The sequence below is a fragment of the Streptomyces sp. NPDC030799 genome (assembly GCF_055572255.1).
This window is the reverse complement of the sequence record NZ_JBVIDS010000008.1, coordinates 291,897-348,485: the sequence shown is the minus strand read 5'-3', so window position 1 is coordinate 348,485 and position 56,589 is coordinate 291,897. Positions and strand designations below refer to the sequence as shown.

Annotated in this window: 53 protein-coding genes and 1 pseudogene (2 of these 54 running past the window's edge); 34 read left to right on the top strand and 20 right to left on the bottom strand. The window is 71.8% G+C overall.

The window, feature by feature from the left end; translation table 11 throughout:
* Positions 1 to 1,494, bottom strand: the 5' end (the start) of a protein-coding gene (gene ileS / locus ACZ41I_RS22235) for an isoleucine--tRNA ligase (protein ID WP_468514871.1). It extends 1,650 nt beyond the left edge of the window; only the first 1,494 of its 3,144 coding nucleotides appear in the window; its start codon is at positions 1,492 to 1,494; the stop codon falls past the left edge of the window.
* A gap of 606 nt (positions 1,495 to 2,100) precedes the next feature.
* On the opposite strand from ileS, the gene ACZ41I_RS22230 reads away from it, so the two are divergent.
* The 5 genes from ACZ41I_RS22230 to ACZ41I_RS22210 all read left to right on the top strand — a co-directional run bounded on the left by ACZ41I_RS22230 (position 2,101) and on the right by ACZ41I_RS22210 (position 7,287).
* The gene (locus tag ACZ41I_RS22230; RefSeq protein WP_468514870.1) at positions 2,101 to 3,465 is read left to right on the top strand and encodes a TraR/DksA family transcriptional regulator; all 1,365 of its coding nucleotides are present in this window, start codon (positions 2,101 to 2,103) and stop codon (positions 3,463 to 3,465) included.
* Positions 3,466 to 3,524: 59 nt separating this feature from the next.
* Entirely contained in the window at positions 3,525 to 4,124 is a 600-nt protein-coding gene (lspA, locus tag ACZ41I_RS22225; protein WP_363218710.1) for a signal peptidase II, read from the top strand.
* 73 nt (positions 4,125 to 4,197) lie between these two features.
* The gene (locus tag ACZ41I_RS22220) at positions 4,198 to 5,142 is read left to right on the top strand and encodes an RluA family pseudouridine synthase (RefSeq protein ID WP_363218709.1); all 945 of its coding nucleotides are present in this window, start codon (positions 4,198 to 4,200) and stop codon (positions 5,140 to 5,142) included.
* A complete protein-coding gene (locus ACZ41I_RS22215; RefSeq protein ID WP_468514869.1) occupies positions 5,139 to 5,606 on the top strand; it encodes a GNAT family N-acetyltransferase in 468 nt (155 codons plus the stop codon). The genes ACZ41I_RS22220 and ACZ41I_RS22215 overlap by 4 nt, the downstream gene beginning before the upstream one ends.
* A 94-nt stretch (positions 5,607 to 5,700) precedes the next feature.
* Complete coding sequence (locus tag ACZ41I_RS22210; protein ID WP_363219623.1) at positions 5,701 to 7,287, top strand: Na+/H+ antiporter; 1,587 nt, start codon at positions 5,701 to 5,703, stop codon at positions 7,285 to 7,287.
* Between the two features lie 92 nt (positions 7,288 to 7,379).
* Here the strand turns inward: ACZ41I_RS22210 and ACZ41I_RS22205 are convergent, their stop codons facing one another.
* The gene (locus tag ACZ41I_RS22205) at positions 7,380 to 8,486 is read right to left on the bottom strand and encodes a mechanosensitive ion channel family protein (RefSeq protein WP_468514868.1); all 1,107 of its coding nucleotides are present in this window, start codon (positions 8,484 to 8,486) and stop codon (positions 7,380 to 7,382) included.
* A 104-nt stretch (positions 8,487 to 8,590) separates the two neighbouring features.
* Here ACZ41I_RS22205 and ACZ41I_RS22200 point away from each other — a divergent pair, with 104 nt between their 5' ends.
* Positions 8,591 to 9,169 carry a dienelactone hydrolase family protein gene (locus tag ACZ41I_RS22200; RefSeq protein ID WP_363219621.1) on the top strand — a complete coding sequence of 193 codons (579 nt, stop codon included), beginning with the start codon at positions 8,591 to 8,593 and terminating at the stop codon, positions 9,167 to 9,169.
* Positions 9,170 to 9,176: 7 nt separating this feature from the next.
* Here ACZ41I_RS22200 and ACZ41I_RS22195 read toward each other — a convergent pair whose 3' ends face one another.
* The 4 genes from ACZ41I_RS22195 to ACZ41I_RS22180 form a co-directional block, all read right to left on the bottom strand.
* Entirely contained in the window at positions 9,177 to 10,847 is a 1,671-nt protein-coding gene (locus ACZ41I_RS22195) for an alkaline phosphatase D family protein (protein WP_399770016.1), read from the bottom strand.
* 92 nt (positions 10,848 to 10,939) lie between these two features.
* The gene (locus tag ACZ41I_RS22190; RefSeq protein WP_363219619.1) at positions 10,940 to 11,752 is read right to left on the bottom strand and encodes a DsbA family protein; all 813 of its coding nucleotides are present in this window, start codon (positions 11,750 to 11,752) and stop codon (positions 10,940 to 10,942) included.
* A gap of 80 nt (positions 11,753 to 11,832) precedes the next feature.
* Positions 11,833 to 12,519, bottom strand: coding sequence for a hypothetical protein (locus ACZ41I_RS22185; protein ID WP_363219618.1), 687 nt, complete (start codon positions 12,517 to 12,519; stop codon positions 11,833 to 11,835).
* A 68-nt stretch (positions 12,520 to 12,587) separates the two neighbouring features.
* Positions 12,588 to 13,913, bottom strand: coding sequence for a DUF2252 domain-containing protein (locus tag ACZ41I_RS22180; protein ID WP_468514867.1), 1,326 nt, complete (start codon positions 13,911 to 13,913; stop codon positions 12,588 to 12,590).
* A 221-nt stretch (positions 13,914 to 14,134) separates the two neighbouring features.
* Here ACZ41I_RS22180 and dnaE point away from each other — a divergent pair, with 221 nt between their 5' ends.
* Entirely contained in the window at positions 14,135 to 17,674 is a 3,540-nt protein-coding gene (gene dnaE, locus ACZ41I_RS22175; RefSeq protein WP_363219616.1) for a DNA polymerase III subunit alpha, read from the top strand.
* Positions 17,675 to 17,745: 71 nt separating this feature from the next.
* Here dnaE and ACZ41I_RS22170 read toward each other — a convergent pair whose 3' ends face one another.
* Positions 17,746 to 17,922, bottom strand: a complete 177-nt coding sequence (locus tag ACZ41I_RS22170; protein ID WP_363219615.1) for a hypothetical protein — start codon at positions 17,920 to 17,922, stop codon at positions 17,746 to 17,748.
* A gap of 226 nt (positions 17,923 to 18,148) precedes the next feature.
* On the opposite strand from ACZ41I_RS22170, the gene ACZ41I_RS22165 reads away from it, so the two are divergent.
* From ACZ41I_RS22165 to ACZ41I_RS22150, 4 genes are all read left to right on the top strand, one after another.
* A complete protein-coding gene (locus ACZ41I_RS22165; protein WP_399770019.1) occupies positions 18,149 to 19,366 on the top strand; it encodes an NYN domain-containing protein in 1,218 nt (405 codons plus the stop codon).
* 93 nt (positions 19,367 to 19,459) lie between these two features.
* Positions 19,460 to 20,473: an ABC transporter ATP-binding protein gene (locus ACZ41I_RS22160; protein WP_399770021.1), complete on the top strand. Its 1,014-nt coding sequence runs from the start codon at positions 19,460 to 19,462 to the stop codon at positions 20,471 to 20,473.
* A gap of 109 nt (positions 20,474 to 20,582) precedes the next feature.
* The gene (locus ACZ41I_RS22155) at positions 20,583 to 21,404 is read left to right on the top strand and encodes an ABC transporter permease (protein WP_363213562.1); all 822 of its coding nucleotides are present in this window, start codon (positions 20,583 to 20,585) and stop codon (positions 21,402 to 21,404) included.
* A gap of 34 nt (positions 21,405 to 21,438) precedes the next feature.
* Positions 21,439 to 22,074: an AAA family ATPase gene (locus ACZ41I_RS22150; protein ID WP_363213563.1), complete on the top strand. Its 636-nt coding sequence runs from the start codon at positions 21,439 to 21,441 to the stop codon at positions 22,072 to 22,074.
* Between the two features lie 270 nt (positions 22,075 to 22,344).
* Here the strand turns inward: ACZ41I_RS22150 and ybaK are convergent, their stop codons facing one another.
* The 4 genes from ybaK to ACZ41I_RS22130 all read right to left on the bottom strand — a co-directional run bounded on the left by ybaK (position 22,345) and on the right by ACZ41I_RS22130 (position 26,420).
* Positions 22,345 to 22,848, bottom strand: a complete 504-nt coding sequence (gene ybaK, locus ACZ41I_RS22145; RefSeq protein WP_399770028.1) for a Cys-tRNA(Pro) deacylase — start codon at positions 22,846 to 22,848, stop codon at positions 22,345 to 22,347.
* A gap of 17 nt (positions 22,849 to 22,865) precedes the next feature.
* Complete coding sequence (locus ACZ41I_RS22140) at positions 22,866 to 23,606, bottom strand: LON peptidase substrate-binding domain-containing protein (RefSeq protein WP_468514866.1); 741 nt, start codon at positions 23,604 to 23,606, stop codon at positions 22,866 to 22,868.
* An 11-nt stretch (positions 23,607 to 23,617) separates the two neighbouring features.
* Entirely contained in the window at positions 23,618 to 24,703 is a 1,086-nt protein-coding gene (locus tag ACZ41I_RS22135; RefSeq protein WP_363213566.1) for a hypothetical protein, read from the bottom strand.
* A 139-nt stretch (positions 24,704 to 24,842) separates the two neighbouring features.
* A complete protein-coding gene (locus tag ACZ41I_RS22130; protein WP_399770033.1) occupies positions 24,843 to 26,420 on the bottom strand; it encodes an oxidoreductase in 1,578 nt (525 codons plus the stop codon).
* A gap of 163 nt (positions 26,421 to 26,583) precedes the next feature.
* Here ACZ41I_RS22130 and hisD point away from each other — a divergent pair, with 163 nt between their 5' ends.
* From hisD to ACZ41I_RS22080, 10 genes are all read left to right on the top strand, one after another.
* The gene (gene hisD, locus ACZ41I_RS22125) at positions 26,584 to 27,909 is read left to right on the top strand and encodes a histidinol dehydrogenase (protein ID WP_399770035.1); all 1,326 of its coding nucleotides are present in this window, start codon (positions 26,584 to 26,586) and stop codon (positions 27,907 to 27,909) included.
* Entirely contained in the window at positions 27,906 to 29,018 is a 1,113-nt protein-coding gene (locus ACZ41I_RS22120) for a histidinol-phosphate transaminase (RefSeq protein ID WP_399770037.1), read from the top strand. Before hisD ends, ACZ41I_RS22120 begins: the two co-directional genes overlap by 4 nt.
* Entirely contained in the window at positions 29,015 to 29,608 is a 594-nt protein-coding gene (gene hisB / locus ACZ41I_RS22115) for an imidazoleglycerol-phosphate dehydratase HisB (RefSeq protein WP_030783530.1), read from the top strand. The genes ACZ41I_RS22120 and hisB overlap by 4 nt, the downstream gene beginning before the upstream one ends.
* Before the next feature lie 4 nt (positions 29,609 to 29,612).
* Positions 29,613 to 29,777, top strand: a complete 165-nt coding sequence (locus ACZ41I_RS22110; RefSeq protein ID WP_363213570.1) for a hypothetical protein — start codon at positions 29,613 to 29,615, stop codon at positions 29,775 to 29,777.
* Complete coding sequence (gene hisH, locus ACZ41I_RS22105; RefSeq protein ID WP_399770040.1) at positions 29,774 to 30,418, top strand: imidazole glycerol phosphate synthase subunit HisH; 645 nt, start codon at positions 29,774 to 29,776, stop codon at positions 30,416 to 30,418. Before ACZ41I_RS22110 ends, hisH begins: the two co-directional genes overlap by 4 nt.
* A 3-nt stretch (positions 30,419 to 30,421) precedes the next feature.
* A complete protein-coding gene (gene priA / locus ACZ41I_RS22100) occupies positions 30,422 to 31,147 on the top strand; it encodes a bifunctional 1-(5-phosphoribosyl)-5-((5-phosphoribosylamino)methylideneamino)imidazole-4-carboxamide isomerase/phosphoribosylanthranilate isomerase PriA (RefSeq protein ID WP_363213572.1) in 726 nt (241 codons plus the stop codon).
* Positions 31,144 to 31,536: a RidA family protein gene (locus ACZ41I_RS22095; RefSeq protein WP_363213573.1), complete on the top strand. Its 393-nt coding sequence runs from the start codon at positions 31,144 to 31,146 to the stop codon at positions 31,534 to 31,536. Before priA ends, ACZ41I_RS22095 begins: the two co-directional genes overlap by 4 nt.
* 24 nt (positions 31,537 to 31,560) lie before the next feature.
* Positions 31,561 to 32,316, top strand: a complete 756-nt coding sequence (gene hisF, locus ACZ41I_RS22090) for an imidazole glycerol phosphate synthase subunit HisF (RefSeq protein WP_468514865.1) — start codon at positions 31,561 to 31,563, stop codon at positions 32,314 to 32,316.
* 84 nt (positions 32,317 to 32,400) lie between these two features.
* Complete coding sequence (locus ACZ41I_RS22085; RefSeq protein ID WP_399770045.1) at positions 32,401 to 32,988, top strand: ArsR/SmtB family transcription factor; 588 nt, start codon at positions 32,401 to 32,403, stop codon at positions 32,986 to 32,988.
* A gap of 14 nt (positions 32,989 to 33,002) precedes the next feature.
* Complete coding sequence (locus ACZ41I_RS22080) at positions 33,003 to 34,673, top strand: MFS transporter (RefSeq protein ID WP_468514864.1); 1,671 nt, start codon at positions 33,003 to 33,005, stop codon at positions 34,671 to 34,673.
* An 84-nt stretch (positions 34,674 to 34,757) separates the two neighbouring features.
* On the opposite strand, the gene ACZ41I_RS22075 is transcribed toward ACZ41I_RS22080, so the two are convergent.
* Positions 34,758 to 35,393, bottom strand: coding sequence for a TIGR03085 family metal-binding protein (locus ACZ41I_RS22075; RefSeq protein WP_363213578.1), 636 nt, complete (start codon positions 35,391 to 35,393; stop codon positions 34,758 to 34,760).
* A gap of 127 nt (positions 35,394 to 35,520) precedes the next feature.
* On the opposite strand from ACZ41I_RS22075, the gene hisI reads away from it, so the two are divergent.
* Positions 35,521 to 35,973: a phosphoribosyl-AMP cyclohydrolase gene (gene hisI / locus ACZ41I_RS22070; RefSeq protein ID WP_468514863.1), complete on the top strand. Its 453-nt coding sequence runs from the start codon at positions 35,521 to 35,523 to the stop codon at positions 35,971 to 35,973.
* Between the two features lie 11 nt (positions 35,974 to 35,984).
* Positions 35,985 to 37,463, top strand: coding sequence for an anthranilate synthase component I (locus ACZ41I_RS22065; protein WP_363213580.1), 1,479 nt, complete (start codon positions 35,985 to 35,987; stop codon positions 37,461 to 37,463).
* A gap of 6 nt (positions 37,464 to 37,469) precedes the next feature.
* On the opposite strand, the gene ACZ41I_RS22060 is transcribed toward ACZ41I_RS22065, so the two are convergent.
* Entirely contained in the window at positions 37,470 to 38,678 is a 1,209-nt protein-coding gene (locus ACZ41I_RS22060) for a S53 family peptidase (protein WP_468514862.1), read from the bottom strand.
* Between the two features lie 260 nt (positions 38,679 to 38,938).
* On the opposite strand from ACZ41I_RS22060, the gene ACZ41I_RS22055 reads away from it, so the two are divergent.
* From ACZ41I_RS22055 to lgt, 9 genes are all read left to right on the top strand, one after another.
* Complete coding sequence (locus ACZ41I_RS22055) at positions 38,939 to 39,577, top strand: TIGR02234 family membrane protein (protein WP_363213683.1); 639 nt, start codon at positions 38,939 to 38,941, stop codon at positions 39,575 to 39,577.
* A gap of 170 nt (positions 39,578 to 39,747) precedes the next feature.
* On the top strand, positions 39,748 to 40,002 hold the full coding sequence (locus ACZ41I_RS22050) for an HGxxPAAW family protein (protein WP_468514861.1): 255 nt from the start codon (positions 39,748 to 39,750) through the stop codon (positions 40,000 to 40,002).
* Between the two features lie 161 nt (positions 40,003 to 40,163).
* On the top strand, positions 40,164 to 40,628 hold the full coding sequence (locus tag ACZ41I_RS22045) for a DUF2752 domain-containing protein (RefSeq protein ID WP_468514860.1): 465 nt from the start codon (positions 40,164 to 40,166) through the stop codon (positions 40,626 to 40,628).
* Between the two features lie 134 nt (positions 40,629 to 40,762).
* Positions 40,763 to 41,572 carry an indole-3-glycerol phosphate synthase TrpC gene (gene trpC / locus ACZ41I_RS22040; protein ID WP_363213582.1) on the top strand — a complete coding sequence of 270 codons (810 nt, stop codon included), beginning with the start codon at positions 40,763 to 40,765 and terminating at the stop codon, positions 41,570 to 41,572.
* Positions 41,573 to 41,593: 21 nt separating this feature from the next.
* Positions 41,594 to 41,827, top strand: coding sequence for a tryptophan biosynthesis modulator TrpM (gene trpM, locus ACZ41I_RS22035; protein WP_468514859.1), 234 nt, complete (start codon positions 41,594 to 41,596; stop codon positions 41,825 to 41,827).
* A gap of 69 nt (positions 41,828 to 41,896) precedes the next feature.
* Complete coding sequence (gene trpB, locus ACZ41I_RS22030; protein ID WP_363213583.1) at positions 41,897 to 43,180, top strand: tryptophan synthase subunit beta; 1,284 nt, start codon at positions 41,897 to 41,899, stop codon at positions 43,178 to 43,180.
* Positions 43,177 to 43,995 (top strand): tryptophan synthase subunit alpha, encoded by an 819-nt coding sequence (gene trpA, locus ACZ41I_RS22025; protein WP_363213584.1) that lies wholly within the window; start codon positions 43,177 to 43,179, stop codon positions 43,993 to 43,995. Before trpB ends, trpA begins: the two co-directional genes overlap by 4 nt.
* 97 nt (positions 43,996 to 44,092) lie before the next feature.
* Positions 44,093 to 44,866 carry a DsbA family protein gene (locus ACZ41I_RS22020; RefSeq protein WP_399770059.1) on the top strand — a complete coding sequence of 258 codons (774 nt, stop codon included), beginning with the start codon at positions 44,093 to 44,095 and terminating at the stop codon, positions 44,864 to 44,866.
* A 103-nt stretch (positions 44,867 to 44,969) separates the two neighbouring features.
* Complete coding sequence (gene lgt, locus ACZ41I_RS22015) at positions 44,970 to 45,929, top strand: prolipoprotein diacylglyceryl transferase (RefSeq protein ID WP_399770061.1); 960 nt, start codon at positions 44,970 to 44,972, stop codon at positions 45,927 to 45,929.
* A 57-nt stretch (positions 45,930 to 45,986) separates the two neighbouring features.
* On the opposite strand, the gene ACZ41I_RS22010 is transcribed toward lgt, so the two are convergent.
* The 7 genes and pseudogenes from ACZ41I_RS22010 to ACZ41I_RS21980 form a co-directional block, all read right to left on the bottom strand.
* The gene (locus ACZ41I_RS22010; RefSeq protein ID WP_468514858.1) at positions 45,987 to 46,799 is read right to left on the bottom strand and encodes an HpcH/HpaI aldolase/citrate lyase family protein; all 813 of its coding nucleotides are present in this window, start codon (positions 46,797 to 46,799) and stop codon (positions 45,987 to 45,989) included.
* Entirely contained in the window at positions 46,796 to 48,007 is a 1,212-nt protein-coding gene (locus ACZ41I_RS22005; RefSeq protein ID WP_468514857.1) for a CaiB/BaiF CoA transferase family protein, read from the bottom strand. The genes ACZ41I_RS22010 and ACZ41I_RS22005 overlap by 4 nt, the downstream gene beginning before the upstream one ends.
* On the bottom strand, positions 48,004 to 48,897 hold the full coding sequence (gene rbsK, locus ACZ41I_RS22000) for a ribokinase (protein ID WP_399770067.1): 894 nt from the start codon (positions 48,895 to 48,897) through the stop codon (positions 48,004 to 48,006). Before rbsK ends, ACZ41I_RS22005 begins: the two co-directional genes overlap by 4 nt.
* Entirely contained in the window at positions 48,894 to 50,363 is a 1,470-nt protein-coding gene (locus ACZ41I_RS21995) for an ADP-ribosylglycohydrolase family protein (protein ID WP_468514856.1), read from the bottom strand. The genes rbsK and ACZ41I_RS21995 overlap by 4 nt, the downstream gene beginning before the upstream one ends.
* Positions 50,351 to 51,562 (bottom strand): ADP-ribosylglycohydrolase family protein, encoded by a 1,212-nt coding sequence (locus tag ACZ41I_RS21990; protein WP_468514855.1) that lies wholly within the window; start codon positions 51,560 to 51,562, stop codon positions 50,351 to 50,353. The genes ACZ41I_RS21995 and ACZ41I_RS21990 overlap by 13 nt, the downstream gene beginning before the upstream one ends.
* An 8-nt stretch (positions 51,563 to 51,570) precedes the next feature.
* Positions 51,571 to 52,689, bottom strand: a complete 1,119-nt coding sequence (locus ACZ41I_RS21985; protein ID WP_468514854.1) for an ADP-ribosylglycohydrolase family protein — start codon at positions 52,687 to 52,689, stop codon at positions 51,571 to 51,573.
* Positions 52,690 to 53,288: 599 nt separating this feature from the next.
* Positions 53,289 to 54,299, bottom strand: a pseudogene (locus ACZ41I_RS21980) (ADP-ribosylglycohydrolase family protein); the annotation flags it as partial.
* Between the two features lie 271 nt (positions 54,300 to 54,570).
* Here ACZ41I_RS21980 and ACZ41I_RS21975 point away from each other — a divergent pair.
* Together ACZ41I_RS21975 and gltB are read left to right on the top strand one after the other, a co-directional pair.
* Positions 54,571 to 55,302 carry a VIT1/CCC1 transporter family protein gene (locus tag ACZ41I_RS21975; RefSeq protein WP_399770078.1) on the top strand — a complete coding sequence of 244 codons (732 nt, stop codon included), beginning with the start codon at positions 54,571 to 54,573 and terminating at the stop codon, positions 55,300 to 55,302.
* A gap of 406 nt (positions 55,303 to 55,708) precedes the next feature.
* Positions 55,709 to 56,589: the 5' portion of a glutamate synthase large subunit gene (gene gltB / locus ACZ41I_RS21970; RefSeq protein WP_363213595.1), read on the top strand. It continues 3,712 nt past the right edge of the window; the window shows 881 of its 4,593 coding nt (coding positions 1-881); it begins with the start codon at positions 55,709 to 55,711; the stop codon falls past the right edge of the window.

Sequence of the window (56,589 nt, the reverse complement as noted above, 5' to 3'; positions counted from 1 at the left end):
GCGGTGCGGGTCCAGGCCCGACTGGTCCGTGCCGGTCAGCTCGGTCAGCTCCGCGCGGGAGCCGACGCAGGTGAGGTGGTCGTCCTCGCAGCGCCAGATCGGCAGCGGGGTGCCCCAGTAGCGGTTGCGGGACAGCGCCCAGTCGATGTTGTTGTTCAGCCAGTCGCCGAAACGGCCGTGCTTGACCGTCGCCGGGAACCAGTTGGTCCTCTCGTTCTCCTGGATGAGGCGGTCCTTGATCGCCGTCGTGCGGATGTACCAGGAGGGCTGCGCGTAGTAGAGCAGCGCGGTGTGGCAGCGCCAGCAGTGCGGGTAGCTGTGCTCGTACGGCAGGTGCTTGAAGAGGAGGTCGCGCTGCTGAAGGTCCTCGGTGAGCTTTTCGTCCGCCTTCTTGAAGAAGACGCCGCCGACCAGCGGGACGTCCTCCTCGAAGGTGCCGTCCGGCCGGACCGGGTTCACGACCGGCAGGCCGTAGGAGCGGCAGACCTTGAGGTCGTCCTCACCGAAGGCGGGGGACTGGTGGACCAGACCCGTACCGTCCTCGGTGGTGACGTAGTCGGCGTTCACCACGAAGTGGGCGGGCTCGGGGAACTCCACCAGCTCGAACGGACGCTGGTACGTCCAGCGCTCCATCTCGGCGCCGGTGAAGGTCTGCCCCGTGCTCTCCCAGCCCTCGCCGAGCGCCTTGCCCACGAGCGGCTCGGCGACGACGAGCTTCTCCTCGCCGTTGGTCGCGACGACGTAGGTGACCTCAGGGTGCGCGGCGACCGCCGTGTTGGACACCAGGGTCCAGGGGGTCGTCGTCCACACCAGGAGCGCGGCCTGGCCGGCGAGCGGACCGGAGGTGACCGGGAAACGGACGTACACGGACGGGTCCACGACCGTCTCGTAGCCCTGCGCCAGCTCGTGGTCGGACAGGCCGGTGCCGCAGCGCGGGCACCAGGGGGCGACGCGGTGGTCCTGGACCAGCAGGCCCTTGGTGAAGATCTCCTTCAGCGACCACCAGACGGACTCGATGTACTCGGGGGCCATCGTGACGTACGCGTCGTTGAGGTCGACCCAGTAGCCCATCCGGGTCGTGAGCGCTTCGAAGGCGTCGGTGTGGCGGAGCACGGACTCGCGGCACTTGGCGTTGAACTCGGCGATGCCGTACGCCTCGATGTCCTGCTTGCCGCTGAAGCCGAGCTCCTTCTCGACCGTCAGCTCCACCGGGAGGCCGTGGCAGTCCCAGCCGGCCTTCCGGGCCACGTGGTAGCCGCGCATGGTGCGGAAGCGGGGGAAGACGTCCTTGAAGACGCGCGCCTCGATGTGGTGGGCGCCGGGCATGCCGTTGGCGGTGGGCGGGCCTTCGTAGAACACCCATTCCGGGCGGCCCTCGGACTGCTCCAGGCTCTTGGCGAAGATCTTCTGGTCGCGCCAGAAGTCGAGCACGGCGTGCTCAAGAGCGGGCAGGTCGACCTGTGCGGGCACCTGGCGGTACGTCGGCGCTGTCATCTGCGAGCATCCTCCAACGGACTTGCTGCCTTCCGTCGGAGGGACGAGAGCCTTCGATCCTGCCTACGCCGTGTGCGGCGCGCTCCCGCGGTACCACCCTCCTTGGCCCTCCGTCGCGCCGTACGCGCCGGTGAGCCCCCTCATTGGGGTCGCGAAGCCGGTTCTACTCGCGCTCGCCTTGCGGCTGTGGCTTTCTTCCGGCGGCTCCGGGGTGATCTTCACGTCGCGCTCGCCCCCGGGCTCACACCGTCCCCGGATCGCTCTCGGCTGCGTACGCCGCTACTCGTCCCCATCCACGCTTTTCGCTCCGCCCAGTGTACGGCGCCGCGCGGCCAGCGGCCGACCGGATTTCCGTGCGGTGCCGCGGCGGGCGGTGCGAGGGGCCGGGGTGACCCGAATGGCGAGGGGGCGTGCGCTCGGGTCCGGCGAGGCCCGGCTCCGGCGGATTACCCGGCGGGGAGCTGGGCACAACGGATGCAGGCCCGCTGCGCGGGGGGTGCGGGCGGGCGAATCGGGCGGTGTGCCCCGTTGCCGCGGGACTCAAGTCGATTTATCGTCCCAGCACGATTCGCGAGCAAGATCACAATATGTGAAGGGGCCGCGGCCATGGTGGCGAAAAAGACCGCCGTACAGCAGCCGGCGACCGGCCGGCGCAGGGGCGCGGCTGCCTCCGGTGCGGCTGCCTCCGGCGGTGAGGCCAAGGGAGTGGCCGGGAAGAAGGGGGCGACCGGGGGGAAGGGGGCCGGGGGAAAGGACACGGGGGGAGCGGGCGCAGAACGGGCCGCCACGAAGGCGGCGGTGAAAGGGACGGCTGCCAAGGCGACGGCCGCCGCCCGGAAAACGGCCGCAAAGAAGACCACGGCGAAGCAGACGGCCACCAAGGAGAGGGCTGCCGAGAGGACGGGCGCCGCGGAGAGGGCAGCAAAGAAGACGGCCGCCGAGAGGACGGGCGCCAAGCGGACGGCTGCCGAGAAGACCGAAGCCAAGAAGACCGAAGCCAAGAAGACTGCAGCCAAGAAGATCGCCGCCAAGAAGTCCGGGGCGGAGGCGACGGTCGGCAAGAAGGTGCTGGTCAAGGAAGCGGCCGTCGAGAAGGGGGCCGGAGGGAAGGCGGCTGCGGCTGCCAGGAAGGCGTCCGTGAACGAGACGGCAGCCAGGACGAGTGCTGCCGGCAGAGCCACCGCCAAGGACAAGACCGCTGCCGCGAAGGCAGGGGCCGAGCGGGCGGTCGTCGGCGAGGCGGTGGCGGACAGGGCAGCGGTTCCGAAGAAGCAGGTGTCCAAGAAGCAGGTGTCCATGAAGGCCGTCGGGGAGAAGACCGCGGCGAAGGCGAAGGGGGTGGCGGAGGCGGAGGAGACGGCCGTCAGGAAGCCGGCGGCGAAGAAGGCCGGCGGCACGAAGACGGCCGCCGAGGGCGTCTCCACGGAGGCGGCCCACACGAGCAGGGCCAAGAAAGCGGGCGCGGCGCGGGCCGCGAAGCAGACGGGAGCCACGACAGTGGTTGCGAAGAAGACTCCTGGCACGGCCACGGCGGAGACCGCCGTTCCCAAGGCGCGGGTCGCCGCGGCGGAGCCCGGCGAACTGGCGGTGCGCCCCGGCGAGGAACCCTGGACCCCGGAAGAGGTCGCGAAGGCCCGTGCCGAGCTGCTGTCCGAGGTGGAGCGGTTGCAGAACGAGATCAGCTCCTCCGAGGCGTCCCTGGCGGGCCTGATGCGGGACTCCGGCGACGGCGCGGGAGACGACCAGGCCGACACGGGTACGAAGAACATCACGCGCGAGCACGAGCTGGCGCTGGCCGCCAACGCGCGCGAGATGCTGATCCAGAACCAGCACGCCCTGGAACGGCTGGACGCGGGCACCTACGGCCTGTGCGAGAACTGCGGCAAGCCCATCGGCAAGGCCCGGATGCAGGCCTTTCCGCGGGCCACGCTGTGCGTGGAGTGCAAACAGAAGCAGGAACGCCGCTCCTGAGCGCGCCGGGCCGTGCCGTAGTCTCGTCCTCAGTCAGGCACCTAGGTTGAGGGACTCACGTGGCAGAGGCGGAGCGCATCATCGGTACGCCGGACACCCCGGACGGCAGCGGCGAGCGGACGGCGGCGGCCGGGGCGGACGAGCAGCAGGTCCCGGCCCCGGTACGGGACCGCCGCGGGCGCCGGATCGCCCTGCTCTTCGCGGTGGCCGCGTTCGCGTACGCGCTCGACCTGATCAGCAAGACGCTCGTGGTCGCCAAGCTGGAAGGGCACGAGCCGATCAAACTGATCGGGAACTGGCTGGAGCTGAACGCCATCCGCAACCCGGGCGCGGCCTTCGGCTTCGGCGCGGCTTTCACGATCATCTTCACCCTGATCGCCGCGGCCGTGATCGTGGTGATCATCCGCCTGGCCCGCAAGCTCTACAGCTACCCCTGGGCCATCGCGCTCGGCCTGCTGCTCGGCGGTGCCCTCGGCAACCTCACCGACCGGATCTTCCGGTCGCCCGGGGTCTTCGAGGGCAAGGTCGTGGACTTCATCGCTCCCAAGGGCTTCGCCGTGTTCAACCTGGCGGACTCGGCGATCGTGTGCGGCGGCATCCTGATCGTGCTGCTGTCCTTCCGCGGCCTGGACCCGGACGGCACGGTCCACAAGGACTGAGGGCCGCCTTCCCGCGCAGGAGTTGTCCACAGGCGCGTTCGGGGCGGTCCGGCCCGTCCGGCATACTCGACGGGTGAGCACGATTCCCGAGATCCGTACCCTGCCCGTGCCCGACGGCCTGGAGGGCGAGCGCGTCGACGCCGCCATCTCCCGCATGTTCGGCTTCTCCCGCACGAAGGCGGCGGAGCTGGCCGCGGCCGGCAAGGTCCAGGTCGACGGCGCGGTGGTCGGCAAGTCCGAGCGGGTGCGCGGCGGCGCCTGGCTGGAGGTCGAGATGCCGCAGGCGCCCGCGCCGGTGCAGGTGGTCGCCGAGCCGGTCGAGGGCATGGAGATCGTGCACGACGACGAGGACGTGGTCGTGATCGTCAAGCCGGTGGGCGTGGCCGCGCACCCGTCGCCGGGCTGGAGCGGCCCCACCGTCATCGGCGGTCTCGCCGCCGCCGGGTACCGGATCTCCACCTCCGGCGCCGCCGAGCGCCAGGGCATCGTGCACCGTCTGGACGTCGGCACCTCGGGCCTGATGGCGGTCGCCAAGTCGGAGCGGGCGTACACCTCGCTCAAGCGCCAGTTCAAGGAGCGCACGGTCGACAAGCGCTACCACACCCTCGTCCAGGGCCACCCGGACCCGACGAGCGGCACGATCGACGCGCCGATCGGCCGCCACCCGAACCACGACTACAAGTGGGCGGTCACGGCCGACGGCAAGCCCTCCGTGACGCACTACGACCTGATCGAGGCGTTCCGCGCCGCCTCGCTGCTGGACGTGAAGCTGGAGACCGGACGCACCCACCAGATCCGCGTCCACATGGCCGCCCACCGCCACCCCTGCGTCGGTGACCTGACCTACGGCGCCGACCCCACCCTCGCCAAGCGGCTGCGCCTGACCCGCCAGTGGCTGCATGCGGTGCGCCTCGGCTTCGAACACCCCGGGGACGGCCAGTGGGTGGAGTTCGCGAGCGACTACCCCGAGGACCTGCAGAAGGCCCTCGACCAGGTCCGCGAGGACACCTACGCGTGAGCGCGCCGTACACCGTCCGGATCGCCGAGGACCCCGCCGACCGCGAGGCGTGCTTCGCGGTCCGCAAGCAGGTCTTCGTCGTCGAGCAGGGCGTCGCCGAGGACATCGAGTACGACGCCCATGACGCGGTCGCGGTGCACGTCCTGGCGGTCCGTGAGGACGGTGTGCCGCTCGGCACCGGACGGCTGCTGCACGGCGAGGCCGCCGCGGCGAAGACGGGCGGTGACGCGTCGGTGGGCTCCCTGGGGCGGCTCGCCGTCTCCCGCGAGGCCCGCGGGCTCGGTGTCGGCGCAGCGCTGGTGCGGGCGATCGAGGACGCGGCACGAGCGCGTGGCCTCACCGCGGTGGACCTGCACGCGCAGACACACGCCCTGGGCTTCTACGAACGCCTCGGCTATGCGGCGTACGGCCCGGAGTTCCCGGACGCCGGCATTCCGCACCGGGCGATGCGCCGCGCCCTGTAGGCGTCCGCCGCGTCGTCGGGGGGCCTGCGTCCCCGGCGGCCGGATGGCAGGCTTGAAGCCTGCCGTGTGATCGTCGACTCCCGGAGCGCCGGCCGTGGATCAGTTGGCCCTGTTGTTCGTACTGCTGCTCGGGGCCCTGGTGAGCGTCCCGGTGGGGGACCGGTTCGGGGTGCCGGCGCCGGTGCTGATGACGCTGTTCGGCGGGGTCCTCGCGGTGGCCGACTTCGTGCCCGACGTGGACATCCCGCCGGACCTGATCCTGCCCGGGCTGCTGCCGCCGCTGCTCTATGCCGCCGTACGGCGTACCTCCTGGCGCCAGTTCGCGGCCAACATCCGGCCGATCTTCCTGCTGGCCGTCGCCCTGGTGTTCGTGACGACGGTGTGCGTGGCGTTCGTCGCCAACGCGATCGTGCCGGGGCTGCCGATCGCCGCCGCGGTCGCGCTCGGCGCGCTGATCGCCCCGCCCGACCCGGTCGCCGCGACCAGCGTCGCCGGACGGCTCGGGCTGCCGCGCCGCCTGGTGTCGATCCTGGAGGGCGAGGGACTCTTCAACGACGTCACGGCCATCGTGCTGTACCACGTGGCGATCGCCGCGGCCGTGAGCGGCTCGTTCTCACCGTGGCGGGCCGGCCTGGACCTGGTGCTGTCCGCCGTCGTCGCGGTGGCCGTGGGCCTGGTGCTCGGCTGGGGCGCGAACCGGCTCATGGACCTGCTGGGCGATCCGACCCTGCAGATCGGCATGACCCTGCTGGTGCCCTACGCCTCCTACGTGCTCGCGGAGAAGCTGCGCGGCTCGGGGGTGCTGGCGGTGCTCACCACGGCGCTCTTCCTCGCCGAGTACGCCACCGACGCCGACGACGTGATGACCCGGCTGGCCGGGCACACCTTCTGGGACATCATCGACACCCTCGTCACGGGCGTCGCCTTCGGGCTGATCGGCCTGGAACTGCACAACGCCATCCGCACGGCCCAGGGGAGGTGGGGCGAGATGCTCGGCTGGGCCGCCGCCGTCGTGGGCGTGGTGATCGTCGTACGGCTGCTGTGGCTGCTGCCGGCGACCTGGCTGACCAAGCGGCTGCACGCACGGCGGGACTACGACGAGGAGATCCCGGTGAGCCGGCGGGAGACCGTCGTGATGTGGTGGTCCGGGATGCGCGGGGTGGCCTCGGTGGCGCTGGCGCTGGCCGTCCCGCTGAAGACCGCTGACGGATCCCGGTTCCCCGACCGGGACGAGATCGTCTTCATCGCCTTCGGTGTGATCATCGTCACACTGGTCTTGCAGGGGCTCACGCTGCCGTCGCTGGTGAGGTGGCTCGGCGTGCGGGCCGACTCCGAACGGGAGAAGGAGTTCGAGAAGGAGCTGGCGGTGCGGGCGGCCAAGGCGGCCAAGCGCCGGCTGCGGGAGATCGAGCAGGTGGAGGACCTGCCCGAGGACCTGTCCGAGCAGATGCTGCGGCGCGCCTTCGACATCGGGATCCGGATCAGTCCCGACATGGGGGAGGAGGAGCGCAGGGAGGCGCAGCACCAGCGGGCCCGGCGGCTGAAGCGAGTGCGGCACATCCAGAACGAGATGCTGAGCGCGGCCCGGCACGAGGTGCTGGCGGCGCGCAGCGAGCCGGGGGCGGATCCGGAGATCGTGGACCGGGTGCTCAGGCATCTGGACGTGCGGAGTCTGCGGTGACAGTGACCATGTGTCATATGAGCATGCCGGGCCATGTCACAGGTCGTCCAGGTCAACGGCCGTGCCGGACGCGGCCGTCGAAGGCTCCGGCGTCAGCTGCGGCGGGTGCGCGGGAAGTCGTGGTCCTTGCGGAGTGAGGCGCCGTCGCAGGACGGGAGGCGTTGCGGCGGAAGCACCGCCTCGGAGGTGTTGACGCGGGGAAGCGCGTAAGCGTGCTCGGCCATCAGCCAGGTGATCATCTGCTCGCGGACCGTGACCCGCACCGTCCAGATGTCGTCGGCGTCCTTCGCGGTCACCAGCGCGCGCACCTGGATGGTGGTGGGTGTGCTGTCCGTCACCACCAGGCCGTAGGCGCGGCCGTCCCAGGCCGGGCACTGGCGCAGGATGTCGCGCAGCTTGTCGCGCATCGCCTCGACGGGCGCGCTGTGGTCGAGGTGCCAGTAGACGATGCCCGTCATCTGCGGGGTCCCCCGCGACCAGTTCTCGAAGGGTTTGGAGGTGAAGTACGACACCGGCATGGTGATCCGCCGCTCGTCCCAGGTCCGTACCGTCAGAAAGGTCAGCGTGATCTCCTCCACCGTGCCCCATTCGCCGTCCACGACGACCGTGTCGCCGATACGCACCATGTCACCGAAGGCGATCTGCAGCCCGGCGAACATATTGGACAGGGTCGACTGGGCGGCGACGCCGGCCACGATGCCGAGAATGCCCGCCGAGGCCAGCAGGGAGGCGCCGGCCGCGCGCATCGCGGGGAACGTCAGCAGCATCGCGGCGATCGCCACGACGATCACGATCGCGGACACCACCCGCATGATCAGCTCCACCTGCGTGCGCACCCTGCGCACCCGGGCCGGGTCCCGGTGGGCGCGGGCATAGCGGCTGTAGGTGGTCTCGACGACCGCCGCCGCGATCCGGATCACCAGCCAGGCGGCTGAGCCGATCAGCACCAGCGTCAGCGTCCTGCCGATGCCGGCCTGGTGCTGCTCCAGCAGCTTCGCCTGGTCGTACGACCCTCGCAGCAGGGCGGCGCACAGCACGAGCTGGTAGGGGACGCGGCCACGGCGCAGCAGCCCCCACAGCGGGGTGTCGTGGTCGCGCGCGTCGGCCTTGCACAGCAGCCGGTCGGTGGCCCAGCCGACGGCCAGGGTGATCAGCACCGAGCCGCCGATCACGATCACAGGGCGGAGCAGGTTTTCCATGCCTCCGCTTCTAACCGGCGCTCGGCGGCCATGAACATGTGAGTTCGGCGTGTTCCTGGGTACGGCGGCTCAGGCGCTGCCGCACCGGCTGGCACCATGGCCTCATGAACATCATGCTTTTTCACTCGACCTACGGCCTCAGGCCCGCGGTGCGCGACGCCGCGGACCGGCTGCGCACGGCGGGCCACGAGGTGTGGACGCCCGACCTCTTCGAGGGGCGCACGTTCGGCACCGTCGAGGAGGGCATGGAGTTCAATGAGCGGATCGGCAAGGAGGAGCTGCTGAAGCGGGCCGTGCTGGCGGCGGCGCCGTACTCGGAGCGAGGACTGGTGTACGCCGGGTTCTCGCTCGGCGCCTCCATCGCCCAGACCCTCGCCCTCGGCGACGACAAGGCGCGCGGGCTGCTGCTCCTGCACGGCACGTCGGACATCGCGCCGACCGCGCACGTGGACGGGCTGCCGGTGCAGCTGCATGTGGCCGAGCCGGACCCGTTCGAGACGGACGACTGGCTGAGCGCCTGGTATCTGCAGATGGGCCGGACCGGAGCCGATGTGGAGGTCTACCGGTACGCCGGCGCCGGGCACCTCTACACCGACCCCGGGCTGCCGGACTACGACGCCGAGGCCGCCGAGGCCACCTGGCGGGTGGCGCTCGGCTTCCTCGACAGCCTGCAGTCGGCGTAGCCCGCGGCTACACCGGGTCGTAGGTCCGCTCGACCTTCTGGGTGCCGCTGCGGGTGCGGTAGGAGCGCACCCACTTGGAGGTGGCGTTCGCGTCGGTGCGGTCGGACAGGACGTAGTAGTCCATCTGCGCGCGGTCGGTGGTGATGTCCAGCACGCCGTAGCCGTGCCGGTCGGTGTCCACCCAGTGGACGTGCCGGTTGGCGGCCTCGATGACCGGTGCGGCGAGCGCGGAGACCGTGCCCTCGGGGACCTTGACGATGTCGTCGAGGTTGTCGGAGGTCACCGACGTGATGACGAACTCGGTGGCCGCCGACGGCGACAGCGGATAGGTGCCCGCGTCCACCGGCACGTCGTTGGCCCAGGACATGTGGATGTCGCCGGTCAGGAAGACGGTGTTGCCGATGGCGTTCGCGCGCAGGTGGTCGAGGAGTTCACGGCGGTCGTGGGTGTAGCCGTCCCACTGGTCGGTGTTGACGCCGATGCCGTCCTGCGGCAGGCCGAGCAGCTTGGCGAGCGGCTTGAACAGGTCGGCGGTGAGGGAGCCGATGACGAACGGCGCGATCATCACGGAGTTGCCGACCAGCCGCCACCTGGTGTCGGAGGCCTTCAACCCGGCCTTCAGCCAGTCCAGTTGGGCCCGGCCGGTGATCGTCCGGTTCGGGTCGTCCACCGAGCCGCTGGCGGTGGACGCCTGCTGGGAGCGGAAGGAGCGCAGGTCCAGCAGCGAGAGATCGGCGAGCTTGCCGAAGCGCAGCCGGCGATAGGTGGTTCCCTCGATCGCGGTGCGGACCGGCATCCACTCGAAGTAGGCCTGCTTGGCGGCCGCCTTGCGGGCGGTCCAGGTGCCCTCGGCGCCCTCGGTGTGGTTGACGGCGCCGCCCGACCAGGCGTTGTCGGCGAATTCGTGGTCGTCCCAGATGGCGATGACCGGCGCCTTCAGGTGCAGGGCCTGCAGATCGGGATCGGTCTTGTACGTGGCGTGCCGGACACGGTAGTCGGCGAGCGTGATGATCTCGTTCGCGGGCGCGTGCGGGCGGACGACCCTGCCGCGCGCCGCGTACTCGCCGGACTTGTACTCGTAGATGTAGTCGCCGAGGTGCAGCCAGGCGTCCAGGTCGCTGCGGGCCGCGAGATGGCGGTAGGCGGCGAAGTAGCCGCCCTCCCAGTTGGCGCAGCTGACCACCCCGAAGCGCAGCCCGGACACGTTCGCATCCGCCGCGGGCGCGGTGCGGGTACGGGCCGGCGGGGAGTCGGTGGCGCCGGCCGAGAACCGGAACCAGTAGTCGGTGGCCGGTTCCAGACCGCGGACGTCGGCCTTCACGGTGTGGTCGGAGGCGGCGGTCGCGGTGACGGAGCCCTTGGCGACGATGCTGGTGAACGCCTTGTCCTTGGCGACGACCCAGTTCACCTCGGTGTCCGGACCGACGCCCGAGCCGGGCGTGGCCTCCGGGGTCGGGGTCACCCGGGTCCACAGCAGGACGCCGTCGGGCAGCGGGTCACCGGAGGCGACACCGTGCAGGAAGGCGGGGGCCTGGTCGGCGGCGCGCGCCGGAAGGGCGGCGGCGAGCGGGCCGGCCAGCACAGCGGTCGCCGCCGCGGCCTTGACGACCGTACGGCGGCGAGGAGAGAGGGAGTTGAGGCCCTTGGACGCCTCGGATGCTCTGTATCGACTGGTCACGACCGATCAGGTTACTGATCGGTATGGGCAAGAGCGGGCGAACTTCGAAAGTTCGCCCGCTCTTCACGTGAACGGCGGTTTCCGACGAGCCGTCAGCCCTTGAGGGCCGCGTCGAGAGCCTTGTTGAAGTCGGCCGGGTTCGACGGCGCGTTCTGGCCGTCGGGGCCCGTCAGCTTCTTGCCGTCCATCTTCAGGGTGGGGGTGCCCCGGATCCCGTCCTTGTCGAAGATCTTCGACTCCTCCAGCGCCCACCGGTCGTAGGTGCCGTCCTTCACGGCCTTCTGGAACGCCGCGTTGCCCTTCAGGGCGGGGACGGTGTCGGCGATCTGGATCAGATAGGCGTCGTCCTTGAACTTGTCGTCGGTCTCGTTGGGGTGCCACTTCGCCGAGTACATCGCGGCCTTGTACTCCAGGAACGCCTCAGGGCTGACGTTGAGCGCGGCACCGAGGGCGCTGAGCGCGTTCTTGGAGCCCACACCGGGCAGGTTGTTGTCGAGGAAGGTCGCACCGACGAAGTGGAGCTTGAACTTGCCCTCGTCGATGTCCTTCTTCACCGTCGGGCCGACGCTCTGCTCGAACTCCGAGCAGACCGGGCACCGCGGGTCCTCGTAGATGGTGAGGGTCTTCTTGGCGGTGCTCTTGCCGATGACGACGGTCGTGCCGTCCGCGCCCGTGGTGTTGGCCGGCTTCACGAGCTTCTTGGTCTTCGCGGCGTCCCACCCGGTGGGCTTGGTCGCCTGGACGATGGCGTAGCCGATGCCGCCGGCCGCGGCCAGCACGGCCACGACCGAGGCGGCCACGATGATCTGCCGCTTGGCCTTGTCCCGCTTGGCCTGCCGCTCGCGCTCCTGGCGCAGCCGCTCCCGGGCCGCCGTCTTCGCCGTCTGGCTGTTCCGCTTGCTCATGTTGGTGATCTCCATGTGGGACGCGCACATGTCGTACGCGGGATACGTGTGGGGGACTGGTCGTGCTCAGGTGCTGCCGCTCACAGGGCGGCAGCGGGCGAGCACGGCGGTCCACGCCGTCCCAGGGAGTGCACGAGCAGCCGGTCGCGGGCGGCGGCCCGGCGCGGGGCCGGGCGCGGCAGCCGGCGGACCGGGGTCAGCCGGACGGTGACCGCGGCCACCGCGAGCAGCAGCGGCCGGAAGGTGGTGGCGGCGACCGCGCGCAGCAGCTGGACCAGCGCCCGCTCGCCCCGGCGCAGCCAGGCGGCGGCGAGCAGGCCCACCCCGATGTGCGCGGCGAGCAGCAGCCAGGCGGCCGCCGGACTGGCGTGCGCCAGCAGTGCGTCGGGGCGGCCCGGGGCCCCGGTCACCCGGGCCAGCGGGCTGCCGACGGCACCGCCCTCGCACAGCACCTTGAAGCCGAAAGCGTGCAGCGGGCCGGCGACCGGGCCGCCCGCCCTGCCGTAACAGGTGTGCTGGCCGGTGGTGAACACCGTGTCGGCAGCCAGTTCCAGCGGGATCAGCAGGGCCGCGATCCGGCCGAAGCCGCGCTCGCGGCCCGCCAGCGCGTACGCGGTGACGAACACGCCGGCACAGACCGCCAGCACGGTCGCCACCGGCAGCGGGGCCCCCGACAGCAGCACGTGCGACGCGGTGCTGAGCGTCACGACGACAGCCGTGAACAGCGCCGCGCGCACGGCTCTGAGCTGGGTCCCGGATATGTCCATGGTGAAAGCAGAGTCTGTCACGTACGCGGTTAAGAGACCCCTAAAGGGTGCCTGTGAGCGCGCGAAGGTTACAGCCCCGGAATCCGGCCGTTGCGGAACAGGTCGACGAAGATCTGGTGGTCGGCACGCGCGCGTGCGCCGTAGCCGTGCGCGAAGTCCACCAGCAGGGGCGCGAAGCCCTCCTCGTCGGCCGCGAGCGCCGCGTCGATGGCCCGCTCGGTGGAGAACGGCACCAGGGACTCGCCGGACTGGTCGTCCGCCGCCGCGTGCATGGTGGCGGTGGCCCGGCCCAGGTCGGCGACGACGGCCGCGATCTCCTCGGGGTCGTCGATGTCGCCCCAGTCCAGGTCGACGGCGTACGGCGAGACCTCGGCGACCAGCTGGCCCGCGCCGTCCAGCTCGGTCCAGCCCAGCCACGGGTCGGCGTGTGCCTGCAGGGCGCGCTGGGAGATCACCGTGCGGTGACCCTCGTGCTGGAAGTAGCCGGCGATCGCCGGGTCCGTGATGTGCCGGGAGACGGCCGGGGTCTGGGCCTGCTTGATGTAGATCACGACGTCGTTCTCCAGGGCGTCGCTGTGACCCTCCAGGAGGATGTTGTACGACGGCAGGCCGGCCGAGCCGATGCCGATGCCGCGGCGGCCGACGACGTCCTTCACGCGGTACGAGTCGGGGCGGGCCAGGGAGGAGTCCGGCAGGGTCTCCAGGTAGCCGTCGAAGGCGGCGAGGACCTTGTAGCGGGTGGCGGCGTCCAGCTCGATGGAGCCGCCGCCCGGCGCGAAGCGGCGCTCGAAGTCGCGGATCTCGGTCATCGAGTCCAGCAGCTCGAAGCGGGTGAGCGAGCGGGCGGCACGCAGCGCGCCCAGCAGCGGGCCCTCGGCGCTGTCCAGGGTGAACGGCGGCACCTCGTCGCTCTTGGCGCCCGTGGCGAGGGCGTGGATGCGCTCGCGGTAGGCCGCCGCGTAGACCGACACCAGCTCGGTGATCTGCTCGTCACTGAGCGCCTTCGCGTACCCGATGAGCGCGATCGAGGCGGAGAAGCGCTTCAGGTCCCAGGTGAACGGGCCGACGTAGGCCTCGTCGAAGTCGTTGACGTTGAAGACCAGGCGGCCGTTCGAGTCCATGTACGTGCCGAAGTTCTCCGCGTGCAGATCGCCGTGGATCCACACCCGCGAGGTGCGGTCGTCCAGGTACGGCCCGCCGCGCTTGTCCGCGTCCAGGTCGTGGTAGAAGAGGCACGCCGTGCCCCGGTAGAACGCGAAGGCCGAGGCCGCCATCTTCCGGAACTTCACCCGGAACGCGGCCGGGTCGGCGGCCAGGAGCCGGCCGAAGGCGGTGTCGAAGACGGCGAGGATCTCCTCGCCGCGCTGCTCGTCGCTGAGCTGGGGGACCGACATCGCGAGATGCCTCCTGGTACGGGAGTGGTGCATGAATGTGCATGAATGGGTACGACGGCGCTTCCGCCGTCTCCAACGGGCGACGCCGCGCGGGAGTGCCCGGTTCCCGCATGAAGGTACGCGGATGAGGCCCGCGAGTGTCAGTGCCGGGGCATAGACTTCGACGCTGACCCCAGAACCGTCCGCCAACCCGTCGCCGTGTTTCCGTTGGAGGCCATACCGTGTCAAAGCCGCCGTTCACGCACCTGCACGTCCACACCCAGTACTCGCTGCTGGACGGTGCCGCGCGGCTCAAGGACATGTTCAACGCCTGCAACGAGATGGGCATGACGCACATCGCCATGTCCGACCACGGCAACCTCCACGGGGCGTACGACTTCTTCCACACCGCGAAGAAGGCCGGAATCACCCCGATCATCGGGATCGAGGCGTATGTCGCCCCCGAGTCCCGGCGCAACAAGCGCAAGATCCTCTGGGGCCAGCCGCACCAGAAGCGGGACGACGTCTCCGGTTCCGGTGGTTACACCCACAAGACGATGTGGGCCGTGAACAAGACGGGTCTGCACAACCTCTTCCGCCTCTCCTCGGACGCCTACGCCGAGGGCTGGCTGCAGAAGTGGCCCCGGATGGACAAGGAGACCATCGCCCAGTGGTCCGAGGGCATCGTCGCCTCCACCGGCTGCCCCTCGGGCGAGGTGCAGACCCGGCTGCGCCTCGGCCACTTCGACGAGGCCCTCAAGGCCGCCGCCGAGTACCAGGACATCTTCGGCAAGGACAAGTACTTCCTGGAGCTGATGGACCACGGCATCGAGATCGAGCGCCGGGTCCGTGACGGCCTGCTGGAGATCGGCAAGAAGCTCGGCATCCCCCCGCTGGTCACCAACGACTCGCACTACACCTACGCGCACGAGGCGGGCGCCCACGACGCCCTGCTGTGCATCCAGACCGGCAAGAACCTCTCCGACCCGGACCGCTTCAAGTTCGACGGCACCGGCTACTACCTGAAGTCCACGGACGAGATGTACGCCATCGACTCCTCGGACGCCTGGCAGGAGGGCTGCGCCAACACGCTCCTCGTCGCCGAGATGGTCGACACCACCGGCATGTTCGAGAAGCGCGACCTCATGCCCAAGTTCGACATCCCCGAGGGCTACACCGAGGTCACCTGGTTCAAGGAGGAGGTCCGCCGCGGCATGGAGCGCCGCTACCCCGGCGGCATCCCCGAGGACCGCCAGAAGCAGGCCGACTACGAGATGGACACCATCATCTCGATGGGCTTCCCCGGCTACTTCCTCGTCGTCGCCGACTTCATCATGTGGGCCAAGAAGCAGGGCATCGCGGTCGGCCCCGGCCGAGGTTCCGCCGCAGGCTCGATCGTCGCCTACGCCATGGGCATCACCGACCTCGACCCGATCCCGCACGGCCTGATCTTCGAGCGGTTCCTCAACCCCGAGCGCATCTCGATGCCCGATGTCGACATCGACTTCGACGAGCGCCGGCGCGTCGAGGTGATCCGGTACGTGACCGAGAAGTACGGCGCCGACAAGGTCGCCATGATCGGCACCTACGGCACCATCAAGGCCAAGAACGCCATCAAGGACTCCGCGCGCGTGCTGGGCTACCCGTACGCGATGGGTGACCGCATCACCAAGGCCATGCCTGCCGACGTCCTCGGCAAGGGCATCCCGCTGTCCGGCATCACCGACCCCAGCCACCCCCGCTACTCGGAGGCCGGCGAGGTCCGCGGGATGTACGAGAACGAGCCGGACGTGAAGAAGGTCATCGACACCGCGCGCGGTGTGGAGGGCCTGGTCCGGCAGATGGGTGTGCACGCCGCCGGCGTGATCATGTCCAGCGAGACCATCACCGAGCACGTCCCGGTCTGGGTGAGGCACACCGACGGTGTGACCATCACCCAGTGGGACTACCCGAGCTGTGAGTCGCTCGGCCTGCTGAAGATGGACTTCCTGGGCCTGCGCAACCTCACGATCATGGACGACGCGGTCAAGATGGTGAAGGCCAACAAGGGCCTCGACATCGACCTGCTGTCCCTGCCGCTGGACGACCCCACGACCTTCGAGCTGCTCCAGCGCGGCGACACCCTCGGCGTCTTCCAGTTCGACGGCGGCCCCATGCGGTCCCTGCTGCGGCTGATGAAGCCCGACAACTTCGAAGACATCTCCGCCGTGTCGGCCCTGTACCGGCCGGGCCCGATGGGCATGAACTCCCACACGAACTACGCCCTCCGGAAGAACGGGCAGCAGGAGATCACGCCGATCCACCCGGAGCTGGAGGAGCCGCTCAAGGAGGTCCTGGACGTCACCTACGGCCTGATCGTCTACCAGGAGCAGGTGCAGAAGGCCGCCCAGATCATCGCGGGCTACTCGCTCGGCGAGGCCGACATCCTCCGCCGCGTCATGGGCAAGAAGAAGCCGGAGGAACTGGAGAAGAACTTCGTCATCTTCCAGGCCGGCGCCCGCAAGAACGGCTACAGCGACGAGGCCATCCAGGCCCTGTGGGACGTGCTGGTCCCCTTCGCCGGCTACGCCTTCAACAAGGCGCACTCCGCCGCGTACGGCCTGGTCTCGTACTGGACCGCCTACCTCAAGGCGAACCACCCCGCCGAGTACATGGCCGCGCTCCTGACGTCCGTCAAGGACGACAAGGACAAGTCCGCGGTCTACCTCAACGAGTGCCGCCGCATGGGCATCCGGGTGCTCCCGCCGAACGTCAACGAGTCCGAGGCGAACTTCGCCGCCCAGGGCGACGACGTGATCCTCTTCGGCCTGTCCGCCGTCCGCAACGTCGGCACCAACGTCGTCGAGTCGATCATCAAGTGCCGCAAGGCCAAGGGGAAGTACGTCTCCTTCCCCGACTACCTCGACAAGGTCGAGGCGGTGGTCTGCAACAAGCGCACCACCGAATCGCTGATCAAGGCCGGCGCCTTCGACGAGATGGGCCACACCCGCAAGGGCCTGATGGCGCAGTACGAGCCGATGATCGACAACGTGGTCGCGGTCAAGCGCAAGGAGGCCGAGGGGCAGTTCGACCTCTTCGGCGGCATGGGCGAGGACACCGGCAGCGAACCCGGCTTCGGACTCGACGTGGAGTTCTCCCCCGACGAGTGGGACAAGACCTACCTGCTCGCCCAGGAGCGGGAGATGCTCGGTCTGTACGTCTCCGACCACCCGCTCTTCGGTCTGGAACACGTCCTCGCCGACAAGGCCGACGCGGGCATCGCCCAGCTCACCGGCGGCGAGCACGGGGACGGCGCGGTCGTCACCATCGGCGGCATCATCTCGGGCCTGCAGCGCAAGATGACCAAGCAGGGCAACGCCTGGGCGATCGCCACCGTCGAGGACCTCGCCGGCTCCATCGAGTGCATGTTCTTCCCGGCGACCTACCAGCTGGTGTCGACCCAACTCGTCGAGGACGCGGTCGTGTTCGTCAAGGGCCGCCTCGACAAGCGCGAGGACGTGCCGCGACTCGTCGCCATGGAGCTGATGGTCCCGGACCTGTCCAACGCGGGCACCAACGCACCGGTGATCCTCACCATCCCGGCCGTGAAGGTCACTCCGCCCATGGTCAGCCGGCTCGGCGAGATCCTCAGCCACCACAAGGGCGACAGCGAGGTCCGCATCAAGCTCCAGGGCCCGCGCAAGACCACCGTGCTGCGCCTGGACCGGCACCGGGTCAAGCCCGACCCGGCACTGTTCGGCGACCTGAAGGTGCTGCTCGGCCCGTCCTGCCTGGCGGGCTGAGCCGATGACGTGTGAAGGGGCGCACCCTGCGCGGGTGCGCCCCTTCACTGTGCCTGGGCTTCAACTGCCCTTTAGTTGTGGCCGAAGCTCTTCTGCTTCTTGCGAGGAACATCCGCGGAGCTGCCCTGGATGTGCGCCACCGGAGACTCGTGGGCCTCCTGCGACCGCTGCCCGTGCTCGTGAGCCTGCTCGGCCTGCGGAGCGCGGTTCTGCGGGCCACCCTGCTTGCGGTTCTTGTTCTTGGCCATGGTGATCTGCCTCCTGTGGGGGATCTAGGGGCCAGGGCCGGGACCAGATTCACATACGCTGACATCAGGCGCATGTCGGATAATTACCCTCTGTAACAGGGGTGGTGGGGCGGCGGGATTCCGCAAACGCCACGCCGAAGATCGAGTTCGGGCCGTTAACCTCCGCGCGGTCGGGCAGACTCGAAGGAAGTCCGAAGCAAAACCTCCCGGGAAGAGGGTGAGTCGCGTGGACCGCTGCATCGTCCTGGTGGACGCCGGGTACCTGCTGGGAGCCGCCGCCAGCCTCCTCGCCGGTGAGCCCTCGCGGTCCCGGATCGCCGTCGATCACACCGCGCTGATCCAGGCCCTGCGTGAACGCGCCGAGTCGGAGACCGAGCGCCCGCTGCTGCGCATCTACTGGTTCGACGGCGCCCCCGACCGTGTCCCCCAACCGGAGCATCGCCGGCTGCGCGTGATGCCCCGTGTCACCGTCCGCCTTGGCGCCCTCACCCGCAGCGACGGACGCTGGGCGCAGAAGGGCGTGGACGCCGCCATGCACGCCGAGCTGACCGAGCTGGCCCGCAACCGCGCCTGCTCCGACATCGTCCTCGTCACCGGCGACGGCGATCTGCTGCCCGGCATGATGGCCGCCAAGGAACACGGCGTCGCCGTTCACCTGTGGGCCGTACAGGCCGCCGACGGCGACTACAACCAGTCCGAGGACCTGGTGGCCGAGGCCGACGAGCGGCGCGTCCTGGACCGCGCCTGGATCACCCAGGCCGTCCGCGCCAAGGAACTGACCAGCGTCTGCGCGCCGCCGCCCGCGCCCCGGCCCGAGATCGCCGCGATCCTCTCCGCGCCCCTGCCCGAGTCGGCGCTCTCGGCCGCGGCCGAGCGGTCGGCCGAGCAGGGGGCGCCCCCGCCGGCCGCCGCCGCGGCGGGGAACGGCACCCAGGAGCGGGCCGCCGCCTCCAAGGGCGTACCGACGCCGAAGGACCTGGCCGCGCTGCGCGCCCCCGGCAGCCAGCCCGTCCAGCACCCCGCGACCGCGACCCTGCGCTGGTCCTCCGACAAGGGGTGGGTGGACCGGCCGGGCGGGGTCGCCGAGCCGCCCGATGTCGCCTCCATGCCGACCCTCGCCCAGCTCACCACGGCCGAGCAGCGGTGGGCCGACCGTGAGGAGGACATCACCACCGTCGGCGGTGACCCGTACGAGGTGGGGCAGGTCTTCGCGCGCCGCTGGATGTCCCGGCTCGGCGACCAGGGTCATCTGCAGAAGCTGTCGCAGATGTATCCGCGCATCCCGCACCGCATCGACGGGGAGCTGCTGCGGTACGCCGCGCGGTTCGGGCTGCTCGCCCACAAGGACGACCAGATCGACGAGCACGACCGCTACGCCATTCGGGCGGGGTTCTGGCGGGAGATCGACGTTCCGGCTGCGGCGGAGAGCATGGCGGGGGAGTGAGCCGAGCGCGCTGCGGCGGGATTTCCTGCGGAGGACGTACGGAAGTGGCCCCAAAGGCGAGTAAAGGCCCCCGACCCCGTACCCTCGTCCCTTGTGAGTACGCGCGCGGCACAGGCACTTCGGCATGACGAGGTCGTACGCGTGCGCGGGCTCCGGAAGACCTACCCGGCCGTGAAGGGACGGCGCGGTGCGCCGGGGACCCCGGCGGTGCCGGCCACCGACGGGATCGAGCTGGACGTGCGGCGCGGCGAGGTGTTCGGGCTGCTCGGGCCGAACGGCGCCGGCAAGTCCACGCTCGTACGGCAGCTCACCGGGCTGCTCCGGCCGGACAGCGGCAGCATCGAGATCCTCGGGCACGACATCGTCAGGCACCCGGAGCGCGCCGCGCGCATCCTCGCCTACCTGGGCCAGGAGTCCTCCGCGCTGGACGAGCTGACCGTCTCCCTCGCCGCCGAGACCACGGGACGCCTGCGTGGCCTGGACGTACACCGGGCGCGGGCCGAGCGGGACGCCGTACTGGACGAGCTGGGGCTCGCGCCGATCGCCGGGCGGGCGCTCAAGAAGCTGTCCGGCGGGCAGCGACGGCTCGCCTGCCTCGCCGCCGCCCTCGTCGGCGAGCGGCCGCTGCTCGTGCTGGACGAGCCGACCACCGGCATGGACCCGGTGGCCCGGCGCGCGGTCTGGGCGGCCGTGGACCGGCGGCGCGCCGAGCGCGGTACGACCGTGCTGCTGGTCACCCACAACGTCATCGAGGCCGAGACCGTGCTCGACCGGGTCGCCGTCATCGACCGGGGCCGCGTCATCGCCTGCGACACCCCGGCCGGGCTGAAGGAACAGGTCGCCGGCGAGGTGCGGGTCGAGCTGGTGTGGCGGGAGCAGGCACCGCTGGAGGTGCCCGAGGTGGCCGTGCTGCGTGAGCGTGCGGTGGAGTCCGGCCGGCGCTGGACCCTCCGGCTCGGGCCCGAGGAGGCCCGCGCCGCCGTCGCCACCGTGACCGGCGGGGCCGCCTTCGCCGCGCTGGACGACTTCACACTCGCCACGCCCAGCCTGGAGGACGTCTATCTGGCGCTGGGCGGCGCGGCACGGCAGGGGCTGGTGAAGGCGTGAGCGCGGCGGTCGTGCCCTGCGTATGGGGTCATGGGACTGCCGGAGGGGTCCGCGCGACCGCCGTCCCGGTGGTCCGTGCGACTGCCGTAGGAAAGAGGAGCAGCTCGTCGTGAGTGTCGTACCCGCCGAGGTTCTGCCGGGCGGCGGCCGGGTCGTGCCCGAGACGGCGCCGGCCGCGGCCGAGCTGGGGCCGCCCGCACGGCTGTGGCCGTCGCTGGTGGCCGTCTACCGGGCGCAGCTGTCCAGGGCCCGGGTGGCGCGGATCCCGCTGCTGTTCGTCGCCACCTTCCAGTCCGTCGGCATCGCCGTGATGATGCGCGGTGTCGTCGACAGCGGCAGTGAGGCCCAGTCGGTGGTGGCGGGGTCGTCGGTCCTGGTCGTGGCGTACGTGGCCCTGAATCTTCTGTCGCAGTACTTCGGGCAGTTGCGGGCGAGCGGTGGGCTCGATCATTACGCCACGCTGCCCGTGCCGCCGGCCGCGGTGGTGCTGGGCGCGGCGGCTGCGTACGCCTCCTTCACGGTGCCGGGGACGCTGGTGACGGCCGTCTTCGGGTGCGTGCTGTTCGGGCTGCCGCTGTCCAACCTGTGGATTCTGCTGGCCGTGATCCCGCTGGCCGGGGCCGCGCTGTCCGGGCTCGGCGCCGCCTGCGGGCTGCTCGCGCCGCGGCCCGAGCTGGCCACGCTGCTCGGGCAGCTGGGCATGTCGGCGGCGCTGCTGCTGGGGGTGCTCCCGGCCGACCGGATGCCGGAGATCATCCGGCTGGCGCGGGATCTGCTGCCGTCGACCTACGGCGTGGAGGCGTACGCCCGGACCTTCGGGGCACACCCGGACTGGGCCGTCGTGCTCGTCGACCTGGGGGTGTGCGCGGGTGTCGGAGTCGTCTCGCTGGCCGTCGCGACCTGGGCGTACCGCAGGGCCGCCGTCCGGTGACGCGGCGCACGGCGCCACCTGGCACGATGGCAGGGTGACCGCACCGTTGACTCCGCCACCGCACGACAACTCCCCGCACGAGGTCCGGCAGGCGCCGCCGCCTGCCGGGGCGCCGGGCGAGGCAAGGTATGAACAGGACGGCCCCGGGATGAAGACCGAAGTGCGGGATGCCGCCGTGATCACGGTGGCCGTCGCTTTGGGCGGGGTGCTGCTGGGGTTGCTGTGGTGGTGGCTGGCGCCGCATGTGCCGTTGGTCGGCGACCGGGCCGGCGGCGGCTGGGTGGTCTATCTCAAGGACAGCGAGGGCGAGCAGGCGGTCGGGGTGGACGGCACGTTCACCCTGCTGGGGCTGGGCTTCGGGCTCGTCAGTGCGGTGGCCGTCTTTCTGCTGCGCCGGCGCGGCGGCGTGCCGATAGCGGTGGCACTGGGCCTGGGCGCGCTGCTCGGGTCGTTGCTGGCGTGGCGGCTGGGGGCATGGCTGGGGCCCGAGTCCGACGTGCTCGCGCATGCGAAGGCGGTGGGGAAGGGGGTCACCTTCTCGGCGCCGTTGAAGTTGGGGGCGAAGGGTGCGCTGCTGGCGTGGCCGTTGGCCGCGCTGTTGGTCCATCTCGGGCTCACGGCGTTGTTCGGGCCCCGGGATCCCGAGGAGACGTATCCGCAGGCGCCGTAGCCAGGCGGTTCCGTCCCCTGGCCCCCGCGTTTCCCACCCGCACGACCGGTCCGGGTCGCCCGAAAGCGCACCGGCCCTGTCGGCCGTGGGTTCTGCCCGCCCGACCGGCCCCGTTCTGCCCGCACGCCGGACCGGTCCCGGCCGCCGGAAGCGCACCGGCCCGGCCGGCCGTGGGCCAGGCGCGCATGCTCGGGCGGCCCCGGGCTGACGGGTCCCGTTCTGTCCGGGGTCGGCACCGCGTCTCGGCCGACCCGCACGGCACCGGGCCCGCTAGCCTCTGCCGATCGGTGCCAGCACCGCGCCCGTCAGCTTCGCCAGATCACCCGGGGCCAGCTCCACCTCCAGCCCCCGGCGGCCCGCCGACACGCAGATCGTCTCGTGGGCCTTCGCGGAGTCGTCCAGGACCGTCGGGAGCTTCTTGCGCTGGCCGAGCGGTGAGATGCCGCCGCGCACGTACCCCGTGGTCCGCTCGGCCAGTGTCGGGTCGGCCATCGTCGCCCGCTTGCCGCCCACCGCCGCCGCCAGGGCCTTCAGGTCGAGCGAGCCGGACACCGGTACCACCGCCACCGTCAGGGCGCCGTCGACGTCCGCCACCAGGGTCTTGAAGACGCGGTCGGGCGAGACTCCCATGGCCTCGGCCGCCTCCTCGCCGTAGGACGGGTGCGCGGGGTCGTGGTCGTAGGCGTGGACCGTGAAGTCCAGGCCGGCCGACGTCAGGGCGACCGTCGCGGGGGTGCCCCCGGACTGCTGCTGTTTCTTGGGCTTTTTCGCCATCGGTGCGTGCTGGTCTCTCAGTTCAGACTGGTCGGCGTACGCGTCAGCTCGAACGCGGGCAGTGACGGCAGGCTACGGATGATGGCCGTCTCCGCGCGAAGGAGTTTCAGCTCGTCACGCAGCCGGGACGCGGTGTCGGGCGCCTGGAGCAGCCGCTGCTTGGTAGGTGTGTCGTGCACCATCGCCGCCGCCACCAGGTAGGACACCACCGACGGGTCGTCGGGCAGGTCCGCGCCCGTGGACAGCGAGCGCTCGCGGGCGCCGGCCAGCCGCTTCTGGTACTGGCGGAAGGAGCGCAGCACCCCCTCGGCCAGCGCGCCCGCCTCGTCACCCGGCTCCTCCGGGAGCTCCTCCAGCTCCGCGGTCAGGAACGGCCCCGACGCGTCGACCGAGACCAGCCGTACCCGGGTGGTACCCGTCGCCAGTACCTCGAACGTGCCGTCGGGCCGCTCCCGGACGGTCGCCGCGTCCGCCACACAGCCCACTGAGTGGAAGGCCTTGAGCGGGTCCGGGCCGAAGCCCGCGGACGGCCCGCGGTCGGGCTGTGCCGTGGGGTCCGGCATGCCGGGGGCGCTCGGCGCCACCTCGTGGCCGTCGCGGATGGCCACGACGGCGAACCGGCGCGGCTCGTCCTCCGGGGTCTTGAGCAGCTCGCGCATCATGGCGCGATAGCGCTCCTCGAAGACGTTGAGCGGCAGCACGAGCCCCGGGAACAGCACCGTGTTCAGCGGGAAGAGCGGGAGACGGACGGTGGTCACGGCGCCCCAGCCTAGTGGTCACCGGCGCGGTCGTGTCCGCCGCGCTCGCCCAGCGGGACCGGCGGCCAGGTCGTCAGCCCCGCGGGGAGGGGCCGCGGACCCGGCGTCAGCAGGTGTTCGCGCAGCCGCAGGAAGTGGCCGAGCGGGTCGTCGGAGAAGCGCTCCCAGGGGAAGGACGTGGCGTACGGGCCGATCAGACCCAGCTGCGCACGGGCGTCCTCCCAGCGGTCCAGGCGCATCAGGACGTACAGGAGCTTGTTGCGGACCTCGGCGGGCCACGGGTCGGCCGCCGGGAAACGGGCGGACAGCGCCAGCGCCCGGTCGGCCGCGGCGTCCAGCCGGGAGCGCGGTACCTCGGGCCCGCAGCCGTCGGTCAGGTAGCCGAACGCGGCCCGGGCCGGCAGGGCCTGGACCAGCGAGTCGGCCGGGGCGTCCTGAGCGGCCTGGTCGGCGAAGTCGAAGCACTCGCGGTGCGAGGCACGCGGGGTGTGCGGGGTGTCCCCCCACTGGACGCAGCAGGAGGCGGCCAGGTAGCGCAGGGCGGCCACATGGCAGCCGTAGTGGTGCGGGGCGCGCCGGACGGCCGCCGCCCACAGTTCCTCGAAGTACCGGTGGCCGGCCCGTGAGCCGCGCGCGTGGTCCAGCGCGATCCGCCAGGGCACCGGGTCGCGGTCGTCGGCGCGGGCGGCGGCCGTGATCAGCGGGCTCACCTCGCGCAGCAGCTCGGCGCGGGCCGGTGAGGGCCAGACCCGGTCCACCGCCAGCTGCGCCTGGACCACCAGAAGTCCGGGGTCGTCCGGGGCGGCAGCGCGCCAGGCCGTGAACCACTCGCGGCGGGAGCCGGCGAAGGCGGCCAGGCGCCGCACGTACCGCTCGTGGTTCTCCCAGGCGGCGGCGGCGCGGGTGGCGGCCAGCAGGCGGGCCGCGGCGTCGTACTCGCCCCGGCCGGCCGCCACCAGCGCGGGCGAGAGCCGGTCGTCGGGTGCGTCGAGTACGGCCTCGTCGCCGGACGGCGGACGGCCGGCCGGGCGTGCGGAGCGTTTGGTCATCCGAGTGGGGCGGATGAACGAAGGCAGCAGAGCCATGGTGTCGACCATTGAAAGACCGCAGGTGGGCGGTGCGCCAGAGGGTTGGCCGAAGTCGCGGAAAGTTGTACGGTCCTGGGTCAAGGACCGGTAAAGGTGACTGTTCAACTTTTGTTCGGGTGTATCCGTCCCGTCCCGTTTCCCGTGCGGGTCAGCCCCGTCTCAGCAGCCGGGTCGCCCCTGCCGCCACCGTCGTCGCCAGGATCCAGCCGAGCATGATCATCACGGCCGCCAGCCACTGCCAGACGCCCCGCAGCTGCCACTGGCCGACCTGGCCGAGGTCGATCACCGGCAGCAGCAGGTCCAGGGTGAACAGGGCCGGGCTCCAGTACGGGTGGCCGTCGTGGTTCATCGGCGGATGGTCCGCGTGCGCGAACGCCAGCGTGCCCGCCGCCCACAGCACCGCCATCCACACGGCGGCCCGGCCCGGCCGATAGCCGTAGGCGACCGTCAGGTCCTGGACGTATCCCCAGACCTTCGCGGCCGGTGGCAGCGTCTCCCGGCGCCGGCGCTGCTTGGCGAGCAGCACTTCCCGGGCGTCCTCGTCCTCCCCGGCCTCCCGCAGCACCGCGGCCAGCCGCTCGTACGGCTCCGGGTTGTACTCGGCGGTGGCCGCCGCCACCCAGTCCAGCCGCCGGGTCAGCGGGAACGGGCCCCGCGGGACCAGGTTCTCGTAGGTGAAGCCGCCCATGTGCAGACTGCCCGGACCCGGCCAGCTGGCCGCGCGGTCCACCAGGTTGACGATCCGCGCACCGGACAGCAGCACCTGGCCGCACTGCGGGGCGTCCCCGAGGAAGCGCAGCTCCGGCGTCTGCATCCGGCGCATCGACAGCACCTGGTCGTCGGCGAGGACGAACCGCGCCCGCTCCAGGTCGACGGCGTCCCCGAAACGTCCGTCGTCCAGCCGCAGCCCGCCCCGGCACTCGAACGGCTGGATCCGCGTCCCGCGCGCGGGTGTGGTACCGCTCAACAGCGGGCTGCCCACGCCGGCCGGCGTCAGATACAGGGTCCGCTCGACGGTCAGCTGGGGGGCGTTCAGGGCGTAGCGGGAGTACGGATTGTCGAGCTTCGCGCCGCGCAGGCTGAGCGAGACGCCGACCTGCGCGGCGCGCAGGCTCAGCTCGCCGTGCGACTCCAGCAGCTCCGCCTGCAGGTCCTGGCCGACCGTCAGGCCGTCCGCCGCGATCGACCGCCCGCTGCGGTCGCGGTGCACGACCGCCTGGTTGAGCAGCAGATCGGTGCCGATGTGCGCGTCCGTCAGCCGGACGCCCTGCTGGAAACGGCAGCGCGGCAGATGCAGGTCGCCCTCGGTGTGGACCCGGGCGGCCTCCAGGCGCGGCACCGCGCAGTCCACCAGGCGCAGGGTCGTGAACCGGGCCTCCGGCAGCCGGACCTCCTCGTCGAAGCGGCAGCCGCGCAGCTCGACGTACGGCTGTACCGTGCCGCCCGAGAGGTCCAGTGTGCCGGTGATCCGCACCCCGGTCAGCTTCAGCGAGGACACCCGCCCCGCGAGCGCCGGCGGACCGTCCAGCAGCAGCCAGGCCACGATCCGCGCCCGCACCGCGCGCCCGGCGCCCCAGGGGTGCTCGCCGTGCGGGTCGTCCACGACGGTGTCCCCGCTGCTCAGGTCGTACACAGTGCCGTTGCGGAAGGCCTGCCACATGCCCGCCTCGGCCGCGGTCAGCCCCTCCGGCAGGTCTCCGGCGACGAAGCCGGCCCCCTCGGTCACCTTTGTCCTCTCCTGGTCCCGTACTTTCGTACAGCCGTTCATGCCCGCTGTGTGACGTCCGGAACACTAAAGGTGAGGGTGATCTTCCGAGTTCGGCCACGTTCTGTATCAGCCATTGATACGCGCCACCGGCTCGCGACGCCGGTCTGAGAGAATTGGGACTGTGATTTCCCGAATCGATCTGCGTGGCGACGCCCTTCCCGAGGGCCCCGCCCTGCGCGACCTGCTGCCCCGAGCCGACTTCGACGTTCAGGCCGCCCTGGAGAAGGTGCGTCCGATCTGCGAGGCCGTGCATCATCGTGGCGACGCGGCGCTGATCGACTTCGCCGAGAAGTTCGACGGAGTACGGCTGGAATCCGTCCGTGTCCCGGCCCGGGCGCTCACCGACGCGCTGGAGGCCCTCGACCCGGCCGTGCGCGCGGCCCTGGAGGAGTCCATCCGCCGCGCCCGTCTGGTCCACCGCGAGCAGCGCCGCAGCACGCACACCGTCCAGGTCGTGCCCGGCGGGTCCGTCACCGAGAAGTGGGTGCCGGTCGAGCGCGTCGGGCTGTACGCGCCGGGCGGCCGGTCCGTCTACCCCTCCTCCGTGATCATGAATGTCGTACCGGCGCAGGAGGCCGGCGTCGCGTCCATCGCGCTCGCCTCCCCGGCGCAGGCCGAGTTCGGGGGCCTGCCGCACCCGACGATCCTCGCCGCGTGCGCGCTGCTCGGCGTGGACGAGGTCTACGCGGCCGGCGGCGCCACCGCCGTCGCGATGTTCGCCTACGGCACCGAGTCCTGCCCGCCCGCCAACATGGTCACCGGCCCCGGCAACATCTGGGTCGCCGCCGCCAAGCGCTTCTTCACCGGCAAGATCGGCATCGACGCGGAGGCCGGTCCGACGGAGATCGCGATCCTCGCGGACGACACCGCCGACCCGGTGCACGTGGCCTCGGACCTGATCAGCCAGGCCGAGCACGACCCGCTCGCGGCGGCCGTGCTGGTCACCGACTCCGTGGAGCTGGCGGAGGCGGTGGAGAAGGAGCTGGAGCCGCAGGTCGCGGCCACCAGGCACGTCGAGGACCGGATCGTGCCCGCGCTGCGGGGCAGGCAGTCCGCGATCGTGCTGGTCGACGGCATCGAGGAGGGCCTGCGGGTCGTCGACGCGTACGGCGCCGAGCACCTGGAGATCCAGACCGCCGACGCGGCGGCCGTGGCGGACCGGGTGAAGAACGCGGGCGCGATCTTCATCGGCCCCTGGGCCCCCGTCTCGCTCGGCGACTACGCGGCCGGGTCCAACCACGTCCTGCCCACCGGCGGCTGCGCCTGCCACTCCTCGGGCCTGTCCGTGCAGTCCTTCCTGCGCGGTATCCACATCGTCGACTACACGAAGGACGCGCTGGCCGAGGTCGCGCATCACGTGGTGACGCTGGCGGAGGCGGAGGACCTGCCGGCGCACGGCGCGGCGATCAAGGCGAGGTTCGGCTGGAAGGTACCCGAGAGCAAGTGAGCGACGTGAGGATCGACGATCTTCCCGTACGGGACGAGCTGCGCGGCAAGTCCCCTTACGGCGCGCCCCAGTTGGACGTCCCCGTACGGCTGAACACCAACGAGAACCCCTACCCGCTGCCGGAGCCGCTGGTCGAGCGGATCGCGGAGCGGGTGCGGGAGGCCGCCCGTGACCTGAACCGCTACCCCGACCGGGACGCGGTCCAGCTGCGCACGGAGCTGGCCAAGTACCTGACGAAGACCGGCAAGTACCCGCTCGGCATCGAGAACGTATGGGCCGCCAACGGCTCGAACGAGGTCATCCAGCAGCTGCTGCAGACCTTCGGCGGGCCGGGCCGTACCGCGATCGGCTTCGAGCCGTCGTACTCGATGCACGCGCTCATCGCGCGCGGCACGGGCACGGGCTGGATCTCGGGTCCCCGCAAGGAGGACTTCACGATCGACCTCGCCGCCGCCGAGCGGGCGATCGCCGAGCACAAGCCGGACGTCGTCTTCATCACCACCCCCAACAACCCCACGGGCAACGCGGTCCCGCCGCAGACGGTCCTCGCGCTGTACGAGGCGGCCCAGGCGGCCAAGCCGTCGATGGTGATCGTGGACGAGGCGTACATCGAGTTCAGCCACGGCGACTCGCTGCTGCCCCTGCTGGAGGGCCGGCCGCACCTGGTCGTCTCCCGGACCATGTCGAAGGCGTTCGGCGCGGCGGGCCTGCGCCTCGGCTACCTCGCCGCCGACCCGGCGGTCGTGGACGCCGTCCAGCTCGTCCGGCTGCCGTACCACCTGTCGGCGATCACCCAGGCGACCGCGCTGGCCGCGCTGGAGCACACCGACACGCTGCTGAAGTACGTCGAGCAGCTGAAGGCCGAGCGGGACCGGCTGGTCGCCGAGCTGCGCGCGACCGGTTACGAGGTCGTCGAGTCCGACGCCAACTTCGTGCAGTTCGGCCGGTTCGCGAGCGCCCACGAGGCCTGGCAGAAGATCCTCGACCGGGGCGTCCTGGTCCGGGACAACGGTGTACCGGGGTGGCTGCGGGTGTCGGCCGGAACCCCGGAGGAGAACGACGCGTTCCTCGACGCGGTCCGTGAGATGAAGAAGGAGCAGGGTTCATGAGCCGCGTTGGACGCGTGGAGCGCACCACCAAGGAGACCTCGGTCCTCGTCGAGATAGACCTCGACGGCACCGGCCGGACCGACATCGCCACCGGCGTCGGCTTCTACGACCACATGCTCGACCAGCTCGGCCGGCACGGCCTGTTCGACCTGACCGTGAAGACCGACGGCGACCTGCACATCGACTCCCACCACACCATCGAGGACACCGCCCTCGCGCTGGGCGCCGCCTTCAAGCAGGCGCTCGGCGACAAGGTGGGCATCTACCGCTTCGGCAACTGCACGGTTCCGCTGGACGAGTCGCTGGCGCAGGTGACGGTCGACCTGAGCGGCCGGCCCTACCTGGTGCACACCGAGCCCGAGAACATGGCGCCGATGATCGGCGAGTACGACACCACGATGACCCGGCACATCCTGGAGTCCTTCGTGGCCCAGGCGCAGATCGCGCTGCACGTGCACGTGCCCTACGGGCGCAACGCGCACCACATCGTGGAGTGCCAGTTCAAGGCCCTGGCCCGGGCGCTGCGTTACGCCTCCGAGCGCGACCCGCGCGCGGCCGGCATCCTCCCCTCCACGAAGGGCGCGCTGTAAACCCATGAACGGTGTTTCGACCCTTTTGATCGTCGTCGGCCTGTTTCTGGTCGGCGGCATCATCTCCTTCGTCAAGCAGAAGATGCCCACGAGCCTCATCGTGCTGCTCTCCATCGGCGCGGGCCTGTGCCTCGTCGCGGGCGTCATGCGGCTGGAGGTGTGGAATTGAGCGCTGCAACGAAAAAGGTCGTCGTCTTCGACTACGGCTTCGGCAACGTCCGCTCCGCCGAGCGTGCCCTCGCGCGCGTGGGCGCCGACGTCGAGATAACGCGCGACTTCGACAAGGCCATGAACGCCGACGGACTGCTCGTGCCGGGCGTCGGTGCCTTCGCCGCCTGCATGCAGGGCCTGCGCGCCGCCCGCGGTGACTGGGTCGTGGACCGCCGGCTGTCCGGCGGGCGGCCCGTGATGGGCATCTGTGTCGGCATGCAGATCCTGTTCGCGCGCGGCATCGAGCACGGCGTGGAGGCCGAGGGCCTGGACGAGTGGCCCGGCACGGTCGAGCCGCTCCAGGCCGACGTCGTGCCCCACATGGGCTGGAACACCGTTGAGGCCCCGGCCGACTCCCAGCTGTTCGCCGGCCTGGACGCCGACGCCCGCTTCTACTTCGTGCACTCCTACGCCGTCCACGACTGGGCCCTTCAGACGCACAACCCGGTGATCGAGGCCCCCAAGGTCACCTGGTCGACGCACGGCAAGCCGTTCGTGGCCGCCGTGGAGAACGGCGCCCTGTGGGCCACCCAGTTCCACCCCGAGAAGTCCGGCGACGCCGGTGCCCAGCTCCTCACCAACTGGATCGGAACCCTGTAGACCATGGCCAAGCTCGAACTCCTCCCCGCCGTCGACGTCCGTGACGGCCAGGCCGTCCGCCTCGTGCACGGCGAGTCCGGGACCGAGACCTCCTACGGCTCCCCGCTGGAGGCCGCCCTCGCCTGGCAGCGCTCCGGCGCCGAGTGGCTGCACCTGGTCGACCTGGACGCCGCCTTCGGCACGGGCGACAACCGCGAGCTGATCGCCGAGGTCGCCCGGGCGATGGACATCAAGGTGGAGCTGTCCGGCGGCATCCGCGACGACGCCTCGCTGGCCGCCGCCCTGGCCACCGGCTGCACGCGCGTCAACCTCGGCACGGCCGCCCTGGAGACCCCGGAGTGGGTCGCCAAGGTCATCGCCGAGCACGGTGACAAGATCGCGGTCGGCCTGGACGTGCGCGGCACCACCCTGCGCGGCCGCGGCTGGACCCGCGACGGCGGCGACCTCTACGAGACGCTGGAACGCCTCGACAAGGAGGGCTGCGCCCGGTACGTCGTCACCGACATCGCCAAGGACGGCACGCTGCAGGGCCCGAACCTGGAGCTGCTGAAGAACGTGTGCGCGGCGACGGACCGCCCGGTCGTGGCCTCGGGCGGCGTGTCGTCCCTGGACGATCTGCGGGCCATCGCCGAGCTGGTACCCCTCGGTGTCGAGGGCTCCATCGTCGGGAAGGCCCTGTACGCGAAGGCGTTCACCCTGGAAGAGGCCTTGGAGGCTGTGTCGTCATGACCGAAGCCGTGCGGCGCGTGCAGAGCGGAAGTCCCTGGGAAGAGAGTTTCGGTTTCGCACGTGCCGTGGCGGCGGGCGACCGTGTGCTGGTGGCGGGCACGACGTCCTTCCGGGGCGATGTGCTGTACGGCGAGGGCGACCCCTACGAACAGGCCAAAGTGGCCTTCACCAGCGCCATCGAGGCGATCGGCGAGTGCGGACTCGGCATCGACTCCGTCATCCGTACGCGGATGTACCTGACCCATGTGCGGGACGTGGACGCCGTCGGCCGGGCGCACAAGGAGATCTTCGACTCCGTACGCCCGGTCTCGACCCTGCTGGTCGTCGAGGGCTTCGTCGACCCGCGCATCCTGGTCGAAGTGGAACTAGAAGCATTCAGAGGCCAGTAGGGCCTCCTAAGGAGCCGTGACCTCATGACCGTGGCGGTCCGAGTCATCCCCTGCCTGGACGTCGACAACGGCCGGGTCGTCAAGGGCGTCAACTTCCAGAACCTGCGCGACGCGGGCGACCCGGTCGAGATGGCGAAGGTGTACGACGCCGAGGGCGCCGACGAGCTGACGTTCCTGGACATCACCGCGTCCTCGGGCAACCGGGAGACGACGTACGACGTGGTGCGCCGCACCGCCGAGCAGGTGTTCATCCCGCTGACGGTCGGCGGCGGTGTCCGCACGGCCGACGACGTGGACAAGCTGCTGCGGGCGGGCGCCGACAAGGTGGGCGTGAACACCGCCGCGATCGCCCGTCCGGACCTGATCCGCGAGATCGCCGAGCGCTTCGGCCGCCAGGTCCTGGTCCTGTCGGTCGACGCCCGCCGCACCGAGTCGGGCTCCTTCGAGGTGACGACCCACGGCGGCCGCAGAGGGACCGGCATCGACGCCGTGGAGTGGGCGCACCGGGCGGCCGAGCTGGGCGCGGGCGAGATCCTGCTGAACTCGATGGACGCGGACGGCACGAAGGACGGCTACGACCTGGAGATGATCGCGGCCGTCCGCAAGCACGTGACCGTCCCGGTGATCGCGTCCGGCGGCGCCGGTGCACTGGCCCACTTCCCGCCGGCCGTCCAGGCCGGCGCGGACGCGGTACTGGCCGCGTCGGTCTTCCACTTCGGCGACCTGAGGATCGGCGAGGTGAAGCAGACGCTGCGGGAGGCCGGGCACCCGGTGCGGTGACGCCCCGCTGATGCAGGGCAGATGCGAAAGGGAAGTTGCGCAAAATCTGTTGTGCAACTTTTCTTTCGTATCTAGCGTGGGGGTATGGCACAGGAAGAGGAGCGCCGGATCACGGACGTGGGCACCCTGAAGGCGCTCGCGCACCCGCTGCGCATGAAGCTGTACCGGCTGCTGTTCATCGCCGAGGCGGCCACCGCCTCGCAGCTCGCCGAACAGGTCGACGAGGCCGTCTCGCTGGTCAGCTACCACCTGCGCAAGCTCGCCGAGCACGGCCTGGTGGAGGAGGCCGAGCCGCGCAGCGCGGACGCCCGCGAGCGCTGGTGGCAGCCCTCCTCCGAAGGCGTCTCCATCCGCGACCAGGACTTCCAGGACGCCCCCGAGAAGGTGGCCGCCCATCTGGCGGCCTCGCGCATGTTCCTGGAACAGCGCGCCGAGATGTACCGCAGATACCTGGACGAGCGGGCCCACTGGGGCGCGGAGTGGAACACGGCCGCCCATGACTCCGAGTCGCTGCTCAGGCTGACCGCCGAGGAACTGGCCGGACTGAAGAAGGACATGCACGACCTGCTCAAACGCTACGACGAGCAGGGGCGCGCCCGAGAGGCCGCCGGCGACACCGAAGGGCGCGAGCACGTCGCGCTGCACGTGTACGGCTTCCCGTTCCGCGTCTGAGAGGGCCCTCCTCCGTGACCACCACGCTCATACCGCCGGCGACCGCCCCGCAGGCCCACCGCGACCCCAACGTCCGGCGCTGGCTCGCTGCCTACACCTCCTCGATGCTGGGCGACAACATCTACTACCTCGCCCTGTCCTGGGCCGCCGTGCGGGCCGGGACGCCTGCGCAGGCCGGGCTGGTGATGTCGGCCAGCGCGCTGCCCAGGGCTGTGCTGATGCTGGGCGGGGGAGTCGTCGCCGACCGGTTCGGGCCGCGCCGGGTCGTCATCGGCAGTGACGCCGTGCGCTGCGCCGCGGTCCTCGCCGTGGCCGCCCTGCTGGCCGTCACCCGCCCCGGTCTGTGGCCACTCGCCCTGCTGGCGCTGGTCTTCGGCACCGTCGACGCCGTCTTCATGCCCGCCGTCGGCGCTCTCCCGGCCCGCCTCACAGAGAAGGACCAGCTCGCCCGGGTCCAGGGCATGCGCGGCCTCGCCATCCGTTTCGCCGGCGTGGTCGGCGCACCGCTCGGCGGCCTCGGCGTGGCCGTCGGCGGCGCGCCGGCGGCCTTCGCGCTCGCCGGCCTGCTCATCGCCGTCTCCGTGCCACTGCTGCTGTCCGTACAGGTACGGGACCTGCCGGCACACCGGGCGGCGCGGGAGGCGGGGCCGGTGCGGGGGGACGCGTCCGAGGTGCCGGGGACGGTCGGGGATGACGTGTCCGAGGTGCTGGGAGTCGCCTGGGGCGGTGGGTCTGAGGTGCCGGGGGTCGGCCGGGGTGATGCGCCTGCGGTGCCGGGGGTCGGCCGGTGCGAGGCACCTGCGGTGCGGGGGGTCGCGCGGGGCGACGCGACCGTGGTGCTGGGGGTCGCTGGGGGTGATGCGTCTGCGGTGCTGGGGGTCGCTGGGGGCGATGCGTCTGCGGTGCGAGGGTTCGCTGGGGGTGATGCGTCTGCGGTGCGGGGGTTCGCCGACGGTGATGCACCTCCGGTGCCGGGGACCACCCGGGACGACGCGCCCGCGGTGCCGGGGAGCGCCCGGGACGACGCGCCCGCGGTGCCGGGGACCGTGCGGGACGACGTGCCCGGTGCGGCGGGTACCGTCTGGAGTGACCTTCGCGTCGGTCTGCGGTACATCCGCCGGCACCGCGTCCTGGCCCCGCTGATGCTGGCCATCGCCCTCGGCGACCTGGGGTTCGTCGGTCCGCTGAACGTCGGCCTGACGCTGCTCGCCGACCATCGCGGCTGGGGGGCCTCCGGCATGGGCTGGGTACTGGCCGGATTCGGGGTCGGTGCGGGAGCCGCCTCGCTGCTGCTGACGGTCCGCGGACGGCTGCCGCGCGCCGGACTGGTCACCGGGTGCGCGTGCGCCGCGGGATCCGTGGCCGTCGGCGCCCTCGCGTTCGCGCCGACCCTGGCGGCGGCCGTCGGTACGGCCCTGCTCGTCGGCCTGCTCACCGGGCTCAGCGGCGCCCTGTGCGGAGCCCTGCTGCAGACCCAGTCGGACCCCGCCCGCCTGGGCCGCGTCACCGCCGTCTCCAGCCTGGTCAGCCTCGGTCTCACCCCGCTGAGCATGCCCGTGGCGGCCACCGCGATCGGCGTCTGGGGGCTCGGGCCGGTCTACGCGGTCAGCGCCGCCGTGTGCGGCCTCGGCGGGCTCGTCTTCCTCGTCGTACCGGCCCTGCGCCGCGCGGAACTGCCCGGCTGACCACGCACCGCGCCGACCGGACCGGCCGCGCCGGACCCCAGCGGGTGCGGCTGCGCGACCGCCCGGATCACCCGACCGCCCGGATCAGATGCCCAGCTGCTTGGACTCGTGCAGCTTGGCGATCGCGTCCGCGTCGCCGTCCACCTGCACCTTCGCCGCGTTCTGCCGGCCGAACGCGAACATCAGCAGCTCCGACGGCTCTCCGGTCACCGTCACCACCGGCGCACCCCGGTGCGCCACCGCCGTCTGCCCGTCCGGGCGGCGCAGCACCAGCCCCGTCGGCACCCCCCGGGCCACCAGCCGCGCGGTGCGCTCCAGCCGGGACCACAGGGCGTCCTGGAAGACCGGGTCCAGCTCACGCGGGCTCCAGTCCGGCTGGGCACGGCGGACGTCCTCGGTGTGGACGTAGAACTCGACGATGTTGGCCGCCTCGTCGACCTGCTTGAGCTGGAACGGCGAGAAGCGCGGCGGGCCGGTACGGATCAGCTGGATCAGCTCCTCGTACGGCTTCGCGGAGTACTCGGCCATCACCTTCTCCAGGCGCGGCGCGAGCTGTTTGATCAGCGTGCCCCCGGCCGCGTCCGGGCGGCGCTCGCGCACGATCACATGCGCGGCCAGGTCCCGGGTGCGCCAGCCCTCGCAGAGGGTCGGCGCGTCCGGACCGACGGTTTCCAAGAGGTCGGCGAGCAGAAGCCGTTCACGCTTGGCGAAGGTCGACATGTGATCAGCCTACGACCAGGCGCCGCGTCCGCCCAACCGTCACCCGATCACCACCCCGTCGCGCCGCCGTGACCATCCAATGGACACGGCACCGGCGTTGTCGTACCCGCGCGGCACAATGGCACCCATGACCCGTACGACCGGTACTCCCGCCCGTCGCCCGACCACCGCCCCCGACGGAGGCGCTTCGCCCCGCAGTGTGCCCCCCAGCAGCCTCGCCCCGGAGATCGCCGCCCGCCTCAAGCGCAGCTCCGACGGACTCCTGCCCGCCATCGCCCAGCAGTACGACACGGGCGAGGTGCTCATGCTCGGCTGGATGGACGACGAGGCGCTGCACCGCACGCTGACCACCGGCCGCTGCACCTACTGGTCCCGCAGCCGCCAGGAGTACTGGGTCAAGGGCGACACCTCGGGCCACGTCCAGTGGGTGAAGTCGGTCGCCCTGGACTGCGACGCCGACACCGTGCTGGTCAAGGTCGACCAGCTGGGCGCGGCCTGCCACACCGGCGCGCGCACCTGCTTCGACGAGGACGTGCTCCTCAAGGACGCCGATTCCGCCGTCCGGACCACTGATCAGTAAGGTCAGCCGCCATGGACCTCGAGACCTTCCGCAAGCTCGCCACCGACCGGCGTGTCATCCCGGTCACGCGCAAGCTCCTCGCCGACGGCGACACCCCGGTCGCGCTCTACCGCAAGCTCGCCGCGGAGCGCCCCGGCACCTTCCTGCTGGAGTCCGCGGAGAACGGCCGCTCCTGGTCCCGCTACTCCTTCGTGGGAGTCCGCAGCGCCGCCACGCTGACCGCGCGCGACGGACAGGCCCACTGGCTCGGCACCCCGCCCGTCGGCGTCCCCGTCGAGGGTGACCCGCTGGCCGCCCTGCGGGCGACGATCCAGGCCCTGCACACCCCCCACCAGGAGGGCCTGCCGCCCTTCACCGGCGGCATGGTCGGCTATCTGGGCTACGACATCGTCCGCCGCCTGGAGAAGATCGGCCCCGGCGAGCGCGACGACCTGAACCTGCCCGAGCTGACCATGCTCCTGACCAGCGACCTCGCCGTCATGGACCACTGGGAGGGCTCGGTCCTGCTGATCGCCAACGCGATCAACCACAACGACCTCGACACCGGAGTGGACGAGGCCTACGCCGACGCCGTGGCCCGCCTCGACGCCATGGAGGCCGACCTCACGCGCGCGGTCGCCCAGCCCCCGGCCGTCCTGCCGCCCTCCGAGCTGCCCGAGTACACCGCGCTGTGGGGCGGCCCGGACTTCCAGGTGGCCGTCGAGGACATCAAGGAACGAATCCGCGCGGGCGAGGCCTTCCAGGTCGTGCCCTCGCAGCGCTTCGAGACCCCGTGCACCGCCAGTGCCCTGGACGTCTACCGGGTGCTGCGGGCCACGAACCCGTCCCCGTACATGTACCTGTTCCGCTTCGACGGCTTCGACGTCGTCGGCTCGTCCCCCGAGGCGCTGGTGAAGGTCGAGGACGGGCGGGCGATGGTCCACCCCATCGCCGGCACCCGGCCCCGCGGGACCACCCCGCAGGAGGACCAGGCCCTCGCCGAGGAGCTGCTCGCCGACCCCAAGGAGCGCGCCGAGCACCTGATGCTGGTCGACCTCGGCCGCAACGACCTCGGCCGGGTCTGCGAGCCCGGCTCGGTCGAGGTGGTCGACTTCATGTCCATCGAGCGCTACTCGCACGTGATGCACATCGTCTCCACGGTCACCGGCAGGGTCGCCGAGGGCCGCACCGCCTTCGACGTGCTCACCGCCTGTTTCCCGGCGGGCACCCTCTCCGGCGCGCCCAAGCCCCGCGCGATGCAGATCATCGACGAACTGGAGCCGTCCCGGCGCGGCCTGTACGGCGGCTGTGTCGGCTACCTGGACTTCGCGGGCGACTCGGACACCGCGATCGCCATCCGTACGGCGCTGCTCCGGGGCGGCACGGCATATGTGCAGGCCGGAGCCGGCATCGTCGCCGACTCCGACCCGGTGGCGGAGGACCAGGAGTGCCGCAACAAGGCGGCGGCGGTCCTCCGCGCGGTGCACACGGCCAACCGGCTCAGCTCATAGGAGGGTTCAGCCGGTGAACGCGGCGGTGCCGTTCGGGGTGCCGAGCCCCGACGGCCCGTCGTAGCCGGTGGTGCCGGTGCACAGGTACGAGCCGCCGCAGCTGCCGTTGGAGCCGCCGGTGACGTCGTTCAGCGCCGAGGTGTGCGCGTACGGGAAGGACGCCGGGTAGGAGCCGGCGGACGGGGCACCGGCCAGCGCGTAGGTCGCCGCGATCAGCGGTGCGGAGGCGCTGGTGCCGCCGAAGACCATCCAGCCGCTGCCCTGGCCGTAGGTGTCGTACACCGCGACACCGGTGTTGGGGTCGGCGACCGCCGAGACGTCCGCGACCGTGCGCTTCGCACAGCCGGAGTCCTTCTGCCAGCCGGGCTTGGCGTCGTAGGCGGAGCAGCCGGAGCCGGCCCCGCTCCACACCGTGTCGGTCCAGCCGCGCGTGCCGGAGGCGGTCTTCAGGGACGTACCGCCCACCGCCGTCACGTACTGGGAGGCCGCCGGGTACTCGACGCCGTAGCCGTTGTCACCGGAGGAGACGGTGATGGCGACGCCGGGGTGGTTGAAGTAGCTGGAGTCGTAGGTGGCGTCGCTGGAGGACGCGGAGCCGCCGTAGCTGTTGGAGACGAACTTCGCGCCCAGGTTCACGGCGGTGTTCACGGCCGTGCCCAGGTTGGTCATGCTCGCCGAACTGGCCTCCACCAGCAGGATCTTGCAGTTCGGGCAGGCCGCGCTGACCATGTCGAGGTCGAGTGAGATCTCCTCGGCCCAGCCGGAGTTGCCGCGCGGGTACCTGGTGCCCCCGTTCTGGTCCACCTTCTTGAAGCAGCCGCCCGCCGTGGTGCAGGCCGGCAGGCCGTACTGGGAGCGGTAGGCGGCGAGGTCGGACTCGGCGTTCGGGTCGTCGTACGCGTCGACGATCGCCACCGTCCGGCCCGAACCGCCGCTCGCGGAGGGCAGGTTGTACGCCGCCTGGAGCGAGGCGGGGCCGTAGCCGGAGGGAGTGGCGGCGGCCGTCAGGGCGCTCTCGGCGTGCGCCGACAGCGGGGTGCCCGAGGTGACCTGAAGGGCGTTGCAGGCCATCTGGTCCTTCTTCGTCGGGGCGGCGCAGGCGTGGGCCACGGTGACGCCGTGGGACGAGGCGGCGGCCTGGCCGACCGGGGCGGCCAGGGCGAGGGCGGCCGTGGCGAGCGTGGCCACGGCGGTGAGGGAAACGGTTCTGCGCAACGTACGTCCTCCACGAGGTGGGTGAACCGGGAAGGGCTGTGGGGGGTGCGCGGTGCCACCACGGCGCGGGGTGACGCGCCGGGGTCGCGCAGAACGTACGGATGGCGGGGTCACGTCAACAAGATGGATGTTGAACTGGGAACCTTCCTTTGCGGTTCCTGAGACGTTCATGTGCCGTTCCTGAGCGGATCATGGCTGAAACTCGACCCGCCCATGGCTTGACGGACCCGGGTGTCGGCTCGCGCGGGGTTCAGGCGATAGTGGTACGCGTGACTGCTGTACCTCACCCCCGTACCGAAGCCGCCGCGCCCGTCCGGTCCGGCCGGCGGAGCCTCGCCGTGGCCCTCCTGTGCGGTGCGCTCGGCGCGGCCGTGGCGCTGCTCGCGACCCGGCAGCGCTGGGCGGAGGGCACCGCGACGGTGGCCGGCGGCGCGTTCCCGCTCACCGCCAAGGGCAGCGACGTCACGGGCGTCCCCGCGGCCCTCGCCATAGTGGGCCTCGCCGCGCTCGTCGCCGTCTTCGCCGTCCGCAGGGCCGGCCGGCTCGTCGTCGCCGGGCTGCTCGCGCTGTCCGGAGCCGGCATCACCGCCGCCGCACTCGTCGCCGCCTCCGACAGTTCCGCACTGGACGAGAAGGCCGCCCAGGCGAGCGGCGACACCTCCGCCACCGTCGCCGCGCTCAGCCATACCGGCTGGCCGTACGTCGCGGCCGTCGGCGGTGTGCTGATCCTGCTCGCCGGTCTGCTCGCGCTGCGCTACGGCAGCCTGTGGCCCGCCATGTCCGGCCGTTACGAGCGCGGCACCGACCGCCCGCGCCGCAGGGCCCGGCCGGTCGACCCGGAGCGGCCCGAGGAGATCTGGAAGGCCCTGGACCGGGGCGAGGACCCGACGGGCGCCTGACCCCCGCCCCGGGTGTGGCGAAACAGACGCCACCCCCGCGTCCGGCGGGCGATCCCGTACGGGACAATGGACGCCGAGCGTCCGGCTCGGACAGTGACGGGCGGGCTCGGAGCGGTACGACACGTACGACGCTCTCCTGGGACACGTACACAGCAACGAGGAGCACAGACATGGCGGGCAGCAGCCACGGTCACACCCCGGCCGCCTGGACCGGTGTCATCATTTCCTTCATCGGTTTCTGCGTCGCGGGCGCCTTCATGGTGATGGCCAACGCTGTCGGCTTCTGGGCCGGCATGGTGCTCGCCCTCGGCGGCGCGGTGGTCGGCGGCATCATGAAGGCCATGGGCCTCGGCGCGGACCGGAAGCCCCTCCTGGTGGCCGGGGCGCCCACCGCGACCCGCGAGCCGGTCGGCGCGGAGAGCTGAGCGCGGACACTGCTTTCCCGAGGGGCGGCCCGCATCCGGAGAGGATGCGGGCCGCCCCTCGCGGTGTACGGACGCAGCTGCGGGCAGTCGTGCCGCCGGAGCCGTGCCCCCCGGCGCCCCGGGGAGCTGCAGTGCCGTCGGCTTCAGGGGACAATGTCCGAGTGAACGCCGACAGTCCCCCGGCTCCATCCGCAGTCACGCCCCCGGCCGGGTATGCCGCCCCTGCAGACCCGCTGTGGCGGCGCCTCGCCATCCCGGTCGGGCTCCTCACCGCCGTCGCCGGAGCCTTCGCCTACGTCGGTGCCGTCGACCCGAACGAACCCGGTCACTACCCCGTCTGCCCGCTGTACCGGATCACCGGCCTGTACTGCCCCGGCTGCGGCGGCCTGCGCAGCGCGCACGCCTTCGTCCACGGCGACCTTCTCACCGCCCTGCGCGACAACGCGCTGGGTGTCGCCGCCTACCTGGGCTTCGCCGTGCTGTGGACCGTGTGGGTGATCCGCGCGGCGCGCGGCCGGCCGATGCGCGTGGGCCTGGGACCGGTGCACCTCTGGGCCGCCGGTGCGGTGCTGCTGGTGTTCACAGCGGTCCGGAACCTGCCGTCGGGCGGCTGGCTGCATCCCTGATCACCCGGCGGACGTCCAGGAAGTGGGACCGGCGTCCACCGGATGCGAGGGCTCCAGGCAGCTCCGGATACCATCGCAGTGACCACAGGTTTTCAAAATCTGAAGGAACCACCGTCTGAAAGGGGGCCGCTCGCGTGAGTGTGCTCGACGAGATCATCGACGGAGTCCGTGCCGACCTCGCGGAGCGGCAGGCACGCGTCAGCCTCGACGAGCTCAAGGAGCGCGCGGCCAAGGCTCCCGCCGCCAAGGACGGGGTGGCCGCGCTCAAGGGCGACGGCGTGAAGGTGATCTGCGAGGTCAAGCGCTCCAGCCCCTCCAAGGGCGCGCTGGCCGCGATCGCCGACCCGGCCGGGCTGGCCGCGGACTACGAGGCGGGCGGCGCGGCCGTCATCTCCGTCCTCACCGAACAGCGCCGCTTCGGCGGCTCGCTGGCCGACCTGGAGGCCGTCCGCGCGCGCGTGGACATCCCCGTGCTGCGCAAGGACTTCATCGTCACCTCGTACCAGCTGTGGGAGGCCCGGGCGTACGGCGCCGACCTCGCGCTGCTGATCGTGGCCGCCCTGGACCAGCCGGCCCTGGAGTCGCTGATCGAGCGCGCCGTCTCCATCGGCCTCACCCCGCTCGTCGAGGTCCACGACGAGGACGAGGTCGAGCGGGCCGTGGACGCGGGTGCCAGGATCATCGGCGTCAACGCGCGCAACCTGAAGACGCTCGAGGTCGACCGCGGCACGTTCGAGCGGGTCGCACCGGAGATCCCGGACCACATCGTCAAGGTCGCCGAATCCGGTGTCCGCGGCCCGCACGACCTGATCGCCTACGCCAACGCCGGCGCCGACGCGGTCCTGGTCGGCGAGTCCCTGGTCACCGGCCGTGACCCGAAGACCGCCGTCTCCGACCTGGTCGCCGCGGGCGAGCATCCCGCGCTGCGGCACGGCCGGAGCTGATCACCCGGTAGGCTGACCCCGATGACTGCGACCGTGACGACCGTGGACCGGTACGCCCGCCTTGCGCGCGGCTGCCGCCCGAGGGGCTGCCGTGCCCCGGCGAGGCGTGTCCACGGCCGCAGGGTGCGGTACGTCATCGGTGACGAGCCCGGGCAGGTGAACGGACGTCGATGGCAGTGCGCCCCCCAGGGGCGCGGGGCTCTGTTCGACGTGCGGCCACCGCCGCGCGGGCACGACCGGCCGCACACGGCCTGAGGTCGTCCGACAGGCTCCGCCTCCACGGCGAACAGTGTCTTTCACACGCACTCACCGTGAGGTTCTGGCATGCCCAGCGATTTCTTCTTCCCTGACCCGCAGGGTCAAGTCCCCAGCGCCGAGGGCTACTTCGGCGCGTTCGGCGGCAAGTTCATCCCGGAGGCCCTCGTCGCCGCCGTGGACGAGGTCGCCGTCGAGTACGACAAGGCCAAGCACGACCCCGAGTTCGCCCGAGAGCTCGACGACCTGCTCGTCCACTACACCGGCCGGCCGTCGGCACTGACCGAGGTCCCCCGTTTCGCCGCGGAGGCGGGTGGCGCGCGCGTGTTCCTCAAGCGCGAGGACCTCAACCACACCGGCTCCCACAAGATCAACAACGTGCTCGGCCAGGCCCTGCTCACCAAGCGGATGGGCAAGACCCGGGTCATCGCCGAGACCGGCGCCGGCCAGCACGGCGTCGCCACGGCCACCGCCTGTGCCCTCTTCGGCCTCGACTGCACCATTTACATGGGCGAGGTCGACACCCAGCGCCAGGCGCTGAACGTGGCCCGCATGCGCATGCTCGGTGCCGAGGTCGTCGCGGTGAAGTCCGGCAGCCGCACCCTGAAGGACGCCATCAACGAGGCGTTCCGCGACTGGGTCGCCAATGTGGACCACACGCACTACCTGTTCGGGACCGTCGCCGGACCGCACCCCTTCCCGGCCATGGTCCGCGACTTCCACCGGGTGATCGGCGTCGAGGCCCGCCGCCAGCTGCTGGAGCGCGCCGGGCGCCTCCCGGACGCCGCCATCGCCTGCGTCGGCGGCGGCTCCAACGCCATCGGACTCTTCCACGCCTTCATCCCCGACGAGGGCGTCCGGCTCATCGGCTGCGAGCCGGCCGGACACGGCATCGAGACGGGAGAGCACGCGGCCACCCTGACCGCGGGCGAGCCCGGCATCCTGCACGGCTCCCGGTCCTACGTCCTGCAGGACGACGAGGGCCAGATCACCGAGCCGTACTCGATCTCGGCGGGCCTGGACTACCCGGGCATCGGACCGGAGCACTCCTACCTGAAGGACTCCGGCCGCGGTGAGTACCGCGCGATCACCGACGACGCGGCCATGCAGGCCCTGCGCCTGCTGTCCCGTACCGAGGGCATCATCCCGGCCATCGAGAGCGCCCACGCCCTGGCCGGTGCCCTGGAGGTCGGCAAGGAGCTGGGCAGGGACGGCCTGATCGTCGTCAACCTCTCCGGCCGCGGCGACAAGGACATGGACACCGCCGCCCGCTACTTCGGCCTGTACGACACCGACGCCGAGGTGGCCGCCGACCAAGCCGACACCGCCGAGATCGAGGGGGACGCCAAGTGAGCGGAAACGTCCAGCTGCTGACCGACACCCTCGCAGCGGCGAAGGCCGAGGGCCGCTCCGCGCTCATCGCCTACCTCCCGGCCGGGTTCCCGACCGTGGACGGCGGCATCGAGGCGATCAAGGCCGTCTTCGAGGGCGGGGCGGATGTCGTGGAGGTGGGTCTGCCGCACAGCGACCCCGTCCTCGACGGCCCGGTCATCCAGACCGCCGACGACATCGCCCTGCGGGGCGGCGTCAGGATCGCCGACGTCATGCGGACGGTCCGGGAGGCCCACGCGGCGACCGGCAAGCCGGTGCTCGTCATGACGTACTGGAACCCCATCGACCGCTACGGCGTCGAGCGGTTCACCGCCGAGCTGGCCGAGGCGGGCGGCGCGGGCTGCATCCTGCCCGACCTGCCCGTGCAGGAGTCGGCTCTGTGGCGGGAGCACGCCGAGAAGCACGGCCTCGCGACGGTCTTCGTCGTGGCGCCGAGCAGCAAGGACCAGCGGCTCGCCGAGATCACCGCGGCGGGCAGCGGCTTCGTCTACGCGGCCTCGCTGATGGGTGTCACTGGCACCCGCGAGTCCGTCGGCGCGCAGGCCCAGAACCTGGTCGAGCGCACCCGCGCCACCGGCACCGAACTGCCCGTGTGCGTCGGACTCGGTGTCTCCAACGCCTCCCAGGCCGCCGAGGTCGCGGGCTTCGCCGACGGGGTGATCGTCGGCTCGGCGTTCGTGAAGCGGATGCTGGACGCCCCCGACCACGCGTCGGGTCTCGCGGCGGTTCGCGAGCTGGCCGGGGAGCTGGCGAAGGGCGTGCGCGGACAGGCGTGACCGCCGGTCGTTTTCCCTATCAGAACATTCGGTCACTCGAACGAGTGGACCTGGGACCGGGGAGGCGCGCTGCGCCTCCCCGGTTCGTTCTGGGGGTGTGAGTGAGAAGAACCGTGACGGAAAGCGCACCGCCCGGGAGCGGCTGGCGGTCGAGCGCGAGAAGCAGAAGGCCGCGGACAAGCGGCGGCGCACGCTCATCGTGGGCGCGAGCATCGTCTGCGTCCTGGGCCTCGCGGCGGTGATCGGCGTGCTCGCCGCCAACGCCGGCAAGGAAAAGGGTGCGAAGGCGGGCCCGGTCGTGGCGCCCTCGGGCGCGCAGGGCAAGGACAGCCTCGCGATCCCGGTCGGCAAGGACGGCGCCAAGTCCACGCTCACCGTCTGGGAGGACCTGCGCTGCCCGGCCTGCCAGGCCTTCGAGATCGCCTATCGCCCGACGCTCCACCAGCTGGCCGACTCCGGCAAGCTCAGAATCGACTACCACCTGGTCCGGCTGATCGACGGCAACCTCGGCGGCACCGGCTCCCTGCGCGCGGCCAACGCCGCGGCCTGCGCCCAGGACACCGGAAAGTTCCGCGACTACCACGACGTGCTGTACGCGAACCAGCCCAAGGAAACCGACGACGCGTACGCCGACAACACCAAGCTGATCGACCTGGCTGGAAAGGTCGGCGGTCTGAACACCCCTGCCTTCCAGAAGTGCGTCAAGAACGGCACCCACGACGGCTGGGTGAACAAGTCCCAGAACGCCTTCAAGACCGGCGGCTTCACCGGCACGCCCACGGTCCTGCTCGGCGGGAAGAACATCTACCAGGACCAGACCATGACCCCGGCCAAGCTCAAGCAGATGGTGGAGGCGGCCGACCGCGGGTAAGGACCGCCCCCGGCCCCGTCCGTTTTTCTCACGCCCCCGTTATGGACCCGTAGCCGGGCTGCTTGCGGTCCCCGCGGCCCGGCACGGTAGCGTCGGACCTGCCATGGAACTTTCCTACATTCCCAGCCCGTCGCGCGGGGTGCTGTACCTCGGCCCCATCCCGCTGCGCGGCTACGCCTTCTGCATCATCATCGGCGTCTTCGTGGCCGTCTGGCTCGGCAACAAGCGCTGGATCGCCCGCGGCGGGCGGGCCGGCACCGTCGCCGACATCGCGGTCTGGGCCGTGCCGTTCGGCCTGGTCGGCGGCCGGCTGTACCACGTGATCACGGACTACGAGCTGTACTTCAGCGACGGCCGTGACTGGGTGGACGCCTTCAAGGTGTGGGAGGGCGGCCTGGGCATCTGGGGCGCGATCGCGCTTGGCGCCCTCGGCGCGTGGATCGGCGCCCGGCGCCGGGGCATCCCGATGCCGGCGTACGCCGACGCCGTCGCGCCCGGCATCGCCTTCGCACAGGCCATCGGCCGCTGGGGCAACTGGTTCAACCAGGAGCTGTACGGCCATGAGACCCACGTTCCATGGGCACTGCACATCACCTCCTCCGAGGGCGGCCGGGTGCCGGGCTACTACCACCCCACGTTCCTCTACGAGTCCTTGTGGTGCGTCGGCGTGGGCCTGCTGGTCATCTGGGCCGACCGCCGCTTCACACTGGGCCACGGCCGCGCGTTCGCCCTGTACGTCGCCGCGTACTGCGCGGGCCGCAGCTGGATCGAGTACATGCGCGTCGACGACGCCCACCACATCCTGGGCGTCCGCCTCAACGTCTGGACCGCGCTGATCGTGTTCCTGCTCGCGGTGACGTACCTCGTCGTGTCGTCGAAGAAGCGGCCGGGCAGGGAAGCCGTCGTGGAGCCCCAGGCCGCTTCCGAGGGGGCCGTTTCCGAGGCGGCCGTTTCCGAGGGGACCGGTGACGAGCCGGCTGCTGCTGCCGAGGCGGAGGACCAGGGCGAGCCCTCCGACGCGGAGGCGAAGGACGAGGCCGGGTCGGCGACGAAGAAGAGCTGACGGCTGGTCGTACGACGCCGAGGGCGCCCGGAGTCCGTTCCGGGCGCCCTCGGCTGTTCAGCCTCTGAAGGCCAACGACAAGGTGCGCCGGGCCATCGCCACCACCGCCGCATCGACGAAGCGGCCGTCGGGGAGCGCCTGGGCGCCCTCCTTCGTGGCCGCTGCCTTGAGGATCGTCTCCGCGTGCTCGATCTCCGCCGGTGTGGGCAGGTAGGCCCGTTCGATCACCGGCAGCTGCCGGGGGTGGATCGCGGCACGGCCCAGGAAGCCGAGGGCCCGGCCATGGGCGCAGGACGCGGCGAGGCCGTCCAGGTCGCGGATGTCGGGGTGGACCGACTGGGGCGGTGCGGCGAGGCCGGCGGCACGGGCGGCGACGATCACCCGGGAGCGCGGCCAGTCGAGGCCCGCGTCGGCCCGGACCCCCAGGTCGGCCCGCAGGTCCGCCTCACCGAGGGCGATGCCTCGCAGGGCGGGGTGCGCGGTGGCGATGGCGTAGGCCTGCTCGATGCCGAGCGCCGACTCCAGCAGGGCGTACAGGGGGACGGGGGTGGCCGCGGCGGCCTGCCTGACCTGGGCCGGGGCGGTCACCTTCGGGAGCCGTAGACCCGAGAGGCCGGGGAGCGCGGCCAGGGTGGTCAGGTCGGCGGCGGCCCAGGGGCTGTCCAGGGCGTTGGGACGGACGTGCACCGGGACCGGCTGGGGCTCGGTGAGGAGCTCGGCCGTGGCCGCGCGGGCGTACTCCTTGCGGTCCCGGGCGACCGCGTCCTCCAGGTCGATCACCACCACGTCGGCGCCCGCGGCCAGCGCCTTGGTCACCACGGCCGGACGGTCGCCGGGGACGTAGAGCCAGGTGAGCGGGGCCCCGGTCACAGGGCTCCCTCCGCGCGCAGGGAGGTGATCTCGGCCGGGGTGAGGCCCAGCTCGGTGAGCACGGCCTCGGTGTCGGCACCGTGCGGACGGCCGGCCCAGCGGATCGCGCCGGGGGTCGCGGAGAGCCGGAAGAGCACGTTCTGCATGCGCAGCGGGCCCAGTTCGGGGTCGAGGACCGTGGTGATCGTGTTCAGGGCCCGGTACTGGGGGTCGGCCAGGACGTCCCGGACGTCATGGATCGGGGCCGCCGCGGCCTCGGCCTTCTCGAAGGCGCTGAGGACCTCGGTGCGGGTGCGGGCGGCGATCCAGGAGCCGACCGCCTCGTCCAGGACGTCGGCGTGCGCGGCGCGGTCCACGCCAGTGGCGAACCAGGGTTCCTCGATCAGTTCCGGACGGCCCACCAGGCGCATCACCCGCTCCGCGACCGACTGCGCGGAGGTGGAGACGGCGACCCAGCGACCGTCGGCGGTGCGGTAGGTGTTGCGCGGGGCGTTGTTCGCGGAGCGGTTGCCGGTGCGTTCCTGCACATGACCGAGCTGGTCGTACCAGGTGGGGTGCGGGCCCAGGACCGACAGCATCGGCTCGATGATCGCCATGTCGACGATCTGCCCTCTGCCGGTGCGCTCCCGTGCGGCCAGCGCGGTGAGCACGGCGTAGGCGGTCGCCAGGCCTGCGACCGAGTCCGCGAGCCCGAACGGCGGGAGCGTCGGCGGTGCCTCCGGCTCGCCGGTGATCGCGGCGAAGCCGCTCATCGCCTCGGCGAGGGTGCCGAAGCCGGGGCGGTGCGCATACGGGCCGAACTGGCCGAAGGCCGTCACCCGGGCGAGGACCAGCCGAGGGCTCGCGGCCGACAGCTCCTCCCAGCTCAGGTCCCACTTCTCCAAGGTCCCCGGGCGGAAGTTCTCGATCACCACGTCGGCGGTGGCGGCGAGCCGGAGCAGGACGGCACGGCCGCCGGGCGTGGACAGGTCCAGGGTGATGGTCCGCTTGTTGCGGCCGAGTACCTTCCACCACAGGCCGATGCCGTCCTTGGCCGGGCCGTGCCCACGGGAGGGGTCCGGCCGCCCCGGGTGCTCGACCTTGATCACCTCGGCGCCGAAGTCACCGAGCAGCGTGGCGGCCAGCGGGCCCGCGAACAGCGTCGCCAGGTCCAGTACCCGCAGACCGGTCAGTGGCGCGGGCGTCGTCCTCGCCCTCGTCGTACTCATGCGGTGCACTGGGCGTCGATCTCCGGGCGGTACGGCATCGACGCCGACGCCCCGGCCCGCTGGACGGAGATCGCTGCGGCGGCCGCCGCCCAGGACAGGGCCTCCCGTACCGGTTTCTCCTCGGCGCGGGCCACCGCGAGCGCGCCGACGAAGGTGTCGCCGGCGCCCGTGGAGTCGACGGCGGTCACCCGCGGCGCCGGGATCACCAGCGGCTCGGTGCCCCGGGCCAGGTAGAGGCTGCCGGTGGCGCCCAGGGTGACGACGACCTCCGGCACCAGGTCCAGCAGGGCGGCGGCGGCATCGCGCGGGTCGGTGCGGCCGGTGAGCGTGACCGCCTCGTACTCGTTGGGCACCAACAGGTCGGTGGCGGCGAGGAGTTCGGGGGGCAGCGGCTGGGCGGGCGACGGGGTGAGCACCGTACGGACCCCGTGCCGGCGTGCCGCCTGAGCGCCCGCGACGACCGCGGCCAGCGGGATCTCCAACTGCAGCAGCAGGGCGTCGGCGGAGGCGATCACGCCCTCGTCGCCGGGGGAGAGATGGTCGACGGTGCCGTTCGCGCCGGGGATGACGACGATGGAGTTGGCACCCTCGTCGTCCACCACGATGTGCGCGGTGCCGGACGGGCCCTCGACCGTCCGCAGGAAGTCGGTGTCCACACCGGAGTGTTCGAGGGTGTCGCGCAGCCGCAGACCGAAGGCGTCGTTGCCGACCGCGCCGATCATCGAGACGGAGGCGCCGGCCCGGGCGGCGGCGATCGCCTGGTTGGCCCCCTTGCCGCCGGGGACGGTGTGGAATGCGCGCCCCGTCACGGTCTCGCCGCGCTGCGGTGCCTTCGTGACATAGGTGACGAGGTCCATGTTCGTGCTGCCGAGGACGACGATGTGGGTCATGAGCGGGTCGCCTCCAGATGGGTGAGGTGGGCGAGGGTGTCGAAGCCGGTGCCGTCGAAGTCGCCGACGGTGGTGGCGAGCCGGTTCTTCAGCGGGGCCCGCCAGCGGTCGGGGAGGGCGGCGGGTTCGCCCGCGAGCAGTCCGGCGATGCTGCCGGCCGCGGCGCCGTTGGAGTCGGTGTCCAGGCCGCCCGACACCGCGCGGCAGATGGAGCCGGTGAAATCGCCGTCCGCGTGCGTGAGGGCGGCGGCGAGCAGCGCGGTGTTGGGGATGGCGTGCACCCAGTGGTGGGCGGGGGAGTAGCGGGCGTGCAGTTCGTCCACGACGGCGTCGAAGTCCTCGTGGGACGCGGCCAGTTCGACGGCGTGGTCGATCGCCCGCGCGAGCCGGGAGCGGGGCGGGATGACGCGTCGGCCGGTGCGCAGACAGGCGTGCACGTCCTGGGTGCCGGTCGCGGCGGCGGCGATGACGGCGGCCGTGAACATCGCCGCGTAGACGCCGTTGGCGGTGTGGGTGAGGACCGCGTCGCGGTGCGCCTGTCCGGCGGCGGCGGCCGGGTCGCCGGGGTTGGTCCAGCCGTGCACGTCGGCGCGGATCAGGGCGCCGATCCACTCGCGGTAGGGATTGCGGTGGCGGGCGGTGTGCGGGGGCTCGATGCCGGAGAGGAGGTTGCGACAGGCGATGCGTTCGGCGGTGAAGGTGCGGCCGGGCGGGAGCTCGTCCAGCCAGAGCCGTGCCACGTCGGCGGTGGTGAAGTGCTTTCCGTGGCGCTGGAGGAGCAGGAGATTGAGCAGGGGGTAGTTGAGGTCGTCGTCCTCGGGCATGCCGTCGATGTTCTCGGCGAGGGAGGTTTGGGCCGAGCGGCGGTTCCAGGGGTGTTGCGCGAGAAGGTCTTCGGGGACGCCCTGTGCCGTGAAGTACGTGCCGAGGGGCCAGTTTCCGGTTGCCCGGGCGAGAGCGCGGATGCCGTCGAGGGGGAGTTTTTCGACGGGTTTCCCGAGGAGGCACCCGATGGCGCGGCCCAGCCAGGCGGCCTCCAGGGCGGCCGGGGTGGGCGCGGGCTGCGAGCGCCCCGAAGGGGCGCGGGGCTCTGTTCGACATGCGGCTGCCGCCGCGCTGGCGCGAGCAACCACATCGTGCCCTTGGTCGCGGGACGACGGTCGAGCGCAGCTCGGTGGCGTCGACGGCCAGTCCGGGCACAGGGACTCGATCCGAGCCAGATCGGTCGGCTCGTCCTCGGCCAACGCACTGGGCAGGTCGGCCAGTTCGTCGAGCAGGTCTTCCGCCAGCAGGCGCAGGTACCGCGAGACGCCGTGGGCGGACGCGCCCGCGCGGGGCGGCGCGTCCGGACCGCCCGCCGCTCGCCAGCGCGCCTCGATCGCCGACGGTTCCCGCCCGTCCAGGCGGGCCTGGCGCAGTTCGTGGCCCAGCAGGTCCTCCGGCTGGACCCAGGTCAGTCGGAGCATGCAGTTCCTCCGAGGGCCGTGAACGCCTGCTCATGGGCGCGGCGCCGCCGTACGTCACGTGCGAAGACCTCCCGCGTGACCTCGGTGAGCGTACGGGCCGGCGCCCACAGGTCCAGGCGGCTGGCCTCGGCTACCGTCTTGGCCCAGTCCTCCGGGACGGGTGAGCCGAGGGCGCCCGCGAGGGCACCGGCCATCGTGGCGATCGAGTCGCAGTCGCGGCCGTAGTTGACCGCGCCGAGGACGGCGTGCCGGTAGTCGCCGCCGGAGACCAGCAGCATGCCGAGGGCGACGGGCAGTTCCTCGATCGCGTGCAGCCGGGAGGGGCGGCGGGCGGCGAGGGAGGGCGCGCGGTAGTCCGGGCCTACGGTGTCGTACGGGGCCACCGCCGCGCGCAGCGGTCGTAGCGCCGACTCGAAGTCGGTGTGACCGCCGGCCACTTCGCAGACCTTCTCGATCGCCTCGCGCGTGCCGTCCTTCGCCAGGGACAGGCAGACGCCGACGACGGAGTCGGGGGTCGCACCCGGTGCCGCGGCGGCGGCGACGGCCGCGGCGAGGACACCGGCCGCCTCACGGCCGTACGACGACTGGTGCGCGCCGGCGATGTCCAGCGCCTCGGCGTAGGCGGCGGCCGGGTTGGCCGCGTTGACCAGACCGACGGGGGCCATGTACATCGCCGCGCCGCAGTTGACGATGTTCCCGACGCCCGCCTCCCGCGGGTCGACGTGGCCGTGGGCGAGCCGGGCCACGAGCCACTTCTCGGCGAGGAAGAGGCGGTGCAGGGGCAGGGCCTCGGTCTCCAGTTCCGGGATCCAGCGCGGGTTCGTCATCAGGTCCGGGACCAGGTGGTCGGCGATGGCGTACGCGTCGAGGTGGTCGCGGACGCGGTCGTAGACCCGGACCAGCGCGTGGGTCATCAGGGTGTCGTCGGTGACGTGGCCGTCGCCCTTGTGGTACGGGGCGATGGGCCGGGCGGTGCGCCAGGCGTCGCCGTGCCAGGGGCCGACGATGCCGTGGACGCGGCCGCCGTGGCGCTCGGTGATCTGCTCCGGGGAGTAGCCCTCGACCGGGCCGCCGAGGGCGTCGCCGACGGCGGCTCCGACGAGCGCGCCGGTGATCCGGTCGTCGAGGCCGTGCACGGGAGGGTCCGAAGGGGGCCGGCTGCCTTCTTCTTTGAGCCCTTTGGGCTCCTTGCGCGTCATGCCCCGAATCATCCTCCTGGGCGGGCCGGTTGTGCGGCTTCCAGGAGTCCGGCGAGTTCCACCAGGTCGGTGCCGGCCAGGCGGGGCAGCGCGCAGCCGGACAGGGTGCGGCAGGCGTCCCGCCAGCTCCCGGGGACGGCCGCGCCGCCGCCGAGGGCTCCGGTGAGGGCGCCCGCGAGGGCGGGGGCGGAGTCCGCGACCCGGGACAGGCAGGCGGCGGCGGGCACGGCCTCGGCGATACGGCCGCGGGCGGCGGTGGCCAGGGCGAGGGCGACCGGGACGGTCTCGGCGGCTGCGATGCCGTAGCTGTAGACGTGGTCGACGATCTGGTGCTCCAGGAGCGGGACGAGGGCGAAGGCGGACTCGCTGTCCACGGCGAGGGCGAGCGCGTGGCGGGTGTTGCGGCCGATCTCCGTGCCGGCGGGGAGTTCGGCGAGCGCGGCGGCCACACAGGTGTCCGTCGCGGCGTCGGCGAGGGCGAGCGAGAGGGCCGCGGCCATGGCCCGGGCGCCGTGCACGCCGTCGCCGTCCTGGGTGTAGCGGGCGTCGAACTCGGCGAGAGCGGCTGCGCGTTCGGGGTCCCCGGGATGGGCGACGGCGAGGACGCAGGCGCGGACGCAGGCGGCGTCGTCGAAGTAGTGCGGGTTGTCGTGGCCGGTGGCGGGCGGGCGCAGGCCGGCGGCGAGATTGCCGAGGCCGGCCCGCACCGAGATACGGGCGCGCAGGGGGAGTACGGCGGACTCGACCTCGGGGGCGCGGTCCGCCGCCGCGGCGACTTCCGCGGCCACGGCGGTCCAGGTGAGGTCGATGGCGGCGCGCGTACGGCGCTCCCGGCTGAGGTCGCCGAGGGCGTCGTCGTCACCCGCCCGCAGCACCGCCTCCGCGGCGAAGGCCGCCCACTCGGCGTCGTCGGAGGGGCCGAGGCGGAGGGGATCGGGAGGCTGGTTGAGGGCGATCGGGACCGGGAGGGTGGTGGTGGCGTTCTGCTCGGCGAAGGTGTCCAGTTCGCGGGTGAGACGCCGGGTCCACTCGGGCATACGGCTGGCTCGGTGCCGTGCTGCCGGCCAGCCGGCGGCGTCGCCTGCGGCCAGTCCGAGCAGGAGGCCCTCGATACGGCGCGCCGTCATGACCGGCCCTCGCTGTCCTGCGTGCCGGAGTTCCCCGCCCCGACCAGGGGGCTCCGCCCGCTGGACCCCCGCTCGCCCACCCGGCCACCCGACTCGGCGGGCTGAGGGGCGGGCGCGAACGGCCCGGGCGCGCCGCCGGCCTCGGGGGCGGGCGGGAGACAGACGGGGAGCGAGCCCACCAGGGCAGCCCCCGTCTCTTTCGTTCCTTCCCGGTGCGCGTTCGGAAGTGCAGTTCCTGCTCGCTCTTGAAGCGTGCCCGGGAGAGCGGTTCCCGTCCCTTCTCGGTGCGTGCCCGGAAGAGCAGGTCCTGCTCCTTCGCGCAGCGCCCCCGCGAGAACAGTTCCTGTCCCTTCCCGGTGCGTCTCCGGAAGAGGAGTTCCTGCTCCTTCGCGCAGCGCCCCCGGCAGAACACTTCCTGCTCCTTCTCGCAGCGTGCCCGGAAGTGCAGTCCCCGTTCCCTCCCGAAGCGTCCCCGGCAGTGCACCCCCCGACCCCTCCGCGAGCAACCCGGACACCGCGGCCTGCGCCCCGTCCCGAAGGGAGCCGGGGCGAGCGTCCGCCGGTCCCTCCCGAAGGGTCCCCGGAAGCGTCACCCTCGCCCCCCACTTCCCGCCCTCCCCCGGGACGAGCAGCTCTGCCACGTCCAGGACGTGGTGGCCGGCCATGGAGGGGAGGCAGTGGCCGCGGGCCGGGCCGATGGGGGCGGCCCAGTGGGGCGGGATCGCCGTGATGCCGTGGGTCGCGCCGGACAGGGCGCCGGCCACCGCCGCCGTCGTGTCCGCGTCGCGGCCCATGTTGACGGCGGTCAGAACGCCCTGGACGAAGTCGCCGTCGGCCGCCGCGTACGCGCCGAAGGCGAGGGCGACCGCCTCGGGGGCCAGATCGGTCCAGGGATAGCCGCCGATGACGACCGCGCAGCGGACCGCGCGTTCGCCGCGGTGGGACACGGCCACCGCACGCCGTAGGGAGCGTGCCGTCCAGGAGTCCTCGGGGATCACCGCCAGGGCGGAGGCGATCACCACCGGAACCGGCGCGCCGGTCATCGCCGCCGCCACCCCGGCCGCCACCGCCTGGCCGCCGTAGATGCCCTCGCCCTCATGGCTGACCGAACCGTCGATCGCCACCAGGCGGGCCGCTTCGGCGGGACGGCCGGCCGCGAAGACGCCGAACGGTGCCGCGCGCATCGCCAGGCCGTCGCTCCAGGCATGCCGGTGCTGGGCCGAGATGGGGGCCGCAAGGCCGCGGCGCAAGTTCTCCAGAGTGCCGCGCTCACTGAAGCCCGCACCCCGGAAGGGGCCCTCGGCCCGGTCGGCGATCCATTCGTGCCAGGCCGCCTCCACATGCGCCGGAGTGAGTGCAGAGCCGTGCCGGGCGAGCAGCAGCCCCGAGAAGATCGCGTACTCGGTGTCGTCCGTGCCGCACGGCTTCTTGGCCACATACCCGGTGATGCGTCCCCAGCGGGCGCGGATCTCGGACGGCTTCAGGTTCTCCGCGGGCGCTCCCAGCGCGTCCCCGACGGCCAGGCCGAGCAGCGCGCCGCGGGCCCGCTCGCGGAGTCCCGTGGCGTCGTCGGGCGCCGGGAGCGGGGGAGTGCGGGCGATCGATGCCATGGGCGGCCTCCTTCAGCGGGACCACGAAGACCCTTTGCGGATGTGTCCCACGGCGCGCGCCCGCGCGAGCCTCCGCACCACCGGAGTCACCCGCTCGGCATCTGAGCATGCACCAGCACGGATGAGCGAAATCGGCCTGCCGTCAGGCAAATCTGCAGGTTAGCCGAGCCTTTCCTTGCTGGCGGGAGCGGAAGAATCGGCGTAGGTTCAGTATTGTCGAAAAGTAGAACTCGTCCAAAGTTAGCTTTGGCTAAGCTATCCGGGGGTCCCCATGGCCGTCATCGAAACGCAGGCCGCGCTGCACGAGGCGCACCGCGACAACCACACGCATCGCGACGTCAACGGCGGCTGGCTGCGCCCTGCGGTCTTCGGCGCGATGGACGGCCTGGTCTCCAACCTCGCCCTGATGACGGGTGTCGCCGGCGGGTCCGTGAGTCATCAGACCATAGTCATCACCGGCCTCGCGGGGCTGGCCGCCGGCGCCTTCTCGATGGCGGCCGGTGAGTACACGTCGGTCGCCTCGCAGCGGGAGCTGGTCGAGGCCGAGCTGGACGTCGAGCGCCGTGAGCTGCGCAAGCATCCGCAGGACGAGCAGGACGAGCTGGCGGCGCTGTATGTGGCCCGGGGTGTGGAGCCCGGCCTGGCCCGGGAGGTCGCCCGCCAGCTGTCCCAGGACCCCGAGCAGGCCCTGGAGATCCATGCGCGGGAAGAGCTGGGCATCGACCCCGGCGACCTGCCCTCGCCGCTCGTCGCCGCCGTCTCCTCCTTCGGGTCCTTCGCCCTCGGTGCCGCGCTGCCCGTGCTGCCGTACCTGCTCGGCGCCACCGCGCTGTGGCCCGCCGTGCTGCTCGCCCTCGCGGGGCTCTTCGGCTGTGGCGCCGTGGTGGCCAGGGTGACCGCCCGGACGTGGTGGTACAGCGGCCTCAGGCAGCTCGCGCTGGGCGGTGCCGCGGCCGGTGTGACGTACGCCCTGGGCAGCCTGTTCGGAACGGCCGTAGGATAGCGACGCCGCTACTTATGCGATGGGCCGCATAAATAGCCGTTACTCGCTGGTTTCAGATGCATGACCACCGGGCATGAGCCGTAAGCGCCGCAGGCAATGACGCCTGCCGCACCCCTGTGGGAAGAGCGAAGACGCTCGCCCCGCCCCCTCGGGCCGCCGGACGCCGATCCGATCGATCTTGTCGCGACGGTCCTCCTCGTATGTCTGCCGCCGCTGAGCGGCACCCGCCGCGGACCGTGCGGCACCGTTGCCACGGACCCCGTGGCGTCCGCATGTTGGAACGGAGTATCCGCTTCCCGGGTACCACCCCATCATGTAATCTGCACGAAATTTTGCACTCCACGCAGAGGGCCAACGTCGTCCCTCGGCACTTGCCACATGCCTCATGACGACGACGGGAGAGCCGATGCGTACGCCGCGCCAGCCGTCCCAGCATTCCGCGAATGGCCAGAACTGGTCGTTCATGGATGCTCGCCCTGCTGCGCAGGGTATGTACGACCCCCGCAACGAACACGACGCCTGTGGTGTCGGTTTCGTCGCCACCCTTACCGGCGAGGCGTCCCACACGCTGGTCGAGCAGGCGCTCACCGTGCTGCGCAACCTGGAGCACCGCGGTGCCACCGGCTCCGAGCCCGACTCGGGCGACGGCGCGGGTCTGCTCTCGCAGGTGCCCGACGCCTTCTTCCGCGAGGTGGCCGGATTCGACCTCCCCGCGGCGGGCTCCTACGCCGTGGGCATCGCCTTCCTGCCGGAGGACGGGACCGCTGCCGCCGTCTCGCAGATCGAGACGATCGCCGGCGAGGAGGGCCTCACCGTCCTCGGCTGGCGTGAGGTCCCGGTCGCCCCGGAGCTGCTGGGCGCCACCGCCCGTTCCACCATGCCGGTCTTCCGGCAGATCTTCGTCGCCGACGGCGCCAGCGAGGGCATCGCGCTGGACCGCAAGGCGTTCGTGCTGCGCAAGCGCGCCGAGCGGGAGGCCGGTGTCTACTTCCCGTCCCTCTCCGCCCGCACGATCGTGTACAAGGGCATGCTGACCACCGGCCAGCTGGAGCCCTTCTTCCCGGACCTGTCCGACCGCCGCTTCGCCTCGGCCGTCGCGCTCGTCCACTCGCGCTTCTCCACGAACACCTTCCCGTCGTGGCCGCTCGCGCACCCGTACCGCTTCGTCGCGCACAACGGTGAGATCAACACCGTCAAGGGCAACCGCAACTGGATGCGCGCCCGCGAGTCGCAGCTGGTCTCGGACCTCTTCGGCGACCGCGACCTCGAGCGGATCTTCCCCGTGTG

Coding starts and splice junctions, on each gene's coding strand:
- ACZ41I_RS22230 (WP_468514870.1), top strand. CDS start 2,101: ATGGTGGCGAAAAAGACCGCCGTACAGCAGCCGGCGACCGGCCGGCGC.
- ACZ41I_RS22205 (WP_468514868.1), bottom strand. CDS start 8,486: ATGGAAAACCTGCTCCGCCCTGTGATCGTGATCGGCGGCTCGGTGCTG.
- ACZ41I_RS22200 (WP_363219621.1), top strand. CDS start 8,591: ATGAACATCATGCTTTTTCACTCGACCTACGGCCTCAGGCCCGCGGTG.
- ACZ41I_RS22190 (WP_363219619.1), bottom strand. CDS start 11,752: ATGAGCAAGCGGAACAGCCAGACGGCGAAGACGGCGGCCCGGGAGCGG.
- ACZ41I_RS22185 (WP_363219618.1), bottom strand. CDS start 12,519: ATGGACATATCCGGGACCCAGCTCAGAGCCGTGCGCGCGGCGCTGTTC.
- ACZ41I_RS22180 (WP_468514867.1), bottom strand. CDS start 13,913: ATGTCGGTCCCCCAGCTCAGCGACGAGCAGCGCGGCGAGGAGATCCTC.
- ACZ41I_RS22170 (WP_363219615.1), bottom strand. CDS start 17,922: ATGGCCAAGAACAAGAACCGCAAGCAGGGTGGCCCGCAGAACCGCGCT.
- ybaK (WP_399770028.1), bottom strand. CDS start 22,848: ATGGCGAAAAAGCCCAAGAAACAGCAGCAGTCCGGGGGCACCCCCGCG.
- ACZ41I_RS22135 (WP_363213566.1), bottom strand. CDS start 24,703: ATGGTCGACACCATGGCTCTGCTGCCTTCGTTCATCCGCCCCACTCGG.
- hisB (WP_030783530.1), top strand. CDS start 29,015: ATGAGCCGCGTTGGACGCGTGGAGCGCACCACCAAGGAGACCTCGGTC.
- ACZ41I_RS22110 (WP_363213570.1), top strand. CDS start 29,613: ATGAACGGTGTTTCGACCCTTTTGATCGTCGTCGGCCTGTTTCTGGTC.
- priA (WP_363213572.1), top strand. CDS start 30,422: ATGGCCAAGCTCGAACTCCTCCCCGCCGTCGACGTCCGTGACGGCCAG.
- ACZ41I_RS22095 (WP_363213573.1), top strand. CDS start 31,144: ATGACCGAAGCCGTGCGGCGCGTGCAGAGCGGAAGTCCCTGGGAAGAG.
- hisF (WP_468514865.1), top strand. CDS start 31,561: ATGACCGTGGCGGTCCGAGTCATCCCCTGCCTGGACGTCGACAACGGC.
- ACZ41I_RS22085 (WP_399770045.1), top strand. CDS start 32,401: ATGGCACAGGAAGAGGAGCGCCGGATCACGGACGTGGGCACCCTGAAG.
- ACZ41I_RS22075 (WP_363213578.1), bottom strand. CDS start 35,393: ATGTCGACCTTCGCCAAGCGTGAACGGCTTCTGCTCGCCGACCTCTTG.
- hisI (WP_468514863.1), top strand. CDS start 35,521: ATGACCCGTACGACCGGTACTCCCGCCCGTCGCCCGACCACCGCCCCC.
- ACZ41I_RS22065 (WP_363213580.1), top strand. CDS start 35,985: ATGGACCTCGAGACCTTCCGCAAGCTCGCCACCGACCGGCGTGTCATC.
- ACZ41I_RS22050 (WP_468514861.1), top strand. CDS start 39,748: ATGGCGGGCAGCAGCCACGGTCACACCCCGGCCGCCTGGACCGGTGTC.
- trpM (WP_468514859.1), top strand. CDS start 41,594: ATGACTGCGACCGTGACGACCGTGGACCGGTACGCCCGCCTTGCGCGC.
- trpB (WP_363213583.1), top strand. CDS start 41,897: ATGCCCAGCGATTTCTTCTTCCCTGACCCGCAGGGTCAAGTCCCCAGC.
- lgt (WP_399770061.1), top strand. CDS start 44,970: ATGGAACTTTCCTACATTCCCAGCCCGTCGCGCGGGGTGCTGTACCTC.
- ACZ41I_RS22005 (WP_468514857.1), bottom strand. CDS start 48,007: ATGAGTACGACGAGGGCGAGGACGACGCCCGCGCCACTGACCGGTCTG.
- rbsK (WP_399770067.1), bottom strand. CDS start 48,897: ATGACCCACATCGTCGTCCTCGGCAGCACGAACATGGACCTCGTCACC.
- ACZ41I_RS21995 (WP_468514856.1), bottom strand. CDS start 50,363: ATGCTCCGACTGACCTGGGTCCAGCCGGAGGACCTGCTGGGCCACGAA.
- ACZ41I_RS21990 (WP_468514855.1), bottom strand. CDS start 51,562: ATGACGCGCAAGGAGCCCAAAGGGCTCAAAGAAGAAGGCAGCCGGCCC.
- ACZ41I_RS21985 (WP_468514854.1), bottom strand. CDS start 52,689: ATGACGGCGCGCCGTATCGAGGGCCTCCTGCTCGGACTGGCCGCAGGC.
- ACZ41I_RS21975 (WP_399770078.1), top strand. CDS start 54,571: ATGGCCGTCATCGAAACGCAGGCCGCGCTGCACGAGGCGCACCGCGAC.